Raw genomic sequence first — 55,207 nt, 5'->3', positions numbered from 1 at the left:
CGCCTTGTCGGGGGAGCCGACCACCGCGACGTAGCGGCGTGCCACCACGCCGTTCTCCACCGCCTCGACGATGGCCGAGGGCACGTTGACCACGACGTAGCGCTCGCCGAACGGGAATTTCGAACCCATCAGCCGGGCCGCCGAAGCCGCGAGCTGGCGCTGCCGGGTGGCGGCCGGCACGTTCAGGGCGTTGATCGTGAGCCGGCCCAGGATGCCGCTGTCGGGCAGGCCGTGGCGGCCCTGGAACGCCGCGATCGCGGCCACCAGCGGCGGGTCGAGGCGGTCGCTCGGCGGCGCGTCCACGGGCAGGTCGCCGGTGAGCGTCAGGTGGTGGCGCAGCGACGGGATCGCCGGGCTGCGCTCCCCGGGCTTCAGCCGGATCAGGTCGTCGGGCAGCCGCTCCCAGCCGCCGGCCTCCGCGAAGGCGGCGTAGCGGTCGGCCACCTTCAGCGTGTCCAGGAAGGTGCGGGCGGTGAGCGTCGGGGTCGGGTCGGTGGAGACCTTGGCGTAGACCAGCGGCCCCGGCTCGCGCGGTTTCTTTGGGGATTCCGGCGGCTTGACCTCGGAACTTTTGGCCTCGACCGGCCGGCTCTCGGGCGTCTTCACTTCGGTCTTCGCGTCGGCCTTCACTTCGGCCTTCACTTCGGCCTTCGCGCCTTGGGCCCTGGGCTCCGGACTCTTCACGGGTTCCGGGGCCGGCGGCACGGCGACCGGGACGGCGAGCGGCGGGGGGGCCGCCGCCGCCGCGGGTCCGGCCGGGGCCGGGGCGCCCTGCGCCAGCGCGGCCACGGGGCCGCCGAGCAGCGCCAGCACCGAGAGACCGGTGCCGAGGCGAGCGGGAAGGCGGAAACGGGTCGGGACCATACGCAACACTCCCGACGGCGCCCGGGACGGCGCGGTCGGGCGGGATGATGGAGCGGTACGGTTACCAATCTCCTCCGGTGAATCGCCCCTGGCGGCGGGGCCCGTTCACCATCCCCCGAGGGGGATCGCTTCCGGACCCGGGGGCGGATATCGATTCGCGCGGAAAAGGCGCACCCTGCCGGGCCGTGCCGTGAAGGACGATCAGCCGCCGCCATGCCGGAGTCCGGATCCCAGCGCACCGGGGATGTCCCGAGCACGATGCCCTACCTGCCCCAGCTCGACGGGGTGCGGGCGCTCGCGATCCTGATCGTGTTCGCGGCCCATTGCGGCTACAGCCACGTGGTGCCGGGGGGCTTCGGCGTCACGGTGTTCTTCTTCCTCAGCGGCTACCTGATCACGACGCTGCTGCGGATCGAGCGCGCGCGCGCCGGCGGGGTGTCGCTGTCGGCCTTCTACCTCCGGCGCAGCCTGCGGATCCTGCCGCCGCTCTACCTGACCCTGCTCGCCGCCGGGGCGCTCTACGCGGCGGAGCTCCTCGACTGGATGCCGGTCGCGCCGGCGGCCGTGCTCGGCCAGGTGCTGTTCCTGACCAACTATCCCGGCCTGTTCGGCACCGAGGCGGTGCTGCCGGTGCCGCTCTGGAGCCTCGCCATCGAGGAGCATTTCTATCTGGTCTTCCCCCTGGCCTACGCCCTGTGGCTCGGGCGCCTGCAACCGCGCCGGGCGGCGCTGGCCTGCCTGGGGCTCTGCGCGGCGGTGCTGGCGATCCGCTGCGTCAACGTCTGGCGGCTGCCCGATTACAGCCTGAACTATTCCTGGACCCACACCCGCATCGACGCGATCCTGTTCGGCTGCTGCCTCGGCCTGTGGAACAACCCGGTGATCCCGGGGGACCGCGCCTGGCGGCCTCAGGCCTGGCACGTCGCCGCGAGCCTCGGGATGATCCTGCTGACCCTGGCCGTGCGCGATCCCGCCTTTCGCGAGACCCTGCGCTACACCCTCCAGAGCGCGGCGCTATTCGTGCCGTTCGCCTACCTGCTGCACGGCGAGGGCCGGGCGGTGCGGTGGCTCGCGGCCCGGCCGATGCGCCAGCTCGGCCTGTGGTCCTACAGTTTCTACCTGGCCCACATGGCCGTGGTGGCGGGGGTGCTGCACCAGGCGCCGGCCCTGCACGGGTTCTGGCTGATGCTGGCGGCCTTCCCGCCGACGCTGCTCTGGTGCTGGGCGATGTACGGGCTGGTCGAGCGCCCCTGCGCCCGCCTGCGCCGAAGGCTTCTGGCTGATCGCCCGCCGGAGCCGACCCTGTCGGAGGGCGGGCGTCGCACTCGCGTCACCCCCGCCTGAGTCTGTCGCGCGCGGCGGCATGGTCCGGGGCGGCCTGGAAGCTGTCCAGCATCGCGTGCCAGAGCGGCTTGCGCCGGAACTGCGCGTCGAGCGGCAGCGCCCGCTGGGGCAGGCCGTCCGGCCGCTTGCGGTTGGGGTGGTCGTTCAGCCACGTGTCGGGGTCGTAGATGTCCCAGGTGAGCACGTCGAGCAGGGCGGGCTCGGCCAGGACCACGTCGAGGTAGCGGCGGGCGAAATCCGCCACCCTGCGGTCGCGGGTCGCCACGTCGGACGGGAACGCCCTATCGTCGATGTCGAGCTCGGTGACCGCGATCCCCAATCCCATCTGGCCGATCTCGTGCAGGAAGCGCCGCAGCTGGCCCTGGTCGATCGGGACCGTGCTGGTGAGGTGCGATTGCAGGCCGAACCGCCGGATCGGCACGCCGCGCGACCGCATCGCCTCGAGCTGGCGCAGCACCTTGGTGCGCTTGGCCTCCATCGAGGGCGCGCCCTGCTCGACCGCGTCCTCGTTCCAGGTGCCGGCCGCGGCCGGGTCGGTCTCATGCAGGATCCGGAAGGCGCGGTCCACGTAGCCGGGCCCCATCGCGGCGAGCCAGGGGGACTCGCGCAGGCCCCCGCCCCGGTCGGGGTCGGCCTCGTTGCCCAGGATCTCGTTGACCACGTCCCAGGCGACGATCTGCCCCCGGTAATGGCCGGCCACGGTCTCGATCCAGCGCCGCATGAAATCCTCGGCCTGGACGGGGCTCGCCCGGCCGAGCAACGGCGCGACCCAGGGGGGCAGGGCCGCGTGCCAGACCAGGGTGTGCCCGCGCATCCGCTGGCCGTTGGCCCGCGCGAAGCGCAGGATCGCGTCGCCCCGGGAAAAATCGGTGCGCCCGGGTGCGGGCAGCACCTCCTCCATCTTCATCTCGGTGCCGCAGACCAGGATCCCGCATTCCCGGGCAACCGCCTGCCGGTACGCCGGGGTCGATTCGAACCGGTGGAACGGCACCTCGCAGCCATACGTCAGCCCCTTGGCGGCGGCGGCGGCCTGGAGGCTGTCGGCCGACCAGGACGGCCTGCCGAGGGGCCCGAAACCGGACGGCGCGGCCCGCGCCATTGTGGCGAGGCCGGCGCAGGCGGACCCCGCAAGGAGCGCGCGGCGGCTCGGCGGGCCGGAGGGTGGGGTCATGCCGGGTTCTCGGTTGGGGGGTACGACACCCCGTCAGTCGGGGCGCCGCAGGCGAGCCCGGAATGACACGGTGGGTGAGCCTGCGCCGCGGGCGTTATCAACGCCCGGAGGAATAACATCTCTTCATCCGATCGCCCTGGTCGGCAAGGGCGCCGGCAACGGACCGATCGCACCTTTTCCAACTCGCCTTCGGGCCCGACTCGCCCCATCTTCGGGGCGCCATCCAGCCGAGGACCGACCCATGAGCCAGCATCCCGCCATCAGCCCAGGGCGCAGCGCGGTCGTCACCGGGGCGGCGAGCGGCATCGGGCTCGCGGCGGCCAAAGCCTTCGCTCGGGCCGGCATGAACGTCTGGCTCGCCGACCTGCCCGGCCAAGCCCTCGACGACGCCCGCCGCGCCGTGGCCGAACTCGCCGCCGTCGAGGTCCGGGCCTTGCCCACCGACGTCTCGGACCGGGAGGCCGTGGAGGCCCTGGCGGCCCATGTCGCCAAGGCCGCCCCCCCGGCCGTGGTGATGCTGAACGCCGGGATCGAGGCCGGCGGAACGCTGTTCTCCGACGCCGAAACCTGGACCCGGATCCTCGCCACCAACCTCGGGGGCGTGGTCAACGGCATCCACGCCTTCGCGCCCGGCATGATCGCGGGCGGCCAGCCCGGTGCGGTGATCGTCACCGGCTCCAAGCAGGGCATCACCACGCCGCCCGGCAACGCGCCCTACAACGTCTCCAAGGCGGCCGTGAAGGCGGCCACCGAGGCGCTGGCCCACGAGCTGCGCACCCGCGAGGGGTGCCGAACCACCGCGCACCTGCTGATCCCGGGCTTCGTCTATACCGGCCTAACCAAGGCCCGCGGCGTCGCCGAGAAGCCGCCCGGCGCCTGGACGCCGGAGGAGACCGTCGCCTTCATGCTGGAGCGGCTGGAGGCGGGCGATTTCTACATCCTCTGCCCCGACAACGAGACCACGAGGGCACAGGACGAGAAGCGCATCGCCTGGGCGGCCGGCGACATCATCGAGAACCGGCCGGCGCTCTCGCGCTGGCATCCAGATTTCTCGGAAGCGTTCAAGCGGTCCATGGCGGAGTGATCGCCACCGTCGTTGCGGACGCAGCGAAACGACCCGGGGCTCCGCGACGCAGGGCGCTGTCGCGCGCGAACGGACCCAGAAGCGTCCTGAACATTCGTTCCGGGGCGCGCGGATGCGCCGGTCGTTGCATCCCCCACGCCGGTTCGATCGAGGGGGGACGCTGCGCCGCGCTGAGCCCCGGGTCGCTTGGCGGCTCTTGCGGTGGCGGCTTGGGCCCGGGGATCCGGACACGTGCCGCCAGCCTACGGAAACCGCCCGGACCTGAACAACGCCTGAGGGACGAAGTCACGTCTCCGTCAACTTATAAGCGTCACACCTGAGGCACGGCCGGTCGCGGCATCGCGGCCGGCGAGGCACAGGAGGACATCGATGTTCACCAAGACCGCACGCCTACGCTTGGCGGCCGCCGCACTGGCACTCGGGGGGATCGCCCTCGGAGCCCCCGCGATGGCCGCGCCGCTCGGCCTCGATACCGGCCTGCACCAGGGCGCCGGCGACATCGTGGATGTCCAATACGGCTACGGGTACGGCCATCGCCACGGCTTCGGCCCGCGTCACGGCTTCGGACCGGGCTTCCGCGGCCACCACCACCACGGCTGGGGGCGCGGCCACCATCGCGGCTGGGGCCATCGCGGCGGCTACGGTCATCACCGCCACGGCGGCTGGGGCCACCGTCACGGCCACGGCCGCTAGTGAGGCCGGCGGGGCCGGAGCCTATCCGGCCCCGACCCGCTCGATGATCGCCGGCCGGCCGGGGGGCGCCGCGCCGATCCGGTAGGCCGCCCGCAGGGCCGCCTCGGCGCGGTCGGCGGCGGCCGCGTCGGCCGCGTGCACGATCCCCAGCAGGCCGGTCGCGTCGCCGGGACCTGCGAGGTCGGTGAAGCCGACCCGCGGGTCGATCGCGTCCTCGGGCCGGGTCCGCCCACCGCCGAGCCCGATCACCGCCAGACCGATCGCCCGGGTATCGATGGCGGCGACGGCCCCGTCCTGGCGGACCGCCCGCTGCACCGGCGCGGCCGGCAGGTGTCGCGCCGGGGCCTTCAGCAGATCGCCGGGGCCGCCGAGCGCGGCGACCATGTCACAAAAGATCTCGGCTGCCCGGCCGGAGGCCAGCACCGCCTCCAGGCGCCCGGCCGCCGCGTCCCGGTCCGGCGCGAGACCGCCGATCACCAGCATCTCGGCCCCGAGCGCCAACGTGACCGCGTGGAAGCGCGGCTCGCGGCGCGCGCCCGTCAGGTAGTCGATCGCGTAGGCGACCTCGACGGCGTTGCCGGCGGCGCTGGCGAGCGGCGCGTCCATGTCGGTGATCAGCGCGGCGGTGCGCAATCCGGCGCCCTCGGCCACCGTGACGATGCTCTCGGCCAGGGCCCGGGCTTCGTCCAAGCCCGTCATGAAGGCGCCGGAGCCCTGCTTGACGTCCATCACCAGCCCGTCGAGCCCGGCGGCGAGCTTCTTCGACAGGATCGAGGCGGTGATCAGGTCGAGGGATTCCACCGTGCCGGTGACGTCGCGGATCGCGTAGAGGCGCCGGTCGGCCGGGGCCAGCTCGGCGGTCTGGCCGATGATCGCGCAGCCGACCCGGCCGACCACCCGGCGGAAGGTGTCGAGCCCCGGCGTGGCGTCGTAGTCCGGGATGCTGGCGAGTTTGTCCAGCGTTCCGCCGGTATGGCCGAGGCCGCGGCCCGAGATCATCGGCACGTAGCCGCCGCAGGCCGCCACCATCGGGGCGAGGGCCAGGCTCACCGTGTCGCCGATGCCACCGGTGGAGTGCTTGTCGAGCACCGGACCCGGCAGGTCCCAGGCGAGCACCTGGCCGGATCCGGCCATCGCCCGGGTCAACGCCACCCGCTCCGGCAGCGCCAGGCCGCGGAAGAACACCGCCATGGCGAAGGCCGCCGCCTGCCCCTCGCCGACGGCGCCGTCGGTGAGGCCCCGGACGAAGCCCGCGATCTCCTCCGGATCGAGGGCCAGGCCGTCCCGCTTGGCCCGGATGGTTTCTTGCGGCAGGCGCATCGGTTTCACGAGTCCCGCGCCTGGATCAGCGCCCCGAACAGACTGCTCGCCCCGAGCCTGAAGGTCTTCGGGCTCACCCAGTCCGGCCCCATGATCCGGTCGGCGAGGGCCAGATAGGCGCTGGCATCGGCGACGCTGCGCAGTCCGCCGGAGATCTTGAGGCCCGCCGTATGGCCGCCATCCCGGCCCCTGGCTCGGATCTCGGCCAGCATCGCCTCGGCGGCCTCCGGGGTCGCCGAGACCGGGCTCTTGCCCGTGGAGGTCTTGAGGAAGTCGGCGCCCGCCTCCAGCGCCAGCCGCCCGGCGCGCCGGATCGCCTCGGGCTCGGCAATCTCGCCGGTCTCGAGGATCACCTTCAGCACGGCGGCCCCGCAGGTGTCGCGCACAGCCTCGACCATGTCGCGGGCGGTGGCGGCGTCGCCGCGCAGGACGGCGCGGTAGGGCAGGACGAGGTCGATCTCGTCGGCGCCGTCGCGCAGGGCCACGGCGGTGTCGTCGGTCGCCCGGGCGCAATCCTCGCCGCCGGCCGGGAAGTTGATCACCGTGGCGACCCGGATGCCGCTGCCCTTGAGCGCCCGCGCGCCCTGCGCCACGAAATGCGGCCAGACGCAGATCGCCGCGACGCCGCCGCGGCGCGCATCCCGGCAGAGCGCGTCGATCTTCGGCTCGGTGCAGGTCTCGGTCAGGTCCGTGAGGTCGAGGAGCGGCAGCGCCCGGCGGGCGACCGCACCGGCATCCGGGTCATCCATGGTCGGTCTCCTGAGCCGGCAGGCCTGCGGCGAAGGCCCGGACCAGGCGGCCGAGATCCTCGGCGGCCCGGGCCGCCACCGCCTTGGTCTCGGCGTGATGAGGCGCGCCCCCGGCGATCCCGGCGGCGAGGTTGGTCACCACCGACACGGCCGCCACCGGCAGGCCGAGGAAGCGGGCGAGGATCACCTCGGGCACGGTGGACATGCCCACGAGGTCGGCCCCGAGGATGCCGGCCATCCGGACCTCGGCCGGGGTCTCGAAGCTCGGGCCGGAGAACCACGCGTAGACGCCCTCACCGAGGGGCACGCCGCAGGCCCCCGCCGCGGCCCGGAGGCGCACGCGCAGGTCGAGATCGTAGGCGTCGGTCATCGGCACGAAGCGGGCGTCGCTCGCCTCGCCGATCAGCGGGTTCATGCCCGACAGGTTGATGTGGTCCTGGAGCAGGACCAGGCTGCCGGGGCCGGTCTCCGGCCGCAGGGACCCGGAGGCGTTGGTCAGCAGCAGGCGCCGCGCCCCGAGGCCGGCCGCGCAGGCGAGCGGCACCCGCATCGCCGCCGCGTCGCCCCGCTCGTAGGCATGGGCCCGGCCCTCGAACACCAGCACGGGGCGCCCGGCCAGGCGCCCGCGATGCAGCCGGCCGCCATGGCCGCTGACGCCGGCCCCGGGGAAACCCGGGACCGCCGCGTAATCCAGCGCATGCACGTCTTCCAGGTCAGCCGCGATCCCGCCGAGTCCGGTGCCGGTGACGATCGCGCAGGCATAGCCGCCGCCGAAGCCGGCGGCCCGCAGCGCGGCGAGTGCGGCGGCCTCAGTCACCCAGCGTCTCCGGCCCGAACGATTCGGGCAGCAACTCCGCCAGCGTGAAGGTTCTCGCGACGCGCTCCGGCCCGGCCGCATGGATCTGCGTGTCCGGCCCGGCGAATTCGCGGATGCGCTGGCGGCAGGCGCCGCAGGGCGTCACCAGGCCCGCACCGTCGCCGCAGACCAGGATCGCGGCGATGCGCCGGCCGCCGCCCGCGATCATCGCGGCGATCGCCCCGGCCTCCGCGCAGGTCCCGACCGGATAGGCCGCGTTCTCGACGTTGCAGCCGGCATGGATCGCCCCGCGCTCGTCCCGAAGCGCCGCCCCGACCCGGAACCGGGAATAGGGCGCATGCGCCCGCTCGCGCACCGCCCGGGCGGCCTCGAACAGGGCTGTCAGCCCCTCATCCCGTTGCGCTGAATCGGCGGCCTGCATGGCCGATCTTTGGCACCCGGCGGGGCGGGCTGTCGAGGGGTGGCGCGCGCCCACGTGGATCGGATCGTCGTCTTCGCGACGCGCCCTGTGCCGGTGCGTCGCTCCCGGCCCAGATCACGCCCGGCCGGCTGCCCCGCCCGTTCCCGCATACCGGGAACCTCAGTGGGCAGTAATCGCGGACCCAGCCGAGACAGCGCTGCACGTCGTCCCGCAAAGGACCCGGGTCGCCTTCCGCCGGCGCTGCATGCGCCGGAGAAAGGGGCAGCTGTCCGCCAAACCCCGTTCCGCTCGCCTCAGTGCGCCGCCGCGCCGGCCCCCAGCATCCCGGCGGCCTGCCGCAGGACCGCGTCGTCCTGCGGGCCACTCAGCGCGTAGGCGGTGTCGCCGGCATTCCAGGACAGGAGCGTGCCGTCGTCGGAGCCGGTGAGCGCCGCCGGGCCGCCGCGCAGGCCGCGCGTGGCGAACAGCGAGGCCTCACCCATCGGGCCGGCCTCGAAGGCGATCTCGATCCCGGTGCCGTGGCGGCCGGGGAAGATCTGGATGTCGCGCACCTGCCAGCCGGCCGGGAGCGGCGGCAGGTCGATGCCGGTGACCGATTGGAGGCGGGTGCGATCGTAGACCGGGTGCTCGCCCTGGCTGGAGATGCTCTTGCGGAGCTGCGCCACGGCGCGGGCCTGGCGGGCATCGGCGATCAGGGCCGGATCGGGGGTCGCGGCCAGGGTGTCGGGCACGCCGAACCGGCCGATCTCGTCGTGGGCCAGCCAGCCCGCGCCGACCAGGACCACGATGGCTGCGGCGCGCTTGAGCCGCGCGCCGACCCGGCGCCAGCGCTGGTTGCGGTCGAAACGGCGCGCCAGGACGAGGGTGCGGTCGGGCCCCGGCCCGGGCATGCGCGCGAAGGCGGCCCGGAGGGCGTCGCGGTCGTGCAGGTCGGCCATCACCTGGGCGGCGGCCCCGGGATGGGCAGCCAGATGCCCCTCGACGTCGAGACGGCGCATCGGGTCGATCTGCCCGTCGACGAAAGCGATGAGATCGTCGTCTGTTATCGGATCCATCATCGGTGAAGTCCTCGGTTCCAGCGTGCCGCCGGGGCGGATCCGCCGGTCGTCATCATCTCTGTTCCGGCCCTGCCGCGGTCCGGGTCGAATGCCTCAGGCATCCCCGGCGGCGCGCTTCATGGGCGGCCGGTCCCGGGCCCCGTCGGAGGCGACGAGGCGCAGGCCCGGGAAGGTGCCGCGCCGGACATCCGGCCTGTCGGATTCGGGCTCGGCCTCGGTCGCGCTCCGGCCGCCATCCTCGAAGGCACGCAACGCCGCCCGGCCGCGGCCGAGGCGGGACATCAGCGTGCCGATCGGGATCCCCAGCACCGCGGCGGCATCGGCATAGGCCATGCCCTCCAGGGTCACGAGGTGGAGGGCGGCGCGCTGCTCCTCCGGCAGGGTCAGGAAGGCCTGCCGGATCTGGGCCAGGCGGACGCGGCCCTCCTGGGCGGGGGGCGCCATGTCCTCGCTCATCCGCACGAGTGCGTCGGCGTGCCGCGCCTCGACCTGACGGCGGCGCTGCTCGTCGATGAAGGCGTTGTGCAGCACCGTCATCATCCAGGTGCGCAGGTTGGTGTTGGGGCGCAGGGACCCCTGCATCTCCAGGGCGCGCACCAGGGTATCGTGCACGAGGTCGTCCGCCCGCAGCGCGTCGCGGGTCAGCGAACGGGCGTAGCGCCGCAGGGGCACCAGCAGGTCGACGATGTCCGGATGCTTGAGCTTGTCTGACGCCATAGGGTGTGAACGCGGGGCCCCGGGCGTTTAATCCCGGGTGTCTAATCCCCGGCGCCGATCAGGCCTGATCGAGGGTGGCGGCGATGCCCGAGACGAGGCGCGGGTCGGTGGGCTCAACCTGGGTGGCGAAGGCGGCAGCCAGGGATCCGTCGCGGGCGATCAGGTACTTGTGGAAGTTCCAGCGCGGGGTCTCGCCCGGCCGCTCCGCCGCCGCCCATTGATAGAACGGGTGGGCGCCCGGCATCTTCACCCGGGTCTTGGCGGTCAGCGGGAAGGTGACGCCGTGATTCTTCCGCGCGGCCTCCGCGATGGCCGGGCCGTCGAGCGGCTCCTGGTTCCCGAAATCCGGCGACGGCACGCCGATCACCGTGAGGCCCCGGTCGCCGAAGCGGGTCCACAGGGTCTGGAGCCCGGCGAGCTGGCCGGCATAGCCGCAGGCCGTGGCGGTGTTGACCACCAGGATCGGCCGGCCGGCATAGGCCGAGAGCGGCATGGCGCCGCCCTCCGGATGCTCGAAGGCGAAGTCGCCCGCCCGGCCGGACGGCGCGGCCCGGGCGGCACCGGCAAACCCGGCGCCCAGCAGGATCAGGGCCTCGCGGCGCAACATCGTCATGGCGGCCTCGCACGGTCACGGGCACTCGCACGCCCACACGGAACCTAGCGCGCGTCGGGCAGATCCCAACGACCGGGATCCCGAAGGGCCTGCGGCCCTTTGGCGGGGCTCGGGGCGCGCAGCCCCGCGCTTCGCCTACGCGGCCCGCACCGTGTCGAGGAAGCGGTGGACCTCGGCGTCCAGCCGCTCCGCCTGGACCGACAGTTCGGAGGCCGAGCCGAGCACCTGCACGGCGGCGGCTCCGGCGCCCTCGGCGGCACTGGCGACCCCGGCGATGTTGGCCGTGACCTCGCCGGCCCCGGTCGCGGCCTGGCCGACGTTCCGGACGATCTCCTGTGTGGCCGAGCCCTGCTCCTCGATCGCCGCGGCGATGCCGGTGGACAGCCCGCTCATCTCGGTGATGCGGCCGACGATGATCCCGATCGCGTCCACGGTCTCCCCGGTCCAGGACTGGATCTCGCCGACCTGCCGGGCGATCTCGCCGGTGGCCCTGGCGGTCTGGCCGGCCAGCTCCTTCACCTCCGTGGCGACCACTGCGAAGCCGCGCCCCGCCTCGCCGGCCCGCGCGGCCTCGATCGTGGCGTTGAGCGCCAGCAGGTTGGTCTGGCCGGCGATGCCGCTGATCAGGTCGACCACGGCGCCGATCTTCACGGCCCCGTCGCGCAGGTTGCGCACGAGGTCCGCGGATTTCCCGGCTTCCAGCACGGCGGCGTCGGCGAGGTCGGCCGAGGCCTGCACCTGCCGGCCGATTTCGTTGACGGAGACCCCGAGTTCCTCGGCCGCCGCCGCCACGGTGTTGACGTTGGAGGCCGCCTGCTCGGCCGCCGTCGCCACGGTGGTCGACTGGCTGGCGGTCTCGGCCGCCACGGCGCTCATGTGCTCGGCGGTGGATTTCAGGTTCGCCGCGGCGGTGGCGACCGCGCGGATGATGCCGCCGACGGCGCCCTCGAAGCTGGCGGCCAGATCGCGCATCGCCGTCTTGCGCTGTGCCTCCTGGCCGATCCGGGCCTGGGCGGCCTCCGCCTCCAGCACCTTCGTGCGGGCGAGCCCGTCGCGGAACACCTGCACGGCGCCGGCCATCGCGCCGATCTCGTCGCGGCGGCCGACGCCGGGGATCTCCACGGTGAGGTCGTCGGCGGCGAGCCGGGTCATGGTCTGGGTCATCCGGTTGATCGGCTTGCCGATGCCGTGATTCAGGAGCAGCGACCCGACCAGGGCGGTGATCACCACCGCGCCGAGGCCGATCAGGTTGGCCATCCGCGACGCCGAGACGGCCGCGGCCGAGGCGGCGCTCCGGTCCTTCAGCAGATCCTGCTCGACCTGCGCGATCTCGGCCGCCTTGGCGCGCACGGCGTCCATCGTGGCCTTGCCGACGCCCGAACCTTCGAGCCGGCGCGCGTCCTCGCGGGTCGCCGGGTCCGTCATCAAGCTGAGTTCGCGGTCCGCCACCGCGCCGCTCCAGCGCTCGGTCAGGGCTTTCAGCTCCAGGAGGCGTCCGGGCTGCGTGGGATTGTTGGCGGTGAGCTTGCGCGCCGCGTCCCAGGAGGCCGCGAACGCCTTCCGCCCGGCCTGCTCGGGTTCGAGGAAGCGCGGCTCGGCGGAGATCAGGTAGCCCCGCAGGGCGGTCTCCCGGTCGACCATCGCGACCACCATCCGGTCGACCTCGGCCAGCACCTCATGGGTGTGGACGGTCCAGGCCTCGGTCTCCTCGATCAACCCGATATTGCGGAGCGAGACCACCGAGACGGCGACGGTGATCGCCAGCATCAGGGCCATGACCAGCGCGATCTTCACGCCGGTCCTGAGATCGATCAGGCGAAAACCCATGGGCCGTCCTTCAGGGCAGAATCACCGGGCCCACTCGGCCTGCGGTCGACGCGCCGGGATACTACATCTCCGTGAAATATCTCTTACGCCGCACAAATTTTTTTAAGAATCGACACTTAGCCGGATACTATACTCTACAAATTGAAACGTATTCCATGAAACCACGTTCAATCGTGTCGATATGACTACGCAAACGATTGTGCGCTGTACGGGTCTTGCCTCCCTCTCGCCTCCCTCTTGCCGCGCTCGACCAATCTTGCCCCGTCTATTGATACGCGTCCCGCAGGTTCAGGGTGCAGGCGTGGCCGATGGTTCCGTAGGTCTCGGCGAGCCAGGCCCGGGCGGCGCCGCGGCCCTTGTCGCGCAGGCGCTTGAACACGGTCCAGCGCGCGTCGAGCTTGGAGGCGGCGTTGTAATCCTCGAGCGCATCGGTGCCGTCGATCCGGTGCACCAGGACCCGCTGGTAGCCGCCCTGGCCCAGGGTGCCGTCCTCGATCAGGCCGTCGAGGAAGTCGATCGCCCGCAATTCCCGCATCAGGTTGGCGTTGAAGGTGATCTCGTTGAGCCGGTCGCGGATCTCACGCTCCGTGCGCGGGGTCTCGCGCCGCTCGACAGGGTTGATCTGGACCAGCACGATGTCGCGGGTCCGGGCGCCCCGGTGCAGCGGGTAGAGCGGCGGGTTGCCGAGATAGCCGCCGTCCCAATAGGGCACGCCGTCGATCTGGACCGCCTGGAAGACCGTCGGCAGGCAGGCCGAGGCCATCAGGTGGTCGACGGTCAGGCGCTCGCGCTCGAACACCGCGAGCTTGCCGGTCCAGACATTGGTGGCCGAGACGAACAGGCCGGCGGTCTCGGACTCCCGCAGGCGCTCGAAATCCACCTGCGCGGCCAGCGCCTTGCGCAGCGGGTTGATGTTGAGCGGGTTCGACACGTAGGGGCTCGGCGAGAGCATCTTCGACCAGAACTCGGCCACCGGGTTGCCCTTCCACAGGCTGAACAGCCCGCTGACGACGTTGCGCTGGGCCGGGCCGAGGTCACCGTCGAGGCTGACCTCGCGCCAGAACCGCTCGAGCCCCTCCCGGGCGCCGTCCGGGCCGCCCTTCAGCCAGCCGTCGACCATCACGACGGCGTTCATCGCCCCGGCGCTCGCCCCGGTCAGCGCCTCGAAGGCCAGGCGGCCGTCCTCGATCAGGGCATCGAGCACGCCCCAGGTGAAGGCCCCGTGGGCGCCGCCGCCCTGCAGGGCCAGGGCGACCGGCTTCTCGGCCCGGGGCCCCGCCAGGATCCGGTTCGGCGGGTGGGCGGGTGTGGGCTCGATCCCGTCCGAGACAGGGATTCCGGACGAACGGTCGGGCAACATGTCCGGCACGGTTTCCGGGACGGCAGTCACCGGGTTGTGCGGCTCACCGCCGTGGGGATGCTCGCGCATGTCGGCCTCCAATCAGGGCTTCCTACATGGGATGGTGCAGTGCAACATCAACCATGCCCGGGGCTGGCGGCGCGGCGCCGGACGGCGCGCGGCGCGCGATTCCGGCAACAGGGGCGGACGAAAACCGGTGTCGGCCGCGCGGCAAACTCGACATCCGCATCCGGATACGACATGACAGCCGCGATGCTGTCATGCGTGGCGTCTGCTTGACGCCGCGCGGCGTCGTCCGCAGCTAACCGCGGTCGGCCCGCAGCCCCGAAGCTCCGGCGAGGCGCGCGCCGCGAGATGCCCGGCCAGCCCGTTCAAGGCTCCGGCGCTCCGCACAGTGCGCGCACGCGAAGGTCCACGATGGAAGTCATGGAAGCCATCCGCTCCGAAAATCCCGCCGAGACCGCCCTGGCCAGCGGGGGTCCGGAGATCGCCGGCCCCGCGCCGCGCCACCGCACGGTGGGCGTCACGGTCGGCACGGGCGAAGGCGCGGTCACGGTCGGCGGCGGCGCCCCGATCGTCGTGCAGTCGATGACCAACACCGACACCGCCGACATCGACGGCACGGTGGCGCAGGTCGCCCAGCTCGCCCGGGTCGGCTCGGAGCTGGTCCGCATCACCGTCGACCGGGACGAGGCGGCGGCCGCGGTGCCGAAGATCCGTGAGCGGCTCGACCGGATCGGCGTCCACGTGCCGCTGATCGGCGACTTCCACTACATCGGCCACAAGCTTCTGGCCGACCATCCGGCCTGCGCCGAGGCCCTGGCGAAGTACCGGATCAACCCCGGCAACGTCGGGTTCAAGGATAAGAAGGACACCCAGTTCTCATCGATCATCGAGCAGGCGATCAAGTACGGCAAGACCGTCCGGATCGGCGCCAACTGGGGCTCGCTCGACGGCGAGCTGCTCACCCACCTGATGGACGAGAACGCCAAGCTGCCGCGGCCGATCGATGCCCGCGCGGTGATGCGGGAGGCGATGGTGCGCTCGGCGATTGGCTCGGCCGACCGGGCGGTGGAACTCGGCCTGCCGCAGAACAAGATCATCCTGTCGGCCAAGGTCTCGGCGGTGCAGGACCTGATCGCGGTCTACCGCGAGGTGGCGCGCCGCTCGGATTACGCGATCCACCTGGGCCTCACCGAGGCCGGCATGGGCTCCAAGGGCCTGGTCGCGGCCTCGGCGGCGATCGGCGTGCTGCTCCAGGAGGGGATCGGCGACACGATCCGCTACTCGCTCACCCCGGAGCCCGGCGGCGACCGGAGCGTGGAGGTCAAGGCGAGCCAGGAATTGCTGCAGACCATGGGCTTCCGCACCTTCGTGCCGATGGTTGCGGCCTGCCCGGGCTGCGGCCGCACCACCTCGACCACCTTCCAGGAGCTGGCCCGCGACATCCAGAACTGGATCGTCACCTCCATGCCGGAATGGAAGAAGACCTATCCGGGAGTCGAGGGCCTGAACGTCGCCGTGATGGGCTGCATCGTCAACGGTCCGGGCGAATCGAAGCACGCCGATATCGGCATCTCGCTTCCCGGCACCGGGGAGACCCCGACCGCGCCGGTGTTCATCGACGGCAAGAAGGCGATGACGCTGCGCGGCGCCACGCTGGCCAAGGATTTCGAGACGGTCGTGATCGACTACATCGAGCGCCGGTTCGGCCAGCAGGGCGGCGATACCCGCACCGCGGCCGAATAGGCCGGGTCGCGGAACGGCGCCGGACGAATCACCCTGTCGTCCGGGGGCCGTGCAGCGGAGCCCGGGCTCCGGAACCGCAGCAGGGCCGAATCCGGCCCCGTCGGCGGCTCTGGGTTCCGGGCCCGCCCGCGGCGCCCCGGAATGACGAGGCGGGCGACCGGTCGCGTGAGGGCGCTCCCGAAGCGAACGTTCCCCCTACCGCCGCTCCCCGCTCCCACCCGCAGCCTGATCTTCGCACGGCCCCCCGGTTCCCGGCCGCCTGAGGCCGTGATAGCAAGGCCGCACGATCCCGTGAGTGGTCGGCCTGGTGGCCGGCCCGCGTGGTTCGGCGGAGTTTTCGCGTCCTCCTGCCCGGCCCTCCGGGCCCCCATGAGCCGACCCGCGAAACGCCGGCCACGCCCGAGCCTCCGACAATCCGCATGAGCCAGACCTTCGCACCCGGCGTAGCAGCCCAGCCCGCGCCCGCGGCGTCTGACGCCGCGCCCCCGTCAGCCCCGGTGCCTGCCCCGGTGTCCGCCCCTGTGCCCACTTCGGGGGCCGAGGCCGGCGCTCCGCCCCCCGAGCAGGGGCCGGCCCCGGCCGGCGCCCTGGATTCCCCCGAGAAGGCCGAGACCCAGCACGGCCATGCCGGCTTCTGGACCCTGCTGGTCGGCTCGGTCGGGGTCGTCTACGGCGACATCGGCACCAGCCCGCTCTACGCCTTCCGCGAGGCGCTGGTCCCGGCCCGCACCGACGGCATCCTGCTGCCCGAGGAGGTGATCGGCACCGTCTCGCTGATCCTCTGGGCGCTGTTCCTGATCGTGACGGTCAAGTACGTCGCGATCCTGCTGCGCATGGACAACAACGGCGAGGGCGGCATCCTCTCGCTGATGGCACTGGCCCGGAAGGCGCTCGGCGGATCCCGCATCGTGTTCATGCTCGGCCTGCTCGGCGCCTCCCTGTTCTACGGCGACGCGGTGATCACCCCGGCGATCTCGGTGCTCTCCGCCGTGGAGGGGCTGAAGCTCGTCACCCCGGCCCTGAACGACTACGTGCTGCCGATCACGGTGACGATCATCGTCGCCCTGTTCCTGGTGCAGAACCGCGGCACCGCCAAGGTCGCGGCGTTCTTCGGGCCGATGACCGTTGTGTGGTTCGTCGCCATGGCGCTCGCCGCCCTGCCGCATATCGGCCTGCACACGGAGGTGTTCCGTGCGGTCAACCCCTGGTACGCGGTGCATTACCTGCTCGGCCACGGCACCGGGGCGCTGGTGGCGCTCGGCGCGGTGTTCCTGGCGGTGACCGGCGCCGAGGCCCTGTTCGCCGATCTCGGGCATTTCGGCCGCAAGCCGATCCAGGTGGCGTGGGTCTGCCTGGTCTTCCCGGCGCTCGCCCTCAACTACCTGGGCCAGGCGGCCCTGGTGCTGGAGAAGCCCGACACCGCCGACCCGTTCTTCCAGCTCGTCCCGGCCTGGGGCCTGCTGCCGATGGTGGTGCTGGCGACGCTGGCCACCGTGGTGGCGAGCCAGGCGGTGATCACCGGCGCCTTCTCCCTCTCCCGGCAGGCGATCCAGCTCGGTCTGCTGCCGCGCCTCGAGATCCGCCACACCTCCGAATCGCATGCCGGTCAGATCTACCTGCCGCAGATCAACGGGCTGCTGATGGTCGGCGTCGTGCTGCTGGCGGTGCTGTTCAAGACCTCCTCGTCGCTCGCCTCGGCCTACGGCATCGCGGTGACCGGCACGATGCTGCTCACCGCCTCGATGACCTTCCTGGTGATCTGGCGGATGTGGGGCTGGTCTCCGGTGGCCGCCGCCCTGGTGATGCTGCCCTTCATCGTGGTCGAGTTCCTGTTCCTGCTCTCCAACCTGATCAAGGTGGTCGAGGGCGGCTACGTGCCCCTGATCCTGGCCGGCGGCCTCGTCATCCTGATGTGGACCTGGGTGCGCGGGGTCACGATCCTGTTCAACAAGACCCGCAAGACCGACGTGCCGCTGGTCGAGCTGGTCGGCATGCTGGAGAAGAGCCCGCCCCACCACGTGCGCGGAACCGCGGTGTTCCTGACGAGCGACCCCGAGATCGCCCCGGCCGCCCTGCTGCACAACCTGAAGCACAACAAGGTGCTGCACGAGAAGAACGTGATCCTCACGGTGGAGACGGTGGACACCCCGCGCTCGAAGGAGACCGACAAGGTCCGGATCGAGCCGGTGGGGCCGCACTTCTTCAAGGTGGTGATGAAGTTCGGCTACATGGAGACCCCGAACATCCCCAAGACCCTGGTGCTGCTGCGCCGCCAGGGCTTCAAGTTCGACATCATGGCGACGTCGTTCTTCCTGTCCCGCCGCTCGATCCGCCCGGCCACCCATTCGGGCATGCCGCTCTGGCAGGACCGCATCTTCATTACCCTCGCCAAGAACGCGAACGACGCCACGGACTTCTTCCAGATCCCCACCGGGCGCGTGGTCGAGGTCGGGACGCAGGTGACGGTGTGAGGATCGCGCCGCTGGTGTAGATCCGCGCAAGCGATTATCTACATCGATCTATCGAGGGCGAACGGCCGTGCCGATCAACGTCAACAATCCCGAAGCCGATGCGCTGACACGCCGGTTCGCCGCCCTGGCGGGGGTCGGCATCACCGAGGCGATCGTCATCGCCATGCGGGAGGCGATCGCGCGCAGGCACCCGGGGGAGACGCCGCAGGCCACCGCCGCACGGTTGCGCGAGAAGCATGGAATCACCCTCAGCGAGGCTGCCCGGACGCCCCTCCCGCGGGATGTCTACGACGCGATGTGGGAGGGCCGCTGATGTTCGTGGACGCCTCCGCGCTCGTCGCCCTGCTGGCGGACGAGCCGGAGGCCGGCCGGATCTCCGGCGCCCTCGCCTCAGCCGACCGGTGCATGACCTCGCCCGTCGCGATCCTGGAAACGGCGCTGGCCCTGGCGCGGCCCGACAAGTTCGACATGACAATCGAGGCCGTCGGGCCGATCGTCCTCGAATTCCTCGCAGCCCGAAGCATCGAGATCTGCGATCTCCCGCCCGCCAGCGAGACGACGGCGCTCGCCCTGTCGGCGGCGCATCGATACCGGGCAGGCCGGCACGGTCTCAACCTCGGGGACTGCCTCCACTACGCCGCGGCCCGGTTCTTCAACGTGCCGATCCTTGCCAGGGCGGACGAGTTTCGCAGGACCGATCTGGAGACTGTTCGCTGACGGTCCGGTGATGGATCGATCCACCGTCAAACACTCAACGGACCGATGTTCGCGTTGGGAATGCAGGCGCCGCCCGGCCATGGCGAGCGCGGCGCAGCGGCAAGGCCGTTAGGTCCGAGCCGAACAAGCGTTCGGATGCCGACGCTGATCGTTGTCGACGCAGTGCAGCGTCGCAGTACGGACCTCTTCCCTCTCACACGTTCGAAGGCGTTGTCTTCCACGACGCCGGCATGTGCGCCGCCGCACGCGGCATGTCCCCGGCGCGGGCCTCCGGCGGCGTGCCGCATCCACCTTGCGTTGCACAAGGCTCCCGGGGTGGATTAGAATTCTTCCACTTCCGAACCCAGAAGCCCGTTCACCGGGTTAGCCGGCATGGGCGGACGCGCGGACCGAGCATCGGTCGGCGCCTCCGGCTCTGACCCGACGGGACGCCGCTCAGGCGCTGCCAGACAGGACGCATCGATGATCAAACTCACCGTGAACGGGGCTGCGCGCAGCTTCGACGGCGACCCCGACATGCCGCTGCTGTGGTACCTGCGCGACGAGTTGGGCCTCACCGGCACCAAGTTCGGCTGTGGCGTGTCGCTGTGCGGCGCCTGCACGATCCATCTCGGCGGCGCGGCGACCCGCGCCTGCATCACCCCGGTCTCGGCCGCCGCCGGCCAGGAGGTCGTGACCATCGAGGGGCTGTCGCCCGACGGCAATCATCCGGTGCAGGTGGCCTGGCGCGACCTCAACGTCTCCCAGTGCGGCTACTGCCAGTGCGGCCAGATCATGCAGGCCGCAGCCCTGCTCAAGGACACACCCAAGCCGTCCGAGCAGGACATCGACGACACGATGAGCGGCAACATCTGCCGTTGCGGCACCTATCCGCGCATCCGCGCGGCGATCCATCAGGCCGCCGGCCAGACGGCCCCCGCCGGCAAGGGAGAGCGCCTGTGATTCACGACGCACAGATGATGGCCGAACTGGCCAACGCCAAGCCGACCGCCAAGCCCGTCTTGGCCAATGTCAGCCGCCGCGGCATCCTCGGGGGCGCCGGCGCGCTGGTGCTCGCCCTGTCCCTGCGCGACGCCCGCGCCGACGAGGGCCAGACCGCCGAGCAGAAGGCCCAGAAGTTCGGCGCCGACGGCATGCCGCACGGCTGGCGCGACGACCCAAAAATCTTCGTGGCGATCGCCCCGGACGGCACCGTCACGGTGACCAACCACCGCTCCGACATGGGCCAGGGCGTGCGCACCTCGGTGGCGCTCACGGTCGCCGACGAGCTTGAGGCCGACTGGCCGAAGGTGAAGGTGGTCCAGGCCTGGGGCGACGAGCAGCGCTTCGGCAACCAGGACACCGACGGCTCGCGCTCGCTGCGCCACTTCTTCCAGCATTTCCGCCATGCCGGCGCCGCCGCGCGGCTGATGCTGATCGAGGCCGCGGCCAAGCAGTGGGGCGTGCCGGCCTCCGAGGTGACGGCGTCCAACCACACACTCACGCACGCCAAGTCGAAGCGCAGCCTCGGCTACGGCGCCGTGGCGCAGGCGGCCTCCGAGCTGCCGGTGCCCACGAACGTCACGCTGAAGAACCCGAAGGATTTCCGGTACATCGGCACCGGCAAGATCGGGCTGATCGACAATTTCGACATCACCACGGGCCGGGCCATCTACGGCCTCGACACCAAGCTCGACGGGATGCTGTACGCCGTTGTCGCCCGGCCGGCGGTCTACGGCGGCAAGGTCACGTCCTACGACGACAGCGAGGCCAAGAAAGTCCCGGGCGTCGTCAAGATCTTCAAGATCGACGGCGGCGAGATCCCGAGCGAGTTCATGCCGCTCGGCGGCGTCGCGGTGGTCGCCAAGAACACCTGGGCCGCCATGAAGGCGCGCGACGCGCTGAAGATCACCTGGGATGACGGCCCGAACGCCGGCTACGACACCGACGTGTTCCGCAAGGAGCTCGAGGCCGCCGCGCGCAAGCCCGGCAAGGTGGTGCGCAACCAGGGCGACGTCGACGGCGCGATGGCCAAGGCCAAGACTAAGCTCGAGGCCGAGTATTTCGTGCCCCACCTGGTCCAGGCCCCGATGGAGCCCCCGGCCGCCGTGGCCCGGGTGAAGGACGGCTTCTGCGAGGCCTGGGCGTGCACGCAGGGTCCGCAGGCCGCCAACGACCGCCTGATGAAGGCGCTCAAGCTGCCCGACGACAAGGTCAAGGTGAACGTCACGCTGCTCGGCGGCGGCTTCGGGCGCAAGTCCAAGCCGGATTACGTGGTCGAGGCCGCCCTGTGCTCGCAGGCGGTGGACGGCGCGCCGGTCAAGCTCGCCTGGACCCGCGAGGACGACATCCACCACGGCTACTACCACACCATCTCGGTGGAGCGCCTGGAGGCCGGCCTCGACGACAAGGGCATGCCGGTGGCCTGGCTGCACCGCTCGGTGGCGCCGACGATCGGCTCGATCTTCGCGCCCGATCCAAAGCACGAGCTGCCGTTCGAGCTCGGGATGGGTCTGGTGAACACCCCGTTCAACCTGCCCAACGCCCGAATGGAAAACCCGGAGGCCGCCGCCCACGTCCGGATCGGCTGGTTCCGCTCGGTCTCGAACATCCCGCACGCCTTCGCGATCCAGTCCTTCGTGTCGGAGCTGGCGCATGCCGCCGGCCGCGACCCGAAGGAGTACCTGCTGGACCTGATCGGCCCGGCCCGGACAATCGACCCGACCTCGATCGGCGACGTCTGGAACCACGGCGAGGACCCGAAGCTCTACCCAATCGACACCGGCCGCCTGCGCGGCGTGATCGAGGCTGCCGCCAAGGGCGCCGGCTGGGGGCGGCAGATGCCCAAAGGCCGCGGCCTCGGCATCGCCGGCCACTACAGCTTCGTCACCTACACGTCGGTGGCGGCTGAGGTGGAGGTCGACGACAAGGGCCAGGTGAAGGTGCACGCCATCGACATCGCGGTCGATTGCGGTCCGCAGGTGAACCCGGAGCGCATCCGGTCGCAGATGGAAGGCGCGGTGGTCATGGGGATGGGGCTCGCCCTCACCTCCGAGATCACCTTCAAGCAGGGCCGGGCCGTGCAGAACAACTTCGACGGCTACGAGATCATCCGGATCGACGCCGCCCCGAAGGTGGTCCGCGTGCACCTAGTGCCGACCGGCTCCTATGACGGCCCGCTCGGCGGCGTCGGCGAACCCGGCGTGCCGCCGGTGGCGCCCGCCATCGCCAACGCGGTCTTCGCCGCCACCGGCCGGCGCGTGCGGCAATTGCCGATCCGCGACCAGCTCAGCGCCTGAACCGCATTCCACCGCGACGCGTTGGGGGACCGGGGACCTGATCCCCGGCCCCCCGCCATGAGAGAGTTCGACACGATGATGCGTCCCGCCATCTTCACGGTTTCCGTCACGGTGCCGCTGGCCCTGGTCCTGATGGCGGCCCCGGTCCTCGCCTCGCCCTGCTCGGACAAGATCGACGCCCTGTCGAAGCGTGTCACCGCGGAGGCGACCGCCTCGATCTCGGCCTCCACCAGCGGCCAGGGCAACGCCGCCAAGCGCGGCGGCGAGGGCGTGACCGGCACTGAGGGCCAGCGCGCCAACGAATCCCCGCAGGCCCCCCCGGAGAAGTCGGCCCAGGCCGGCGAGGGCGCGGATGCCGCCCAGCAGGCCAAAGTCGCGTTGGACGAGGCGCGCACCGCCGATTCCAAGGGCGACGCGAAGGGCTGCGAGGCCGGCGTGGCCCGGGCCGAAAGCCAGCTGAAGAAGGCGCCCTGAGGCGTCGGTCGCGGTACCGGGCCGGCGATCACGCGGGCCCGACCCCGCGACCGCGCCAACCCATCGTTCCGAGTTGCAGCTTTCGGCGGACCCGTCGTTCCCGGATCCGTTAGTCCGAGCGATGGTCTGCACCGTCGTTCCGGGGCGCCGGAGGCGGCCCCGGGATGACCGGGCGGGGCGGCTCGGATCATTCCTCCGGTCGGGGGACTGAAACCGAGCTTCCGCGTCCGGCGCGGCGTCGCCGCCCGGGCGGACGCCGCGAAACGCAGATGGGGATCGTGCCCGCTCCGGCGGCGGTTTCGCTCGTCTCGGAGGGGTCGGTCCCCGGCGGCGGGCGGTCGGGGCGGCGCAACGTCCGCCCCGCGATGCGGCCTCAGGCGGCCGCGGCGGCGAGCGCGTGGGGGTTGCCGTTCAGGCCGGCGCAGAGATCGTCGATCTCGGCGAGGTCGAGGGCGTCCCCGGCCCGGCCCGCGATGGTGTCGATCAGGTCGTCCTGGCGGGGGTCGAACGGATGTCCCTGCATCCGGTAGAATTGGTAATAGCGCAAAGCCGCCAGGACGGTGTCACGCTCGCGGTCGGTTACGGTGAAGTGCTGCATGGGTCTTCGTCTTCCCCTTGTGGCTTCAACGAACGCCCGGGCGGGCCGCGACGCCGAACCCGAGCTTGACCGTTGTAACCGGTGGGCAACGACCCGAACAGTTCTTGACAGCTCGCGCGGATGTGATTCGCATCATTTAAGAATTTGGTCCTCGCCCCGGAAACCCGGCCGCGAATAGAAAATCCGTTCGCCGGCAACGCGTTGCGGCCGCCGGGGCGGTCACAGGCCGAGATCGGCCAGGTAGCGTGGCAGGACCGTGCTCGCCGGCCCGTAGCGCGCGTCGTCGAACGCGTCGGCGTTGTCAGAGGGGTCCAGGTTGATTTCGCAGGTCGGAATCGTCAGCGCCCGGGCCTGCCGCACGTACCCGGCCGCCGGGTAGACCGCCCCCGAGGTGCCCACGGCCACGAACAGGTCGGCCGCGGCCAAGGCCGCCTCGATCGCGTCGCGGTGCATCGGCATCTCGCCGAACCAGACGATGTCCGGCCGCATCCGGCCCGCCGTCCCGCAGGCCGGGCAGGACGACGCCCGGTTCAGGTCGTCGCGCCAGGGCGTGACCGCCCCGCACGCGGTGCAGCGGGCCTTGAGCAGCTCGCCGTGCATGTGGATTACCGCGCGCGAACCCGCCCGCTCGTGCAGGTCGTCGACGTTCTGCGTGCACAGGAACAGGCGTCCGCCTCGCTTGGCGAGCCGCGCCTCGGCCCGAGCCAGGGCGACATGCGCGGCGTTGGGCTCCGCCCTCACGACGCCGCGGCGGCGATGGTCGTAGAAGTCGAGCACCGCATCGGGATCGGCGGCGTAGGCCTCCGGGGTGGCGAGCTTCATCGGGTCGAACCGCGCCCAGATCCCGCCGCGGTCGCGGAACGTGCCGAGTCCGCTCTCGGCCGACACGCCCGCCCCGGTCAGCACGAAGATGTTTCTGGGGGCGCTCATGCGGCGTGCTCCAGGGAATGGCCGGATCGGTCCGCAGGTTGGCTGCGCGGTTTCTTTCGCGGGTTTCGCAAGAGGGCGATCCTGCCGCTCGCTTCACCGCGTGGGAGACACGAAATGTCCGATGTTGCGTTGCTGGTCATCGACGTCCAGGAATCCTTCCGTCACCGGCCGTTCTGGAGCGAGGCGGACGTGCCGCTGTTCACCGAACGCCTCCAGGCGTTGATCGACGGCGCGGCGGCGCGCCGCATTCCGGTGCTGCAGGTGTTCCACGTCGCGGAGACGGGTCCGTTTGCGGTCGAGTCCGGCCATGTCCGCACCCTCGAGCCCATCGTGATCGCGCCGGCGGCCATGTTCCACAAGCGCCGGCACAGCGCGCTGGTCGATACGGGTCTCGCGGGCTGGCTGACGCAGCGCGGCATCCGCCGCCTGATCGTGTCCGGGATCCGCACCGAGCAATGCTGCGAGACCACCACCCGCCACGCCTCCGACAGCGGCTGGCAGGTGGACTACGTCACCGAGGCGACGCTGACCTTCGCGATGACCCATCCTGACGGCCGCAGCTTCAGCCCGGACGACATCAAGGCCCGCACCGAGCTGGTCCTGGTCGACCGCTTCGCCCGCATCGCCACGGTGGCGCAGGCGCTCGCCGGCCGGGACCTGCCGGTCGCCGCATGAGCGAGGCGGCGCGGCGCAGCATCCCGGTCTTGGTGGTCCTGCCGCCGCGCACCCTGCTGCTCGATCTCGCCGGCCCGGTCGAGGTGCTGCGGATCGCCGGGGCGGTGCAGGAGCGGGTCGCCTTCGCGGTCCGCTACGTGGCGCCGGATCCGTACACCCGCTGCTCAATCGGGCTGGCCCTGAGCGGCGCCGAGCCGCTGCCGGAGGCGGTCGCGCCCGGCACCGTGGTGCTCCTGCCCGGCGCGTCGTCCCGGGTGCTCGGCTGCGAGGCCGACCCGGACGACGCGGCGGCCGAAGCCCGGATCGTCGACTGGCTGCGCGGCGCGGTCCGGCCGGGCCACACCCTGGTCACGGTGTGCGAGGGCACGCTGATGGCCGCCCGCGCCGGGCTGTTCGACGGCTATGCCTGCACCACCCATCACGCGAGCTGCGCCCGGCTCGCCGCCCTGGCGCCCCGGGCGCGGGTGCTGGAGAACCGGCTGTTCGTGCAGGACCGGGATCGGTTCAGCAGCGCCGGCGTCACGGCGGGCGTCGACCTGATGCTCCGACTCGTCGCCGACTGGGCCGGCCCTGCCGCCGCGCTGGCGGCGGCCCGGACCCTGGTCGTCTACATGCGGCGCGGGCCCGACGACCCACAGCTCTCGCCCTGGCTGGAAGGCCGCAGCCATCTGCATCCGGTGGTGCACCGCGCCCAGGACGCGATCGCGGCCGAGCCGGCGCGCGACTGGTCCCCCGAGATCTTGGGCCGCCTCGCCGGGGCGAGCCCGCGCAACCTCGCCCGGCTGTTCCGGCTCCATGCCGGCATGACGGTGACCGACGCTGTCAACCGCGCCCGGATCGCGCTGGCCCGGGACCTGATCGCCCAGACCGACCTCGCCCTGGAGCAGGTCGCCGACCGCGTGGGCTTCGGCTCCGCCCGGCATATGCGGCGGGTGTGGGGCCGGTTCCACGCGGCCGCCCCCTCGAGCCTCAGAGCCAAAATCCCGGTTTCGAAAGGTCCGTGACCTTTCGCGGGTCCAGGGCGGAGCCCTGGGTGCCTCAGGGGCTCCGCCCCCGAACCCCTGCCGAAGGGCTGCGCCCTTCGGGAACCCATGACTTGGGCACTCTGGACCCCGCCGGACGGCTGTGCCCTCCTCGCGTCGCCCGAATCGGCGCGGACGATGCATCCGCCCGTCCCGACAGGCGCCTGCGGGCGCGGAGGAGAGCGCGTCATGCCCGAATTCGACCTGGCGATCCGCGGCGGCACCGTGGTCACGGCGAGCGACACGGTGCGGGCGGATGTCGGCGTGCGCGGCGGGCGGATCGTGGCTGTGGCCGAGGGCATTGCCGACGCCGCCCGGGTGATCGACGCCTCCGGGCTGCTGGTCCTGCCCGGCGGCATCGACAGCCACGTCCACATCGCCCAGGATCCCGGCCCCGGCATCGTCATGGCGGACGATTTCGCCAGCGCGACCCGGGCGGCGGCGGCCGGGGGCAACACCTGCGTGATGCCGTTCGCGGTCCAGCCCCGGGGCGGATCGCTGCGCGGCGCGGTGGATGCCTACCGGGCCAAGGCCGAGGGCCAGTGCCACGTCGATGTGGCGATCCACATGATCGTCTCGGACCCGAGCGAGGCGGTGCTCGGCCAGGAGCTGCCGGCGCTGGTGGCCGACGGCTACACCTCGTTCAAGGTGTTCATGACCTACGACGACCTAGTCCTGAACGACCGCCAGCTGCTGGACGTGTTCCACGTCGCGCGGCGGCAGGGCGCCCGGGTGATGGTCCACGCCGAGGGCTACGACGCGATCCGCTATCTCAGCGACCGGCTGGAGCGGGCGGGCGAGACGGCGCCCTACGGCCACGCCCTGTCCCGGCCCGAGGTGGTCGAGCGCGAGGCGGCGCACCGGGCGATCAGTCATGCCGAGCTGATCGACCTGCCGATCGTGATCGTCCACGTCTCCGGCCGCGAGGCCACCGAGCAGATCGCCTGGGCGCAGGCGCGCGGGCTGAAGATCCGGGCCGAGACCTGCCCGCAATACCTGACGCTGACGGCCGAGCACATGAAGGGGCTCGGGCTCGACGACCCGATGGCGGGCGCGAAATACGTCTGCTCGCCGCCGCCCCGGGACGACGCCAGCCAGGAGGCGGTCTGGTCCGGCATCCGGCGCGGGATCTTCGACGTGGTCTCCTCGGACCACTCGCCGTTCCGCTACGACGATCCACAGGGCAAGCTGAACCCGCGCGGCAGATCCTCGTTCCGCTGGATCCCGAACGGCATCCCGGGGGTCGAGACCCGGCTGCCGGTGTTCTTCTCCGAAGGCGTCTCGAAGGGGCGGATCAGCCTCAACCAGTTCGTCGCGCTCACCGCCACGAACCACGCCAAGCTGTACGGCCTGTATCCGCGCAAGGGCTCGATCGCCCCGGGCTTCGACGCGGACCTCACCCTGTGGGACCCGAACAAGCGCGAGACGATCCGCCAGGAGATCCTGCACCACGGCTCCGACTACACCCCCTGGGAGGGCTTTGCGGTCACGGGCTGGCCGGTGATGACGATCGCGGGCGGCCAGGTGATCGCCGAGGACGGCAAGGTCCTGTCCGAGCCGGGCCGCGGCCGGGTGCTCGACCGGGCGGTCGATCCGGCCGAGCGGCGGGGTGCGTGACGGCGACGCTGGCCCGCCGCTTGCGTGCCGTCTCCGGGGGAGCTTCGCATGAATGTCGAGCTGATCGGCCTGACCAAGCGCTACGGCGCGGCCACCGCGGTCGACGCCATCGACCTGAAGGTGCCGTCCGGGGCCTATTGCTGCCTGCTCGGGCCCTCCGGCTGCGGCAAGACCACGACGCTGCGGATGATCGGCGGCCACGAGCGCGCGAGCGCCGGCGACGTGGTGATCGGCCCGAAAGCCGTGGGCGACGCGACGCCGGCCGAGCGCGGCACCGCCATGATGTTCCAGAGCTACGCCCTGTTCCCGCATCTCGACGCGCGGGACAACGTCGCCTTCAGCCTGCGCATGCGCGGCGTCAGCAAGGCCGAGCGCCGGGCCAAGGCGATGGCGATGCTCGACCTCGTGCAGATGGGCCACCTCGCCGGGCGCCTGCCGGCCCAGCTCTCGGGGGGGCAGCAGCAGCGCGTGGCGCTCGCCCGCGCGCTCGTCACCGGCCCGAAGGTGCTGCTGCTGGACGAGCCGCTCTCGGCGCTGGACCCGTTCCTGCGGGTGCGGATGCGGGTCGAGCTGAAGCGGATCCAGACGGAGCTCGGGCTCACCTTCATCCACGTCACCCACAGCCAGGAGGAGGCGATGGCGCTCTCCGACCTTGTGGTGGTGATGAATGCCGGCCGGATCGAGCAGGCCGCTGACCCGCGCGCCGTGTTCGAGCGGCCGGCCACCGCCTTCGTGGCCCGGTTCATCGGCGGCCACAACGTGATCCGCCTGCCGGACGGGATGATCGCCGTGCGGGCCGACCGGATGCGGCTGGGCGCCGAGGCCGGCCCGGAGGCCCTGCCGGCCCGGGTGGTCGCGGTCGAGTACCAGGGCACCAGCGTCCATGTCGGGCTCGACGCGGACGGGCTGGAGCGGGCGCCCGACAACTCGGCCGCCCTGACCGCCGTGCTCAGCGATGCCGCCTTCGCGGCCCGCCCGCTCCGGCCGGGCGACACGGTCCCGGTCGGCTGGGACGAAGCCGCAGCCCACCGCCTCGACGCGTAGACCTTTGGAGACGACCATGGATCCGTTCTCGAAGCCGAGCCGGCGCACGCTCCTGAAAGGCGCCGCGGCCCTGGCGGCGACGCCGGTGACCGGCTTCCCGGCCGTGCACGCGGCCGAGCCCGTGACTCTGCGCTACCTCGGCACCGCGGTGAGCCAGTCGGCGGACATCGCCCGGAAGGTGAAGGAGGATCTGGGTATCACCCTCGAGTACATCCCGGTGGTGACCGACGAGGTGACCAAGCGGGTGGTCACCCAGCCGAACTCGTTCGACCTGGTCGACACCGAGTATTTCAGCCTCAAGAAGATCATCCCGTCGGGCAACCTGGGCGGCCTGGACGCCAGGCGGATCGCGCTCGCCGACAAGATCTCTTCGGTGTTCACCAAGGGCGAGGTGGCCGGCAAGCGGATCGGCGACCAGGGCACCGCGCCCAAGAAGGTGTTCTACCTCGAGGGTCAGGCCGCCAAGACCTTCGCGTCCGCGCCGACCGAGTGGCTGACCCTGATCCCGACCACCTACAACGCCGACACGCTGGGCATCCGGCCCGACCTGATCAAGCGGCCGGTGGAGAGCTGGAAGGATCTGCTCAACCCCGAGTTCAAGGGTAAGGCGTCGATCCTGAACATCCCGTCCATCGGCATCATGGACGCCGCCATGGTGGTGGAGGCCACCGGCGACTACACCTACGGCGACAAGGGCAACATGACGAAGCCCGAGATCGACCGCACCATCAAGGTGCTGATCGAGGCCAAGCGCGCCGGCCAGTTCCGGGCCTTCTGGCAGGACTTCAACGAATCCGTGAACCTGATGGCGTCCGGCGAGACGGTGATCCAGTCGATGTGGTCGCCCGCCGTGACCAAGGTGCGGGCGCAAGGGGTGCCCTGCACCTACCAGCCGCTCAAGGAAGGCTACCGCGCCTGGGCCCAGGGCTTCGGCATCCCGAAGACCCTGAGCGGCCGCAAGCTCGACGCCGCCTACGCGTTCATCAACTGGTTCCTCTCCGGCTGGGCCGGGGCCTACCTCAACCGCCAGGGCTATTATTCCGCGGTGCTCGAGACCGCGCAGGCGAACATGCAGCCCTACGAGTGGGCGTTCTGGATGGAGGGCAAGCCCGCCGAGAAGGACATCCTGGGCCCGGACGGCACCCTGATCGAGAAGGCCGGCGCCACCCGCGACGGCGGCTCCTTCGACCAGCGCATGGGCTCGGTCGCCTGCTGGAACGCCGTGATGGACGAGAACACCTACATGGTGCGCAAGTGGAACGAGTTCATCGCCGCGTGAGCGCCGTGCCTGGCCCCTTCTCCGCCCCGGCTCTCGGGCTTGCCCGAGAGCTGGCCCCCTCCCCCCTCTGCGGGGGAGGGTGGCCCGCGAAGCGGGTCGGGAGAGGGGAGCGCCGTATCCGGAAAAGTCGCGACGGGCGTGAAACCCAGAACCGTCGCGCCGCCCCTCTCCCCCCCTGCTGCGCAGGGTACCCTCCCCCGCGGAGGGGGGAGGGAGAGGCGCGCGGGTCGGAGGCCGTCCGGTGAACGACCTCACCCTCCCCCGCCCCGCCGAAACCGTCGCCGCACCGGTCGCGGCCGCCCCCCGGGCCCGGCGCCGCAGCCTCGCCTACCTCCAGGCGGCGCCGCTGGGCCTGGTGTTCCTGGTCTTCCTGGTGGTGCCGCTGCTGCTCACCGCCGTGGTGTCGTTCTGGGAGTACAACGAGTACGCGATCACCCCGGCGCTGACCCTGCAGAACTACGCCGACCTGTTCGACGGCTGCCTGTCGGCCGACCTCTGCACCACGATCCGGACCTATCTCTCGACGCTGAAATTCGTCGCCCTGACGCTGGCGATCACCCTGCCGCTGGGCTTCTCCATCGCCTACTTCCTGGCCTTCCACGTCCGCTCGGACACGGTGCGGATGGGCCTGTTCCTGCTCTGCACGATCCCGTTCTGGACCTCGAACGTGATCCGCATGATCTCGTGGATCCCGCTGCTCGGGCGCAACGGCCTGGTCAACGACACGCTCCGCAGCCTCGGGCTGATCAGGGCGCCGATCGAGGGCCTGCTCTATTCCGATTTCGCGGTGGTGCTGGCCTTCGTGCACCTCGACACGGTGTTCATGATCGTGCCGATCTTCAACAGCCTGGCCCGGATCGACCGGTCGCTGATCGAGGCGGCGCGGGATTGTGGCGCGTCCGGGTTCCAGACCCTCTGGAACGTGGTGCTGCCGCTGACCAAGCCCGGCATCGCCATCGGGTCGATCTTCGTGGTCACGCTCGTGATGGGCGACTTCGTCACGGTCGGCATGATGGGCGGCCAGCAGATCGCCAGCGTCGGCAAGGTGATCCAGGTGCAGATGGCCTACCTGCAATTCCCGGCCGCCGCCGCCAACGCGGTGGTGCTGCTCGCCGCCGTGCTGCTGATGATCCTCGGGCTCACCCGGATGATCGACCTGCGCAGGGAACTCTGAGGATGGAGCTGTAGGATGGACCGGCCGCGCGGCTTCGCCTTCTACGGGCTCGCCGGGATTTTCTGCCTCTACGTTCTGTTCCTGTACGGGCCGACCCTGACGATCCTCACCCTGAGCTTCCAGGGCCCGTCCGGCGGCCTGACCTTCCCGATGAACGGGGTCTCGACCCACTGGTTCGCCAAGCTGTGGGAGGGGGTCGGCGTCGTCGACATCTGGGCGGCGCTGCGGCGCTCGCTGATACTCGGGCTGGTGGTGATGGCGCTCACCGTCACCCTCGCGTTCTACGCCGGCCTCGCCTTCCGCAAGGGGTTCGCCGGCGCCGGCCTGGTCTTCGCCCTGGCGGTGTCGAGCCTGATCGTGCCCTCGATCGTGGTCTCCCTCGGGATCGGTCTGGAGTTCCGGCTGCTGGACGACGCGGTCAAGGCGCTGGCCGAGGCCACGGGCTGGGGATTCCTGCAGGACCACGGCACGTTCATGGGCCTCTTCACGTCGGCACTGGGGGCGCACCTGACCTGGACGCTGCCTTTCGGGCTGCTGATCATGTTCGCGGTGTTCAACCGGTTCAGCCCCGCCTACGAGGAGGCCGCCCGCGACCTCGGCGCCACCGGGGCGCAGACCCTGCGGCACGTGGTGGTGCCGATCCTGGCCCCGGCCCTGGTCGGCGTCGCGCTGTTCGGCTTCACCCTGTCGTTCGACGAGCTCGCCCGCACCAGCCAGGCGATCGGCGGCCGCAACACCCTGCCGCTGGAGCTGCAGGGCCTCACCACCACGGTGACGACCCCGGAGATCTACGCGCTCGGCACCACCACGACGGCGTTCTCCGCCCTGGTGATCGGCACCGCGCTCGGTTTGACCGTGTGGCTGCAGCGGCGCCGGGCCCGGCGGGCGCTCGCAGGGCTGCGGCCGTAAGGGGGTCGGTTGGACGGGCGGTCTGTTGCCGGTTGAAGCGCGGCCCTTTCCCGGACGCCTGGCCCGGACGCCTGGAACGTCAGTGGACGGCGATCCGGGACCTCGCAGGCCGTGCGCCGCGCAAGCGGCACCATCGAGACGCGGCGTTGCCGCGAAGGGACGCCTCGCGTCGTCCTGTGCTGGGTCCCATTCCGCTGACGCCGCATGCGCTCGGGACAAGGGGCGACGCCCGCATGGCAACGCTCTGCGAGTCAGTTTCCGTGGAGCCGGAATCTGCGACCATCACGCGTCAAGCTTGGCAGCGTTCATCCGCTCGGCGTGGTGGGCGCGCAACGCGGCGAAGACTTCAACGGCAGGAATCGCCGGCCGGGCCGCCAATCGGCCTCGGGCATGTCGACCCGCGATGCTGCCAAGGTGCGAGCGACAGCGCACCGAACATTGCCAATCCGCCCCCATCCGTGTATGCGCACCGCGCGCCCTCCGACACCCTTGGAGGCAGGGGCGCACCGGGAAGGTCACAGCCGTCCGCGTCGGGCGGCTTTTTCGTTTTCCGGGTCCAGCCATCATTTGAAGGATCACGCCATGAGCGCAGTCAAGACGCTTGAGGCCGTGGCACGCGACCGGGTCGGCAAGGGGGCCGCCCGGGCCGTTCGTCGCCAGGGTCAAGTTCCCGCCGTCGTGTACGGAGGCGGCCAGCCGCCGCAATCCATCGCCATCGACCTCGTCCGCGCGCGGACCCTGATCTATGCCGGCGGGTTCAAGACCACGCTGTTCGAGATCAAGGCCGGCGGCAAGACCGTCCGGGCGATCCCGCGCGACTTCCAGCTCGACCCGGTCTCCGGCGTCCCGCTGCACGTCGACTTCCTGCGCGTCGTCTCCGGTCAGACCGTGACCGTCGAGGTGCCGGTGCACTTCGTCAACGAGGACGCGGCCCCCGGCATCAAGAAGCTCGGCGGCACCCTCAACATCGTCGCCCACACCCTGACCCTCGAGGTCGCCGCCGACCAGATCCCGGACGCGATCGAGGTCGACCTGACCGGCCGCCAGATCGGCGACGTGATCCACGTCTCCGACGTCAAGATCCCGGCCGGCACGCATACCGGCGAGCCGACCGATCCGGTCGCCAACATCGTGCCGCCGACCGTGCTGGGCGCCGAGGTCGAGGCCGAGGAGGCCGCGATCGCCGAGGCGCAGTCGGCCGAGGCCGCCGAGGAGAAGGCCGAAGAGGCCGCTGCCGAGGACGAAGAGAAGAAGGACGGCGAGGAGGCCTGAGCCTCGTCGCATCCCGCGTCGCGTCGAGAGCCCCGGTCTCCGCCGGGGCTCTCTTCGTTTCCGGGGAAGCTCACCGCCAAATCCAGGGTTCCCGAAGGGGTCGACCCTTTGGGCGGAGTTCGGGGGCGGAGTTCGGGGGCGGAGCCCTCGAGATGCCAGGGCTCTCCCCTGGGCCCGCAAAGGGTCTCGACCTTTTGAAACCAGGACTTTTTCTACGGATACAGCCGCGACCGGCTCCAGCCGTCGCCGGTCCGGGTGAAGCGGACCCGGTCGTGCAGGCGGTAATCGCCGTTCTGCCAGAACTCGAGCGACACCGGGGCGATGCGGAAGCCGGTCCAGTGCTCGGGCCGGGGGATCGGACCGTCCTCGTAGCGGGCGGCGAGATCCTGCACCTCGGCCATCAGCGTGGCGCGGTCGACGAGCGGGCGCGATTGCCGGCTGGCGATGGCGCCGAGACGGCTCTCCCGGCGGCGGCTCTCGAAATAGGCATCGGCCTCCTCCGGCGTCACCGGCGAGACCGGCCCCCGGGCGCGGACCTGCCGGCGCAGGCTCTTCCAGTGCAGGACCAGGGCAGCCTGCGGGTTCTGCGCCAGCTCCTCGCCCTTGGCGGATTGGAGATTGGTGTAGAACACGAAACCGTGCGCATCGAAGCCCTTCAGCAGCACCATGCGCACGTCGGGAAGCCCGTCCGACCCCGCGGTAGCCAGCGCCATGGCGTTCGGATCCTCCGGCTCGGCGGCCTGGGCCTCGCGCATCCAGGCGTCGAACAGCGCGACGGGGTCGTCGCTGAGGGTAAAGTCCGAGGTCGGGGCAACCGCGCCGGCGCTCGGGTCATCGGTCCTTAACTGATCCACGGCAAGACTCCTGCCTGCCGCGTCCAGGGCCTGAGGGGGCCACCGACATCGGCATGTTCGGTCGAGCGGATAGCCCGTCGTGAGTCAGGTGTAATGCGGCGATGCGCGTGTAAAGAGCCAAGCCGACGGTTGCGCGCCCCTGTGGCGATGACGGCCGTGTCGCTGGCGATGCTCCTGTGCAGCTGCAGTCAGCCGCTGCTGGTGTTCCGCGGCGAGCCCGCTGCGGCGAACCCGCCCGTGGCCGAGGAGCCCGTGGTCACCGGCAGCATCGAGAAACGGCCCGCGAGCTTCGGCAGCGATCTCGGCGAGGAGGATTGGCGGCGCGCCCGGGCGGCGCTGTCGGTCGCCCTCGATCCGCAGGGTAACGGCCGGCCGGTGAAGTGGGACAACCCGGAGACCGGGCTGCACGGCGCGGTCAACCCGACCGGCTTGCCTTACGTGGCCGACGACCTGATCTGCCGCAACTTCCTGGCCTCGGTCATCGGCCCGGGCCGCAGCCGCTTCGTGCGCGGCACCGGCTGCAAGCCGTCTGGCGGCCATTGGACGCTCAAGCGGGTCCGGTCCGCCGCATCGGAGCGATCCTGACGCGCGCGCGTCGCTCCTGACGTCGGACGGGAGCGGGGCCGTGCAACCGGCAGCGTCGATCCCGCATGTCCCGCGCGGGCTTTGACGTTCCCGCATCCCCGCATCGCGTTCGGGGCGTCCGTACACGGAAGAGCGACGCTTTCAGCGAGCGGGCGCCAATACGCATCCCCTCGCTCGGTGCGCGGGGAGGTGCGCGGGGAGAAGGGAGCCCGCGCTTCGTCCAAGGTCTGCGAAGCCCCTCTCCTGCACGGGCGCAGGACTACCCCACCGGAGAATGGGCCCGTCGCGGCCTGGGGAGGCGCTACAGACCCGTACGATCGCCGAAAACGGCTCGATCGGCCCGTGGGCCGAACCCGTCCTCAGTACGGGTAGCCGTAATACGGCCGCATGCGCAGGCGCGGCTGGGCGGCCGGCGGGGTGGCGGCGCGGGCCGCGGCCTCCGGATCGTAGGCGCGGATATACGGGTCCAGGGCGGGGTCGCGGTAATTGCCGTTGTTGACCCCGGCGGAGCGGTCGTTGCCGCTCAGCGCCGCATAGGGCGAGAGGCCGCTGCCGCTGTCGCCACCGCCACCACCACCGCCGCCCCAGGCGAAGGCCGCGCTCGGGAGGCCGATGAGCAGAGCCGCCGCCAGCGGCATCGTCAGCGTCTTGCGCGTCATGTCGTGTCTCCGCATCACATCCAACGGGCGAACCGTTCAGCCGATCCGCGAGTTCCCGAACGGCCCCGGGGATCACCGCGCGGCATGGTATCACGGCTGCGTAACGGTGGGTTATCGCGATGCGGTCGAGGCAGGCTCCCGCGTTCATCAACAGACTCCGCGCGGATTAACCGCTTAGCGCGGAGAACCTGCGACGAGACTTGTTTGATCGTGCTACGGAGCGATAGCATTCGTGCGTGCGACAACCGTATCGTCGGCTGTCTTCGCGCTTGTTCGGGAACTGGATTCGCGGTGAGCGTCGCTACGGGATTCGACACGCCGCGCGGGTGCGTCTGATGGAGCGGGCGATCGGAGGCGCCGACGGGCCGGCCCCCGGGGTCGGCCGCGGGCCGGTCTGGCCGGAGCCCCGGGCGGCCGCCCCGCGCCCGGTCCTGCTGCGGATCGCCGTGCGGCTCGACCGCCGGACCCTGCGCGGCTGGCACATCCGCCTCCTCGACCAGCTCGGACAGGGTCTTGGCCGGCGCGTCCGGGTCGCCTGGGTCGCGGGCGCGCAGGGGCTGCCGCCCAATGCCGAGTTGCTGTTCCGCCTGGAGGCGGCGATCCACGGCCTGCCCCGGCCGGGCCTGGCCACGCCGGCCGAGCCGGTGGCGCTGGCCGCCTACGGGGCGGACGCTCCGGCGGAGGACGCCGACCTCGTCCTCGACCTGTCGGGCGGGACGGACGATCCCGCCGTCACCGCCCCCCCGGTCTGGCGGCTCGATTTCGACGGGATGCCGGGCGAGGCCGGGCTGCTCGCCGCCCTGTTCGCCGGCAACGCGCCGGTGGCGGCCCTGCGCGGTTCGGACGGTGCCCCGGTGGCGGTCGGGCGCCTCGGCGCGGAATCCCACACGGTGATGCTGGCCGCGTTCGAGGATTACCTCGCCCGGACCATCACGCTGATCGCCGCCGCCCTGGACGGCGCCGCCTCGACGCACCTGCCGGACGGGTCCGGGGCGGCGCTGCAACCGGCGTCGCGCTTCGACCTCGACGGCCTCGGCGTCAGCCGGCGCGCCGCCGGCGGCCTGGCCCGGCAGGTCGCCCGCCGGCTCTACGCGCTCTGCTTCCACCGCCCGCAATGGCGGGTCGGCTGGCGCCGCGTCGTCGGCCCGGACCTGATCGATCTGCGCCGCCACCCCGAGGGCGGCTGGACCGACCTGCCCGACGACGGGCGGCGCTTCTACGCCGACCCGTTCGCGATCGCGCATGGCGGGTCGGTCACCCTGTTCGTCGAGGAATTCGACTATCGCCGCGGCAAGGGCGTGATCTCGGCCCTGAGCTTCGACGCGTCCGGGCCGCGCGGCCGTCCGGAGCCGGTTCTGGAGCTCGACACCCACCTGTCCTACCCGTTCGTGTTCGAGGCGGACGGGGCGGTCTGGATGATCCCGGAATCCCACGCCTCGGGCACGATCGACCTCTATCGGGCGACCGCCTTCCCGGGGGGCTGGGTGCACGAGGCGGTGCTGGTCGACCACGTGGTGGCGGGCGACGCCACGCTGCTGCACCACGAGGGGCGCTGGTGGATGTTCGCCACGGTCCGGGCGGGCGGGGGTAGCTATTCCGACACCCTCCACCTCTGGCACGCGCCGCATTTCCGCGGCCCCTGGACGCCGCACCCGCGCAACCCCGTGCTGATCGATGTCGGCTCGGCCCGGGCGGCGGGACCGATCGTGGCCCGCGACGGCGCCCTGATCCGGCCGGTGCAGGATTGCCGCCAGGGCTACGGCGCGGCGCTCGGCCTCGCCCGGATCCTGCGCCTCGACGGGGACGGCTACGAGCAGCGCGTGGAGACGCGCCTCGGCCCCGGGGCGGCCTGGCCCGGCTCGCGCCTGCACATGCTGAGCGCGGCCGGCGGCTTCGAGTTCATCGACGGCTCGCGCCGGGCCCGGGCGCGGCTGCTGGGGTGATCAGGGCCACGTCGCCAGCGCCCGGATCGACCGCGCGCTGCCGGACCCGAGCAACGCTTCCAGCAGAGCCACGCGCTGGCCCGCGATGACGCTCTTGAACACAGCGACTGAACGCCGTGCGCGCCCTCGACTGACGAAGGTCGAAACTCTCAGCTGGTCGCGATCAAGCCGCGTCAGGATAGGCCGGACGGCACATCCATGCGCCGATGCAGGATGCGGATGACATCGATCACGGCACCTGTCTGCCGGTAGACTATGACATGCGATCCGACCGCGTATCGAGATAGCCGGCGCGGATCTCGACGGTGCAGCCGACCTTCGCGCCGGTGGCAAGTTCGCCGGCCACGTCCACGATCCTCCGATGGTAGCGATCGGCTTGGTCTGGTGACCACAGCCCGAACGCGTAGCGCCAGATCTCTTCCCGGTCGGCACGTGCCAGGGGGGGTGAACCGGGCGCCGGGGCTAGCGGCCATACTCGGCCGGCATCGCCTGCAGGAACGCGGGACTGTCCAGTTCCTCCGCGGGACCGGACCGTTCCCCGGCGACAAGGGCTGCTCGAAGCGCGGTGACCTTCATCTCATGCTCTTCGAGCAGGCGCAGACCCGCGCGAACGACCTCACTGGCCGATCCGTAGCGCCCGTCGGTGACCTGACGATCGATGAACCCGGCAAAATGGTCCCCGAGCGAGACGGATGTGTTCTTCGCCATGGCAGCCCCCTGATACCAGAGGATACCATATTTTGGTATCGGACGCGCAGGGTACCGGACGGCCCCTCATGAGCCCGCATCCCCGCCGACCGAAAAGCCCGCTTGTGCCGATTGGCACCCCCGCGCATCTCGCATCGCGGCGCCGCGCACGCTAAGCCGGGCCTGCGCCCACGAACCCGAAGCCATCCGCCGAGAAGACCTGCATGGCGAGTCCCGTCGAACATGCGAGCTTCCTGCCGCCGGTCCTGACCTTCCTGGCGGCCGCGGTGATCGGCGTGCCGGTGTTCCGGCTGATCGGCCAGAGCGCGGTGCTCGGATACCTAGTCGCCGGCGTGCTGATCGGCCCGTCCGGCCTGTCGCTGATCGCCGAGCCCGAAACCGCGGCGAGCGTCGCCGAGATCGGCGTGGTGCTGCTGCTGTTCATCGTCGGGCTGGAGCTGCACCTGTCGCAGCTGGTCTCGATGCGGCGGGACATCTTCGGCCTCGGCGCGGCGCAGCTCGTGGCCTGCGCGCTGGTGCTCGGCGGCGTCGGGCTGGCCGCCGGGCTCAGCCTCGGGGCGGCCACGGTGATCGGCATCGCGCTGGCCCTGTCGGCCACCGCGGTGGCGCTGCAGCTCCTGGAGGAGCGGGGCGACCTCGGCAGCGCCTATGGCGGCCGCGCCTTCGCGGTGCTGCTGTTCCAGGACCTCTCGGTGGTCGGCATCCTGGCGCTGATGCCGCTCTTGGCCACGGCCGGCGGCGGGGCCGGCGGTCCCTGGCTCGGGGCGGCGGCGATGTCCACTGGCAAGGCGGTGGCGGCGATCCTGGCGGTGGTGCTGGTCGGCCGCTACGGCCTGAACCCGTTCTTCCGGCTGCTGGCGGCCAGCGGCGCCCGCGAGGTGCTGACCGCGGCGGCGCTGCTCGTGGTGCTCGGCACCGCGCTGCTGATGGAGCAGGTCGGCCTGTCGATGGCGATGGGCGCGTTCCTGGCCGGCATCCTGCTCGCCGAATCGAACTTCCGCCACCAGCTCGAGGCCGAGATCGAGCCGTTCCGCGGCATGCTGCTCGGCCTGTTCTTCATGAGCGTCGGCATGTCGATCGACGGCAGCCTGGTGCGGGAGGTCTGGCCGGCCCTGTTCGGGGCGACGCTGGGGGCGATCCTGGTCAAGGTCGCGCTGGTCGCCGGCCTGTTCCGGCTGTTCGGCTCGGACACGCTCGGGGCGCTGCGCGGTGCGGCTGTGCTGGCGCCGGCGGGCGAGTTCGCGTTCGTGCTGCTGCCGCAGGCGGAGGATCTCGGGCTCACCGGCCCGACGGCGACGCGCTTCGCGGTGGCGCTGGCCGCGCTCACCATGCTGATCGGGCCGATCGCCGCCAAGGGCCTCGACAAGCTGATCGAGCGCCGCACCGCCCGCGGGCAGCCCGACGTGTCGGAGCCCTCCGCGGAGCTGGCCGAGAGCGGCGAGGCCCGGGTGCTGGTGATCGGCTTCGGCCGGTTCGGTCAGGTGCTGACCCAGGTGCTGCTCGCCGAGGGCATCCCGGTCACCGTGATCGACAAGGACGTGGAGCAGCTGCGCGCGGCCTCGCGCTTCGGCTTCCGGATCTATTACGGCGACGGCACACGGCTCGACGTGCTGCGCGCCGCCGGGATCGGCCGGGTCGAGCTGGTCTGCATCTGCGTCGACGACCGCGCCGGGGCGCTCAAGATCGTCGACATCGTGCACGAGGAATTCGCCAGCGTGCGCACCTTCGTGCGGGCCTACGACCGCCTGCACGCCGTCGAGCTGATGAACCGGGACGTCGACTTCCAGATCCGCGAGACCGCGGAATCCGCCCTCGCGTTCGGGCGGGCGGCGCTGGAGGGGCTCGGCCTGTCCCCGGAGGTGGCCGCGGCCCGGGCCGAGGACGTGCGCAAGCGCGACATCGCCCGCCTGGTGCTGCAGCAGGCGGGCGCCCTGCCGGACGGCGCCGGCTGGATGCGCGGCGCCGCCGCGGGGCTGAAGCCCGAGCCGCTGACCGAGCCGGTCCGCCCGGCGCGCGCCTTGAGCACCGAGACCCGCGACCTGATCGGCAACGACCGGCGCGAGGCGGCCGAGCGGGTCCTGGACAAGCCCGCCCTCGCCCCGCAGGAGCCCGACGCGCCCGGAGCCGACGGCGAGGGTGAGGCCGAGGGCGAGCCGGAATCCGAGCTGGAATCGGAAGGCAGCGCCCGGGATGCATGAGCGTCCCGATGCCTGACGGCCTGCCCCCGGCCCCGGCGGGCCGGTTCGTCAGCGGCTCGATCCTCCGGCACGTGGTCGTGATGGCCGCCACCGGCTCCGTGGGGCTGATGGCGATCTTCGTGGTCGACCTGCTGTCGCTGTTCTACGTCTCGAAGCTCGGCGACCCGAACCTCACCGCGGCGATCGGCTTCGCGGCGATCGTGCAGTTCTTTGCCACCGCGGTGAATATCGGCCTGATGATCGCCGCCGGCGCGCTGGTGGGCAAGGCGGTGGGCGCGGGCGACCGGGCGGCGGCACGGCGCCTGTCGAGCTCGGCGCTGGGGTTGGGGAGCCTGGCCGCGGCCGTCATCGCGGCGCTGATCTTCGCCCTGTCGGACCCGCTGCTGAGCCTGATCGGCGCGCGCGGCGAGGCGCTGCGGGTGGCGGGGCTGTTCCTGGCCATCACGCTCCCGTCGAACCTGCTGCTCGCCGCCGGCATGCTGTTCACCGGCCTGCTCCGGGCGGTCGGCGCGGCCCGGCAGGCCATGCTGGTGACGCTGGCGGGCGCCATCGTCACCGCGGCGCTCGATCCGCTGCTGATCTTCGGCGCCGGCCTCGGCGTCGAGGGCGCGGCGATCACGGTCTGCGTGGCGCGGGCGACCTTCGTGGCGGTGGGCCTGCGCGGGGTCATGCGGCACCATCTGCTCGGCCTGCCGCGGGTGGCCGACATGGTCGCCGATGCGCCCGTGCTGGCGGCGGTCGCCGGGCCGGCGGTGCTGACCAACCTCGCGCCCTCGGTGGCGAGCGCCTTCCTGGCCCGGCTCTTTGCCGGCTACGGGGCAGACGCGGTGGCGGCCGCCGCCGTGATCGACCGGCTGACCCCGGTGGCCTTCGGGGGCCTGTTCGCCCTGTCGGGGGCGATCGGCCCGATCCTGGCGCAGAACTGGGGCGCGGGCCGGTTCGACCGGATGCGCGGGGTGCTGCGCGAGGCGGTCCGGGTGACGCTGGTCTACGTGGCCGTGGTCTGGCTGCTGCTGGCGCTCGCCCGCGAGCCCCTGGCGTCCCTGTTCGGGCTGCAGGGCGTGGCGCGCGACCTGTTCGGCTTCTTCTGCCTCGCCGGCGGGGCGATCTGGTTCTTCAACGGGCTGCTGTTCCTCGGCAACGCCGCGTTCAACAACCTCGGCTTCCCGGTCCGCTCGACCCTGCTGAACTGGGGCCGGGCGACGCTGGGCACCGTGCCGCCCGCGATGCTCGGCGCCGCGCTCTACGGCCCGCGCGGGGTGGTCGCCGGGATGGGCCTCGGCTCGCTGGTCTTCGGCATCCTCGGCATCCTGCTCGCCCGCCGCACCGTCGACCGGCTGGAGGCGCGGGGCGGGCGCGTGCCGCAGCCGCAGCCGGCGCAGAACGCCCCGCCGCTGCCGGCCGGCCACCCCCATCCCGGGCCGGTGAGCTGAGCCCGGAGGCGCCCGGTCCGGCGCGGAATACCGCCCGATCGTCCGGGGCGGGCCGATCTGAGCACAAGTTCCTCTCGCGGGAACTGGTATTTCGCCGCGCAACCGGTCACCATGCCCCGTCTCGGCCGGTTCGACCGGGACGGGGACGAGGCGTCATGTTCAACCCGCTCGAGATGTTCCAGGCCCAGGGCGAGGCCGGGATCCAGGCGATGGCCCAGCAATTCGGCCTGAGCCCCGAGCAGACCGCCCGCGCCTTCGAGGCCTTGATGCCGGCCCTGACCCTCGGGCTCCAGCGCGGCGCCGGCCTCGACCCGAGCAGCTTCGCCCGGATGTTCGGGATGCCCGAAGCCGCCCGCGCCGCCGCGCCCCAGGGCCTCGAAGCCCTCACCCAGATGTTCGGCTCGGCCCCGCTGATGCAGGCGGTGCTGCGCCAAGCCTCCGCCACCAGCGGCGTCGGCGCCCAGGTGCTGCGCCAGATGCTGCCGATGATGGCCGGCGCCGTGGTGACGAGCATCGTCCACGTCATGCTCAACCCGCCGCAGGCCGAGCCCGCGCAGGCCCGGCCGGCCGCGCCCCCGCCCCCCGTGCCGTTCCCGTTTGGCCCGGCCTGGGGCGAGATGGCCAAGGCGTTCATGCCCGGCGCCACCGCGGCCCCGGCCCCGCCGCCGAAGCCCGCCCCCAAGTCGGCCGGGGAAAAGGCCGGCGAGGCGGGCTCCGCGATGATCGAGCAGATGATGCGCACCGGCGCCGAGGTGCAGGGCAACAACATCCGGGCGATGCAGGAGCTGTTCGAGACCTTCTGGCCGTCGTCGGGACAACCCGCGGCTCCGGCCCCGCCGAAGCCCGAGCCGAGCCCGCCGAAGCCCCGGCGCGGCCGCGGCCCCGAGGGCGGGACCGGTTGACGCGCGGTCGGCGATACGGCGCCGGTTGACCCGGTGCGGCCGGGACGCATCTCCCGCGGCGAAGGAGATGCCCCGATGACCGACCACCTGACCGCCTGGGACGCCCGCGCAGAGACCGTCGCCGCCAACGGCGTCGCCAAGCGCACGATCCCGGGTGCCGGGGCGAGCCTCGTGCGGGTCGTGGTGCCCGCGGGCGTCTCGGCGGGGCGCCACAGCCACGATCACGAGCAGTTCGTGCAGGTGATCTCCGGCTCCGGATTCCTCGAGACCGAGCAGGGCCGCACGCCGTTCGCCGCCGGCAGCGTGTTCCATTTCCCCGCCGGGACGTGGCATGCCGCCGCGTTCGAGACCGAGACCGTGCTGGTGGAGACGAATCTTTCAGCGCAGGGCTGAGAGGAATACGTTTCGGGAATCCCATCCAAGGCACGGCCGGTCAGGCGACGCGCTCGAGAACAGGTCTCCGTCAGGGCACGGTTCTGTTCTGGATCATCCTGCTCCCCCGTTAAGCCGCTTCTCCAGATCCTCGGCGGCGGGCACCGTGTCGCGCGCGTACTCGACCGCCTGATCGGCGGTCAGCAATCGGCCCTCCTGCGGATAGAAGGCGAGCCCTCCGACCAGCTTCACGCAGGCCGCGATCGCAATCAGTGCACCGATCGATTCTGAGATGGCACCGAAGCTGAAGGCATACACGCAAGGCCAAGAGCCACCGAAATCAATCTCTGCATAGGTTTCGGTCAGATCCGACAACGGGATGACTGAGCATTCGAAGCCCGTCTCCCGACCTTTCCGCATCGCCGGCAGATGTCCCGACGAAGCAGGGGGGATCTTTTCTGAGCCCAGCCGCAGATCAAAGCCAAGCGCGTCAATGGCAGCCTGCCACTCCGATCTGCTGGTGAGCGGTCGCGGGCATAGCGCATACGCTTCCATACTCATGCGTCACCAACTCCGACCCGAACAGCAACCGAGAAATGGCTTTTCACTGAAATACCCCGAAGAAGATGAATCTCGATAACCGGAATGCTTTCGTCGACGCCCGCACCCGTTCTCAATGCGCGAACGCGATTTGGCGATAGTCCTTCTTCACCGGTCTTGATGTCCCAGATTGCCCTGATTGGCGCGGCGCTGGTTCGACCATCCCGGAGAAGCACATCCGTGCGTATGCTTCCTGAAAAACCGTGCCGAACGACGTCACCGGCGACGAAACTCTGCTCGACACCGTCCCGGCCAATACCGGGAAGATCCAATTCACGCAGCCGCGCTGCCAGCTTCGCATGGATCTGAAGACCGTATAAAAACCCCTCTCCAGGCTCCGTGCTCTCGACGACGTCCTTGAGAACATCGAGAAGCTCATCCGTCTTCGCGTCGATCCGAGCATCGCCCGTTCGGTCCCTTCGAACGACGGTCAGCGAGCCGTTCCCTCCGCACCATCGGCCATTGCAGTCGCGCGGCTGATCGGGTCTGAATCCGGCTTTGATGTCTAGAAGGCGAAGGGCAATGAAAGCCAGACTGAGACGAAGTTCTGCGATGGCATACGCTAAGGTCGGATCCTGGTCATGACTTCACATGGCGCTGCTGCCCATCACGTTCGTTCTTGTTTTATTCCATGATTATTTTCCTGATGTCAAGCGATTCTGGGCGCTTCTAGGATCGCGCGCCCACTGCGGGCCGACAGCGCCAAACATCTCACCTGCGCGAAGCATCTCACCTGCGGCAAATTATTCTTTGCGCCGATCCAAAATGCCTGTGCTTGGCGGCACGGGCCGGCCCGTGTAGGAATCCCGCACGAATGCCCGCCCGTGCACGCCGACGAAAGGCCGGGCCCCGCCCCTTCCAGAACAGAGGCAGACCATGAGCGCCGGTACCGCCGCCGACAAGCACTTCTCGAACAGCTTCTTCGCGGCCCCGCTGACCGAGGCCGATCCCGAGATCGCCGAGGCGGTGTCGAAGGAACTCGGACGCCAGCAGCACGAGATCGAGCTGATCGCCTCGGAGAACATCGTCTCCCGCGCCGTGCTGGAAGCGCAGGGCTCGGTGCTGACCAACAAGTACGCGGAAGGCTATCCGGGCCGGCGCTACTACGGCGGCTGCCAGTTCGTGGACATCGCCGAGAACCTCGCCATCGATCGCGCCAAGCGCCTGTTCGATTGCGGCTTCGCCAACGTGCAGCCGAATTCCGGCTCGCAGGCCAACCAGGGCGTGTTCCTGGCCCTGATGCAGCCCGGCGACACCTTCCTGGGCCTCGACCTCGCGGCCGGCGGCCACCTCACTCACGGCGCCCCGCCCAACGTCTCGGGCAAGTGGTTCAAGCCGGTCTCCTACACGGTGCGCCGCGATGACCAGCGCATCGACATGGAGCAGGTCGCCGCCCTCGCCGAGGAGCACAAGCCGAAGGTGATCATCGCCGGCGGCTCGGGCTACCCGCGCCACTGGGACTTCGCCAAGTTCCGCGAGATCGCCGATTCCGTCGGCGCCTACTTCATGGTCGACGCGGCCCACTTCGCCGGCCTGATCGCGGCCGGCGTGCATCCGTCGCCGTTCCCGCACGCCCACGTGGTCACCACCACCACGCACAAGACGCTCCGCGGCCCCCGCGGCGGCATGATCCTCACGAACGACGAGGCGCTCGCCAAGAAGTTCAACTCGGCGATCTTCCCCGGCCTCCAGGGCGGCCCGCTGATGCACGTCATCGCCGGCAAGGCGGTGGCCTTCGGCGAGGCGCTCCGGCCCGAGTTCAAGATCTACGCCCGCCAGGTGGTGGAGAACGCCAAGGCGCTCGCCGACACCCTGATGTCGGGGGGCTACGACATCACCTCGGGCGGCACCGACAACCACCTGATGCTGGTGGACCTGCAGCGGAAGGGCCTCACCGGCAAGGCCGCCGAGGCCGCCCTGTCGCGGGCCGACATCACCTGCAACAAGAACGGCGTGCCGTTCGACACCCAGAAGCCGACGATCACGTCGGGCATCCGGCTCGGCACCCCGGCCGGCACCTCGCGCGGCTTCGGCGTCGCCGAGTTCAAGCAGATCGGCGGCTTCATCGTCGAGGTGCTGGACGGCATGGTGGCCAAGGGCGAGGCCGGCGATCCGGAGGTCGAGGCCTCGGTGAAGAGCCGCGTCCACGCCCTGACCGACCGGTTCCCGATCTACGGCTGAGGCCGGTGCGCGGCGGCCTTCCGGCCCGTCCGCGTGTAGTCTAGGAAACGGCCGCGGACCCGACCGGTCCGCGGCCGTTTCCATGCGTCGAGTGCAGATCCCATGCGGTGTCCCTATTGCGGCGGCTCCGAGACGCAGGTGAAGGATTCGCGGCCCTCCGAGGACGGCGCCGCGATCCGGCGCCGCCGGGTCTGCCCGGATTGCGCCGGCCGCTTCACCACCTTCGAGCGGGTGCAGCTGCGCGAGGTCGTGGTGCTCAAGCGCTCGGGCAAGCGCGTGCCGTTCGACCGGGACAAGCTCCAGCGCTCGATCGACGTGGCCCTGCGCAAGCGCGCGGTCGAGCCCGACCGGATCGAGCGGCTGGTCAGCGGCATCACCCGGCAGCTCGAGAGCGCCGGCGAGCCGGAGGTCACCTCTGAGGCGATCGGCGAACTGGTGATGGCGGGGCTCAAAGGTCTCGACGACGTCGCCTACGTGCGCTTCGCCTCGGTCTACAAGAATTTTCGCGAGGCCAAGGATTTCGAGGACCTGCTCGGGACCCTGGGCGACGGCCTGCTCACCGTGGGCGCCGGGCCGGGTCCCGCCCCGGAGGACCCCGAAGAGCCCGATTCACCGCCCCGCCGCCGGACTGCCCGGCCATGAGCGACGACGCGACCTTCATGCGCCTCGCCCTGGCGCTCGGCCGGCGCGGGCTCGGCACCACCTGGCCGAACCCGTCGGTGGGCGCCGTCGTGGTCGAGCCCGGCACCGGCAGGATCCTCGGCACCGGGGCGACCGCGCCCGGCGGCCGGCCGCACGGCGAGCCCCTGGCGCTCGTCGAGGCCGGCGCCGCCGCCCGGGGCGCGACCCTCTACGTCACCCTGGAGCCGTGCTCCCATCACGGCCGCACGCCGCCCTGCACCGACGCGATCCTGGCCGCCGGGATCGCCCGGGTGGTCAGTGCCGTCGAGGACCCGGATGCCCGGGTGGCCGGGCGCGGCCACGCGCTCCTGCGAGCCGCCGGCGTCGCGGTCGAGACCGGGCTGATGCGGGATCTCGCGGCCCGCGATCATATCGGCCACATCACCCGGGTGACCCGCGGCCGGCCGGCGGTGCACCTGAAGCTCGCCCGCACCCGCGACGGCTTCTGCGCGAGCGCCGGCCCGGAGCGGCTGCGGATCACCGGCCCGGTGGCCGACGGCGCGGTGCATCTCTGGCGGGCGCATGCCGACGCGATCCTGATCGGCATCGGCACCGCCCGGGCGGACGACCCGTCCCTCACGGTGCGGCTGCCGGGCCTGGGCACCCGCTCGCCCCTGCGGATCGTGATCGATTCGCACCTGATGCTCTCGCCCGCCAGCGTGCTGGCCCGGACCGCCCGGGACACCGCCACGCTGGTCCTCACCACCCGCTCGGCCCCCGCCCATGCCCGCCGGGCCCTGGAGGCACTGGGCGTCGAGATCGCCATCCTGCCCGCGGATGTCACGGGCCGCGTCGAGTTGCCGACCGCGCTGGCGCATCTCGGGGAGCGCGGTTTGACGCGCCTGTGCAGCGAGGGCGGCCCACGCCTTGCCGATGCCCTGGCGCGGGCCGATCTGATCGAGGCCTGCACGCTGGTCACGGGACCGGACGAACTCGGCCCGGCGGGCGGCCTGAAGGCGCTCGGCCCGGATCTGAGCGACGCTTTGGCGAGCGAGAGATTCACGCTGGCCGAGCGGCTGCAGCTCGGCCCCGACGAGGCCGCCACCTACGAGAGGATGTCGTAAAACAATGTTCACCGGTCTCGTCAGCGACGTCGGCACCATCGTCTCGATCGCGGGCGAAGGCGACCTGCGCCGGATCGCGATCCGCGCCTCCTACGACCCGTCCACCATCGCGCTCGGCGCCTCGATCGCGTGCTCGGGCCCGTGCCTGACGGCGGTCTCGGTGGAGCCGGATGCGGGCGGCTGCGTCTTCGCGGTGGATGCCGCCGCCGAGACCCTGGCCCGCACCACGGTCGGCCGCTGGACGGCGGGGGCGCGCATCAACCTGGAACGCTCCCTCAAGATCGGCGACGAGCTCGGTGGCCACCTGGTCACCGGCCATGTCGACGGCGTCGCCGAAATCCTGGAGCGGGAGAGCGTCACGGCCGGCGCCTGGGGACCGAGCGACCGCTTCACCCTGCGCGCCCCGGCGGGCCTGTCGCGCTTCATCGCCGAGAAGGGCTCGGTCTGCCTCGACGGCACCTCGCTCACGGTGAACAGCGTGGACGGCGACGTCTTCTCGGTGCTGCTGATCCCCCACACCCTCCAGGTCACCACCTGGGGGGAGCGGCGCGCCGGCGACAAGCTGAACCTGGAGGTCGACCTGATCGCCCGCTACGCCGCCCGGCTCACCGAGGCGCAGCCGGGGGCCTAACCGCGGGCACGGTACATGACAGGGTCCGGCTTGATCTTGATCGACGCTCATCCAGCCCACCGCCCTCATCCTGAGGTGTGAGCGAAGCGAGCCTCGAAGGAGCCCTCCAGGGATCGCGAGCAGACTGGAGGGCTCCTTCGAGGGCGCCGCTGCGCGTCGCCACCTCAGGATGAGGGGTGAGAGTTGGACGGGCGTTGATCAGGACCGGACCGGCGTTTGAGTCCGCTCCGCCGACTGCCCTGCCAAGACAGCGTCATCATGCTCTAGCGCGGCGGGATCGCGTAGGTCCCGGTGGCGTGGCAGACGAGGGCGTCGCTGCCGGGCGCGGTGATCCCGACCTCGCCCACCGCCAGCCGCCGCCCGAGCTTGAGCAGGCGGCATTCGGCCACGAGGTCTCCCGGGGCGGGCTTGCGCAGGAAGTTGAAGGTCAGGCTCGTGGTCACCGCCAGGGCGACCGGGCCGATATTGGCGAGGATCGCCGCGTAGAGCGCGTAATCGGCCAGCGCCATCATGGCCGGCCCCGACACCGTGCCCCCCGGCCGCAGGAAGCGTTCCTGCCCCTCCATCCGCATCCGCGCCGTGAGCGGCCCCACCGCCTCGAGATGGAAGGCGCGCCCGCCCGCCTGCATCTGAGGGAATTCGCGGTCGAGGAAAGTGTTGGTTTCTTCGAGGGTGAGGATCGGGGCGTTCATGCCTGCTTGCAGCATGGGGTGGGGGCCGGGGCAATCCAGTCAGGGCGCTAAATCCACCTGAAGTCGCGGCGAGCCCGATCTACTTCAGCGTGTCTGGTAAAACAGTTCAGAATGAACCGCCTTGTCATTCCGGGGCGCCGCAGGCGAGCCCGGAATCCAGATCCGCTGTCGGGGCAGGACCTTGGAACTGTCGGCGGTTATGGATCCCGGGTTCCGCTACGCGGCCCCGGGATGACAAAGTGGATGTTTAACCGGCCGTGCGAGCTGTAGGCCTTTGGACGATCACTCTTCAAGCAACCGTTGCCGTGCCGCCAAGAGGCATGCCCGCGATGGCAGCGGGTCCACTGGTCAAAAAAAGATCGGCCGCGCGCTGGCGCTGATCTCGCCCAGCACCGTGCCGGTGGCGGGCTCGACCTCCTTGAGGACCACGTCGTAGCCCCACAGGTCGGCAAGGTGCTGGAGCACCCGCTTGGCGTCGTCCTTCTGCAGGGTGATCTTGTTGAGCGCCTTGTGGTGCAGGATCAGCCGGCGGTCGCCCTCCAGGTCCACGTCCACCACCTCGATATCGGGATCGAGCCAGGCGACGTCGTACTGGCGGGCGAAGGAGCGGCGCATCTTGCGGTAGCCGCGCTCGTCGTGGATCGCCTCGACGCGCAGTTCCGGCTCGTCGGGGTCGTCGACCACGTGGAACAGGCGCAGGTCGCGCATCAGCTTGGGCGACAGGAACTGCTGGATGAAGCTCTCGTCGCGGTAATTCGCCCAGCAATCGCGCAGCACCGCCATGGCGTCGCCGGTGCCGGCGATGTCGGGGAACCACGCCCGGTCCTCCTGGGTCGGCTGCTCCACGATGCGGGCGATGTCCTGCATCATCGCGAAGCCGATCGCGTACGGGTTGTGGCCGCCATAGGAGCGGTCGTCGTAGGTCGGCTGCCGGATCACGTTGGTGTGCGATTGCAGGAATTCGAGGTAGGCCGCCTCGGTGATCAGCCCCTTCTCGGACAGGGAATTCATGATCCGGTAGTGGCTGTAGGTCGCGCAGCCCTCGTTCATCACCTTGGTCTGGCGCTGCGGATAGAAGTACTGCGCCACCAGGCGGACGATGCGCAGGATCTCGCGCTGCCAGGGGCGCAGCCGCGGCGCGACCTTCTCCAAAAAGTACAGAATGTTTTCCTGCGGCAGTTCGAGCAGGGCCTTGCGCCGCTCGGCGGCCGCGTCGGAGCGCACGGCCCCGGTCTTCTGCGGCAGGGTACGCCACAGATCGTTGTAGATCTGCTCGCCGTGCTCGACCCGCTCGCGCTCGCGGCGCTGCTCGGAGGCGAGGTCCGGCCGCTTCTTGCGCGGGTAGCGGTGGACGCCCTGGCTCATCAGCGCGTGGGCGGCGTCGAGCACCTGCTCCACCGCCTGGTGGCCGTAGCGCTCCTCGCAGCGGGCGATGAAGCTTTTCGCGAAATCCAGATAATCCAGGATGCCTTCCGCGTCGGTCCACTGCCGGAACAAATAATTGTTCTTGAAGAAGTGGTTATGGCCGAAGGCGGCGTGCGCGATCACCAGCGTCTGCATCGTCGCCGTGTTCTCCTCCATCACGTAGGAGATGCACGGGTCCGAGTTGATGACGATCTCGTAGGCGAGCCCCATCAGGCCGCGCCGGTAGCCGGCCTCGTGCTGGGCGAAGTGCTTGCCGAACGACCAGTGCTTGTAGAACAGCGGCATGCCGATCGACGCGTAGGCGTCGAGCATCTGCTCGGCCGTGATGATCTCGATCTGGTTCGGGTACCAGGACAGCCCGAGTTCCGGCCCGGCGATGCCCTCGCAGGCGTCGTGGATGCGCCGGATCGTGTCGAAGTCCCAGTCGTTGCCGGTGAACAGGGGTTTCTGGCCGCCGGAGATGGTCTGGGGCGTCCGTGGCTTGACGCTTGTCATGCAGCCTCCCGATCGACCGAAGCGTGTCTCGTATGCCCGCGGGGCGCGGGCGCCCTCCCCCCATGGAGCAGGAAGGGAAACGCGGCGGCGCGTCCCGTCACGCCTCCGCCTCGGCCCGTGCGTCCTTGCGGCCGAACAGCTCGCGGAAGACCGGGTAGATCTCCCGCCGGTGGTTGACCTTGCGCATGGCGATCGGGCCGCCCGCCTTGGCGATCGCCTCGTAGGTCCGCCACAGGGTGGTGCGGTGCTCCACGAAGCCGGCCCGGGGGCCGTTCTCGTCGCCGACCTCCAGGTAGGCGAAGTGCTGGCAGGCCGGCAGGATGTGGGCCCGCAGCAGCTCCGTCGAGGTCGGGCCGTCGGAGGAGACGTTGTCGCCGTCCGAGGCCTGTGCGGCGTAGATGTTCCAGTCGTTCGGGTCGTAGCGCTCGGCGATGACCCGCTTCATCTCCACCAGCGCCGACGACACCAGCGTGCCGCCGGTCTCCCGGGAGCCGAAGAAGGTCTCCTCGTCCACCTCGGTGGCCCGGTCGGTGTGGCGGATGAACACGATCTCCACGTGCCGGTAGCGGCGGGTCAGGAAGATGTGGAGCAGGATGTAGAACCGCTTGGCCAGGTCCTTCATGTGCTCGGTCATCGAGCCGGACACGTCCATCAGGCAGAACATCACCGCCTGCGCGATCGGCCGCGGATAGGGTTCGAACCGGCGGAAGCGCAGGTCGATCGGGTCGACATACGGGATGCGCTTGGCGCGCTCGCGCAACTTCAGCAGCGCGCGTTCCACGTCCGGCCGGCCCGGGTCCGAGTCGCGCATCCCCGCGAGCTGGGCCTCCAGCGCCGCGACCTCCTCGGGCTTGGGGCGCTTGAGGGCGATGCGCCGCGACATCGAGTTGCGCAGGGTGCGGGTCAGGGCGAGGTTGGCGGGCGAGCCGGTCACCGTGTAGCCGGCCCGGCGCAGCCCCTCGGTCTCGACCACCGCGAGGCGCCGCTTGGCCAGATCCGGAAGCTCCAGATCCTCGAGGAAGAGCTCCAGAAACTCCTCGCGGGTGAGCACGAAGCGGAACGCGTCCTCGCTGTTCTCGCCGCCGTCCCCGCCCTCGCCGGAGCCGCGACCGCCGCCGCCGCCCGGGGGCCGCTCGATCGTGTCGCCCTCCACGTAGGTCTTGTTGCCCGGCAGGATGTGGTCCTGCAGGCCGGTGCCGGGCTGGCGGGAGAACCGCGGCTCGCGCACGCCGTCGGCGGGCACCGTCACCCGGCCGTCCTTGCCGAGATCCTTGATGTCCTTCTCGCGGGCGGATTCGCGCACGGCGCGCTGGGCCACGTCCTTCACGCGGCGCAGGAAGCGCTGCCGGTTGGGGAGGCTCTTGCCCCCGGGATTCAGGCGTCGGTCGACGATGTGCATACGCTGCGAAAACCCTCGTCCGCGTGTTCCGGCCGGGTCGGGCCCCGTGTCGTACCATGCTGTTCAGGGAGGGATGGATCCCTCTTTCGCAGCAGGCCCGAGAGCCTCGCCGGCCGGTCGTCCGAAACTGTGGCGGCGGAGGGTCGAAACCGGGCCCGGTCGGATTCCCCTCCGCCGGGCCCCCGCCCCTCAGCCGGCCTGCTTCACCCGCATGTACCATTCCACCAGGCGGCGGACCTGCCGCTCGGTGTAGCCGCGCGCCACCATGCGCTCGACGAACTCGCCGTGCTTCTTCTCGGTGTCGCCGTCCTTCTTCGAGCCGAAGGAGATCACCGGCAGCAGCTCCTCCACCTGGGAGAACATCCGCCGCTCGATGACCTCGCGCAGCTTCTCGTAGCTGGTCCAGCTCGGGTTGCGGCCCCCGTGCTGGGCGCGCGAGCGCAAGGCGAACTTCACCACCTCGTTGCGGAAGTCCTTCGGGTTGGCGATCCCGGCGGGCTTTTCGATTTTGGTCAGTTCCTGGTTCAGCAATTCGCGGTTCAGCAGCTGGCCGGTCTCGGCGTCCTTGAAGTCCTGATCCTCGATCCAGGCATCGGCGTAGTCGATGTAGCGGTCGAACAGGTTCTGGCCGTAATCGTGGTACGATTCGAGGTAGGCCTTCTGGATCTCGTGGCCGATGAACTCCGCGTAGCGCGGGGCCAGCTCGGTCTTGATGAATTCCAGGTACTTCTTCTCGGTTTCGGGCGGGAGCTGCTCGCGGCGCAGCGACTGCTCCAGCACGTACATCAGGTGCACCGGGTCGGCCGAGACCTCGGTGGTGTCGTGGTTGAAGGTGGCGGCCAGCACCTTGAAGGCGAAGCGGGTCGAGATCCCGTCCATGCCCTCGTCGACGCCGGCGGTGTCCTTGTATTCCTGCATCGAGCGGGCGCGCGGATCGACCTCGCGGAGCGATTCGCCGTCGTAGACCCGCATCTTCGAGAACACGTTGGAATTGGCGTGCTCGCGCAGGCGCGACAGGACCGAGAACCGGGCCAGCATCTCCAGGGTGCCGGGGGCGCAGGCCGCGTCCGAGAGTTCCGAGCCGGAGATCAGCTTCTCGTAGATGTGCTGCTCCTCCGCGACCCGGAGGCAGTACGGGACCTTGATCACGTAGATGCGATCGATGAAGGCCTCGTTGTTCTTGTTGGCCTTGAAGGTCTGCCACTCGGATTCGTTCGAGTGCGCCAGGATGATGCCGGTGAACGGGATCGCGCCGATATTCTCGGTGCCGACGTAGTTGCCCTCCTGCGTCGCGGTGAGCAGGGGGTGCAGCATCTTGATCGGCGCCTTGAACATCTCGACGAATTCGAGGACGCCCTGGTTCGCCCGGTTCAAACCGCCCGAGTAGGAGTAGGCATCGGGATCCGCCTGGGACAGGGTCTCCAGCCGGCGGATGTCGACCTTGCCGACCAGCGAGGAGATGTCCTGGTTGTTCTCGTCGCCCGGCTCGGTCTTGGCGATGGCGATCTGACGCAACCGCGACGGCCGGACCTTGATCACCGTGAAGCGCGAGATGTCGCCGTTGAACTCGTCGAGACGCTTGAGCGCCCAGGGGCTCATCAGCCCGGTGAGCCGCCGGCGCGGGACGCCGTAGCGCTTCTGGATCTCGTCGCCCATCGTCTCGGGATCGAACAGCCCGAGCGGGCTCTCGAACACCGGGGAGACCTCGTCCCCGGCCTTGAGCACGTAGACCGGGTGGACCTCCATCAGCGCCTTGAGGCGCTCGGCGAGGGACGACTTGCCGCCGCCGACCGGGCCCAGCAGGTAGAGGATCTGCTTGCGCTCCTCCAACCCCTGCGCGGCGTGGCGGAAGAACGAGACGATCCGCTCGATCGTCTCCTCCATCCCGTAGAATTCGCGGAACGCCGGGTAGGTGCGGATCGTCCGGTTCATGAAGATCCGGCCGAGGCGCGAATCCTTGGCGGTGTCCACGAATTCCGGTTCACCGATCGCCGCCAGGATACGCTCGGCGGCCGAGGCATACATCAGCGGCTCGTCGCGGCAGGCTTCGAGATACTCGGAGAGCGTCATCTCCGTATCGCGGCGCGCCTCGTACCCTCGGGCGAAGCTCTGGAAAAGGTCGTTCGTCGCATGCATCGACATTCGATAACCCTCTCAGACCCTGACAGCTTCATCCTGTCTTGGCTCGGATGCAACCGACAGGCCCGCTTTTGTCGCAGCGCGGCGAACGCGCCGCGGGCCTGTCGATTGCTTGCAACACTCGTCTGGCCAAAACCTGGCCTCGACGTGGTCGAACGTTGATTTCGATCTCCTTTGAGCGGGCATTTTAGGATGAAAAACTATGCACGCGCCAGGGTTTCCTGCCTCTGCTTAGAGATCCGTGCCTTCTTTCTTGGCATCGTCGCCGGATTTTGATCCGGAGGCCCCGACCGTGATCTTGATATTGTGAGTCTGGACTTGGCCGTCGGCGCCCTTGACCTCGAACGTCACCTCGTCCGAACCGGTAAAGCCGGTGTTGGGCTGGTAGAACAGCGCCTGCACGGCGGCCTCCTTGTTAGGGCAGCGGTAGCTCGCCGGGGTCTTCAGCTTGCCGACCTTGGTGATCACGGAACCGTTCTTGGGCGCGCCCGAGACCTTGAACTCCGGCATCGGGCCGGGGCTGCAATCCTTCTTGAGGTTCGGGGCGATCTCGAGCCGCACGGTCTTGCCGGGCGCCACCGTCTTGGAGCGGGTCACCGTGGTCTGGGCGAAGGCCGGGACCTGCGCCGTCCCGGCGAGGATCAGGCCGCCTGCGAGCAGCGCGGCGAGCGGACGTAGGGCGGTCATGGCGGCGTCACTCCGGTGCCGATCCGGGGCCGGATGTCCGGTTCCCCTGCCATCGGTCGAGGAGTCATGTGGGGACGCCGAGCACGGCCGTCGAGGGTTTTTCCGAGCGATGCCCCGCTCCGGGTCCGGCTGTCGGACCGAATCTTTTCCGGAACCGGTCCTATTCCTGCAGCACCGCGGCGACGACGCCCGTGACCCGGGCGATCTGCGCGGCATCGAACTCGCCGGCGAGGGCCGCAGCGAGCCGGGCCTCGACCCGGGCGCGCTCGCCGGCATCGGCGATCGGCACCGGCGGGATCTGGTCCTCGGGCA

Annotated in this window: 53 protein-coding genes (2 of these 53 cut by a window edge); 28 read left to right on the top strand and 25 right to left on the bottom strand. The window is 70.9% G+C overall.

The annotated features are described in order from the left end of the window. Positions 1-864: the 5' portion of a L,D-transpeptidase family protein gene (locus tag ACYQPG_RS06405; protein WP_461230564.1), read on the bottom strand. It extends 813 nt beyond the left edge of the window; only the first 864 of its 1,677 coding nucleotides appear in the window; the start codon lies at positions 862-864; its stop codon lies off the left edge, out of view. Between the two features lie 213 nt (positions 865-1,077). Here ACYQPG_RS06405 and ACYQPG_RS06400 point away from each other — a divergent pair, with 213 nt between their 5' ends. Further along, complete coding sequence (locus ACYQPG_RS06400; protein WP_461230563.1) at positions 1,078-2,208, top strand: acyltransferase family protein; 1,131 nt, start codon at positions 1,078-1,080, stop codon at positions 2,206-2,208. Here ACYQPG_RS06400 and ACYQPG_RS06395 read toward each other — a convergent pair. Further along, positions 2,195-3,379, bottom strand: a complete 1,185-nt coding sequence (locus ACYQPG_RS06395; RefSeq protein ID WP_461230562.1) for an endo-1,4-beta-xylanase — start codon at positions 3,377-3,379, stop codon at positions 2,195-2,197. The genes ACYQPG_RS06400 and ACYQPG_RS06395 overlap by 14 nt on opposite strands. 241 nt (positions 3,380-3,620) lie before the next feature. Here ACYQPG_RS06395 and ACYQPG_RS06390 point away from each other — a divergent pair, with 241 nt between their 5' ends. Both ACYQPG_RS06390 and ACYQPG_RS06385 read left to right on the top strand, forming a co-directional pair. Beyond that, entirely contained in the window at positions 3,621-4,463 is an 843-nt protein-coding gene (locus ACYQPG_RS06390; protein WP_147941175.1) for an SDR family NAD(P)-dependent oxidoreductase, read from the top strand. A gap of 369 nt (positions 4,464-4,832) precedes the next feature. Further along, the gene (locus ACYQPG_RS06385) at positions 4,833-5,156 is read left to right on the top strand and encodes a hypothetical protein (protein WP_461230561.1); all 324 of its coding nucleotides are present in this window, start codon (positions 4,833-4,835) and stop codon (positions 5,154-5,156) included. A 21-nt stretch (positions 5,157-5,177) separates the two neighbouring features. Here the strand turns inward: ACYQPG_RS06385 and deoA are convergent, their stop codons facing one another. From deoA to ACYQPG_RS06340, 9 genes are all read right to left on the bottom strand, one after another. Then, positions 5,178-6,476: a thymidine phosphorylase gene (gene deoA, locus ACYQPG_RS06380; RefSeq protein ID WP_461230560.1), complete on the bottom strand. Its 1,299-nt coding sequence runs from the start codon at positions 6,474-6,476 to the stop codon at positions 5,178-5,180. 5 nt (positions 6,477-6,481) lie between these two features. Next, positions 6,482-7,225: a deoxyribose-phosphate aldolase gene (deoC, locus tag ACYQPG_RS06375; protein ID WP_461230559.1), complete on the bottom strand. Its 744-nt coding sequence runs from the start codon at positions 7,223-7,225 to the stop codon at positions 6,482-6,484. Continuing rightward, positions 7,218-8,042: a purine-nucleoside phosphorylase gene (locus ACYQPG_RS06370; protein ID WP_147941172.1), complete on the bottom strand. Its 825-nt coding sequence runs from the start codon at positions 8,040-8,042 to the stop codon at positions 7,218-7,220. Before ACYQPG_RS06370 ends, deoC begins: the two co-directional genes overlap by 8 nt. Further along, positions 8,035-8,463, bottom strand: coding sequence for a cytidine deaminase (locus ACYQPG_RS06365; RefSeq protein ID WP_147910263.1), 429 nt, complete (start codon positions 8,461-8,463; stop codon positions 8,035-8,037). The genes ACYQPG_RS06370 and ACYQPG_RS06365 overlap by 8 nt, the downstream gene beginning before the upstream one ends. A gap of 293 nt (positions 8,464-8,756) precedes the next feature. Further along, positions 8,757-9,521, bottom strand: a complete 765-nt coding sequence (locus ACYQPG_RS06360) for an anti-sigma factor family protein (RefSeq protein WP_147941171.1) — start codon at positions 9,519-9,521, stop codon at positions 8,757-8,759. Between the two features lie 93 nt (positions 9,522-9,614). Continuing rightward, entirely contained in the window at positions 9,615-10,238 is a 624-nt protein-coding gene (locus ACYQPG_RS06355; protein ID WP_461230558.1) for a sigma-70 family RNA polymerase sigma factor, read from the bottom strand. A gap of 58 nt (positions 10,239-10,296) precedes the next feature. Further along, positions 10,297-10,851, bottom strand: coding sequence for a glutathione peroxidase (locus ACYQPG_RS06350; protein WP_147898439.1), 555 nt, complete (start codon positions 10,849-10,851; stop codon positions 10,297-10,299). Between the two features lie 135 nt (positions 10,852-10,986). Further along, positions 10,987-12,678 (bottom strand): methyl-accepting chemotaxis protein, encoded by a 1,692-nt coding sequence (locus ACYQPG_RS06345; RefSeq protein WP_147910266.1) that lies wholly within the window; start codon positions 12,676-12,678, stop codon positions 10,987-10,989. Positions 12,679-12,943: 265 nt separating this feature from the next. Then, positions 12,944-14,107, bottom strand: a complete 1,164-nt coding sequence (locus ACYQPG_RS06340) for a patatin-like phospholipase family protein (protein ID WP_147910267.1) — start codon at positions 14,105-14,107, stop codon at positions 12,944-12,946. Positions 14,108-14,455: 348 nt separating this feature from the next. On the opposite strand from ACYQPG_RS06340, the gene ispG reads away from it, so the two are divergent. The 7 genes from ispG (at position 14,456) to ACYQPG_RS06305 (ending at position 22,727) form a co-directional block, all read left to right on the top strand. Further along, positions 14,456-15,787 carry a flavodoxin-dependent (E)-4-hydroxy-3-methylbut-2-enyl-diphosphate synthase gene (ispG, locus tag ACYQPG_RS06335; protein ID WP_147941167.1) on the top strand — a complete coding sequence of 444 codons (1,332 nt, stop codon included), beginning with the start codon at positions 14,456-14,458 and terminating at the stop codon, positions 15,785-15,787. 419 nt (positions 15,788-16,206) lie between these two features. Then, positions 16,207-18,258, top strand: a complete 2,052-nt coding sequence (locus ACYQPG_RS06330) for a potassium transporter Kup (protein WP_461230557.1) — start codon at positions 16,207-16,209, stop codon at positions 18,256-18,258. 67 nt (positions 18,259-18,325) lie between these two features. After that, positions 18,326-18,571: a type II toxin-antitoxin system VapB family antitoxin gene (locus ACYQPG_RS06325; RefSeq protein ID WP_147910385.1), complete on the top strand. Its 246-nt coding sequence runs from the start codon at positions 18,326-18,328 to the stop codon at positions 18,569-18,571. Then, positions 18,571-18,975 carry a type II toxin-antitoxin system VapC family toxin gene (locus ACYQPG_RS06320; protein WP_461230556.1) on the top strand — a complete coding sequence of 135 codons (405 nt, stop codon included), beginning with the start codon at positions 18,571-18,573 and terminating at the stop codon, positions 18,973-18,975. The genes ACYQPG_RS06325 and ACYQPG_RS06320 overlap by 1 nt, the downstream gene beginning before the upstream one ends. 462 nt (positions 18,976-19,437) lie before the next feature. Continuing rightward, a complete protein-coding gene (locus ACYQPG_RS06315; RefSeq protein ID WP_147910387.1) occupies positions 19,438-19,917 on the top strand; it encodes a (2Fe-2S)-binding protein in 480 nt (159 codons plus the stop codon). Continuing rightward, positions 19,914-22,253 carry a xanthine dehydrogenase family protein molybdopterin-binding subunit gene (locus tag ACYQPG_RS06310; RefSeq protein WP_419828976.1) on the top strand — a complete coding sequence of 780 codons (2,340 nt, stop codon included), beginning with the start codon at positions 19,914-19,916 and terminating at the stop codon, positions 22,251-22,253. The genes ACYQPG_RS06315 and ACYQPG_RS06310 overlap by 4 nt, the downstream gene beginning before the upstream one ends. 75 nt (positions 22,254-22,328) lie before the next feature. Further along, on the top strand, positions 22,329-22,727 hold the full coding sequence (locus ACYQPG_RS06305; protein WP_147910389.1) for a hypothetical protein: 399 nt from the start codon (positions 22,329-22,331) through the stop codon (positions 22,725-22,727). 373 nt (positions 22,728-23,100) lie between these two features. Here ACYQPG_RS06305 and ACYQPG_RS06300 read toward each other — a convergent pair whose 3' ends face one another. Together ACYQPG_RS06300 and ACYQPG_RS06295 are read right to left on the bottom strand one after the other, a co-directional pair. After that, entirely contained in the window at positions 23,101-23,325 is a 225-nt protein-coding gene (locus ACYQPG_RS06300; RefSeq protein WP_147910390.1) for a hypothetical protein, read from the bottom strand. Positions 23,326-23,544: 219 nt separating this feature from the next. Further along, on the bottom strand, positions 23,545-24,255 hold the full coding sequence (locus ACYQPG_RS06295) for a Sir2 family NAD-dependent protein deacetylase (RefSeq protein ID WP_461230555.1): 711 nt from the start codon (positions 24,253-24,255) through the stop codon (positions 23,545-23,547). A 114-nt stretch (positions 24,256-24,369) separates the two neighbouring features. On the opposite strand from ACYQPG_RS06295, the gene ACYQPG_RS06290 reads away from it, so the two are divergent. From ACYQPG_RS06290 to ACYQPG_RS06255, 8 genes are all read left to right on the top strand, one after another. Next, entirely contained in the window at positions 24,370-24,930 is a 561-nt protein-coding gene (locus ACYQPG_RS06290; protein ID WP_461230554.1) for an isochorismatase family protein, read from the top strand. Continuing rightward, the gene (locus tag ACYQPG_RS06285) at positions 24,927-25,934 is read left to right on the top strand and encodes a GlxA family transcriptional regulator (protein ID WP_461230553.1); all 1,008 of its coding nucleotides are present in this window, start codon (positions 24,927-24,929) and stop codon (positions 25,932-25,934) included. Before ACYQPG_RS06290 ends, ACYQPG_RS06285 begins: the two co-directional genes overlap by 4 nt. Before the next feature lie 207 nt (positions 25,935-26,141). Continuing rightward, positions 26,142-27,569: a dihydropyrimidinase gene (gene hydA, locus ACYQPG_RS06280; protein ID WP_461230552.1), complete on the top strand. Its 1,428-nt coding sequence runs from the start codon at positions 26,142-26,144 to the stop codon at positions 27,567-27,569. A 48-nt stretch (positions 27,570-27,617) separates the two neighbouring features. Continuing rightward, positions 27,618-28,613: an ABC transporter ATP-binding protein gene (locus tag ACYQPG_RS06275; RefSeq protein ID WP_461230551.1), complete on the top strand. Its 996-nt coding sequence runs from the start codon at positions 27,618-27,620 to the stop codon at positions 28,611-28,613. Between the two features lie 16 nt (positions 28,614-28,629). Then, a complete protein-coding gene (locus ACYQPG_RS06270) occupies positions 28,630-29,892 on the top strand; it encodes an ABC transporter substrate-binding protein (protein ID WP_147941866.1) in 1,263 nt (420 codons plus the stop codon). A gap of 241 nt (positions 29,893-30,133) precedes the next feature. Continuing rightward, entirely contained in the window at positions 30,134-31,066 is a 933-nt protein-coding gene (locus tag ACYQPG_RS06265) for an ABC transporter permease (protein ID WP_419828972.1), read from the top strand. Positions 31,067-31,081: 15 nt separating this feature from the next. Next, positions 31,082-31,975, top strand: a complete 894-nt coding sequence (locus ACYQPG_RS06260; protein WP_461230550.1) for an ABC transporter permease — start codon at positions 31,082-31,084, stop codon at positions 31,973-31,975. Positions 31,976-32,557: 582 nt separating this feature from the next. Beyond that, positions 32,558-33,247, top strand: a complete 690-nt coding sequence (locus tag ACYQPG_RS06255) for a 50S ribosomal protein L25/general stress protein Ctc (protein ID WP_461230549.1) — start codon at positions 32,558-32,560, stop codon at positions 33,245-33,247. 212 nt (positions 33,248-33,459) lie between these two features. Here ACYQPG_RS06255 and pdxH read toward each other — a convergent pair whose 3' ends face one another. After that, a complete protein-coding gene (gene pdxH, locus ACYQPG_RS06250; protein ID WP_147908444.1) occupies positions 33,460-34,101 on the bottom strand; it encodes a pyridoxamine 5'-phosphate oxidase in 642 nt (213 codons plus the stop codon). 93 nt (positions 34,102-34,194) lie between these two features. On the opposite strand from pdxH, the gene ACYQPG_RS06245 reads away from it, so the two are divergent. Beyond that, the gene (locus ACYQPG_RS06245) at positions 34,195-34,686 is read left to right on the top strand and encodes an RT0821/Lpp0805 family surface protein (RefSeq protein WP_246692151.1); all 492 of its coding nucleotides are present in this window, start codon (positions 34,195-34,197) and stop codon (positions 34,684-34,686) included. 359 nt (positions 34,687-35,045) lie between these two features. Here the strand turns inward: ACYQPG_RS06245 and ACYQPG_RS06240 are convergent, their stop codons facing one another. Continuing rightward, positions 35,046-35,345, bottom strand: a complete 300-nt coding sequence (locus ACYQPG_RS06240; RefSeq protein ID WP_147899151.1) for a hypothetical protein — start codon at positions 35,343-35,345, stop codon at positions 35,046-35,048. Between the two features lie 335 nt (positions 35,346-35,680). Between ACYQPG_RS06240 and ACYQPG_RS06235 the strand changes: the two genes are divergently transcribed. After that, the gene (locus ACYQPG_RS06235; protein ID WP_461230548.1) at positions 35,681-37,288 is read left to right on the top strand and encodes a glucosamine inositolphosphorylceramide transferase family protein; all 1,608 of its coding nucleotides are present in this window, start codon (positions 35,681-35,683) and stop codon (positions 37,286-37,288) included. Between the two features lie 173 nt (positions 37,289-37,461). Here ACYQPG_RS06235 and ACYQPG_RS06230 read toward each other — a convergent pair whose 3' ends face one another. Together ACYQPG_RS06230 and ACYQPG_RS06225 are read right to left on the bottom strand one after the other, a co-directional pair. Continuing rightward, positions 37,462-37,761, bottom strand: a complete 300-nt coding sequence (locus tag ACYQPG_RS06230; protein ID WP_461230547.1) for a type II toxin-antitoxin system RelE/ParE family toxin — start codon at positions 37,759-37,761, stop codon at positions 37,462-37,464. Further along, a complete protein-coding gene (locus tag ACYQPG_RS06225) occupies positions 37,751-37,996 on the bottom strand; it encodes a type II toxin-antitoxin system ParD family antitoxin (protein ID WP_419828967.1) in 246 nt (81 codons plus the stop codon). The genes ACYQPG_RS06230 and ACYQPG_RS06225 overlap by 11 nt, the downstream gene beginning before the upstream one ends. A 203-nt stretch (positions 37,997-38,199) precedes the next feature. Here ACYQPG_RS06225 and ACYQPG_RS06220 point away from each other — a divergent pair, with 203 nt between their 5' ends. The 4 genes from ACYQPG_RS06220 (at position 38,200) to ACYQPG_RS06205 (ending at position 42,922) form a co-directional block, all read left to right on the top strand. Further along, a complete protein-coding gene (locus ACYQPG_RS06220) occupies positions 38,200-40,194 on the top strand; it encodes a monovalent cation:proton antiporter-2 (CPA2) family protein (RefSeq protein ID WP_461230546.1) in 1,995 nt (664 codons plus the stop codon). An 8-nt stretch (positions 40,195-40,202) separates the two neighbouring features. Beyond that, positions 40,203-41,627 carry an MATE family efflux transporter gene (locus ACYQPG_RS06215; RefSeq protein WP_461230545.1) on the top strand — a complete coding sequence of 475 codons (1,425 nt, stop codon included), beginning with the start codon at positions 40,203-40,205 and terminating at the stop codon, positions 41,625-41,627. A 155-nt stretch (positions 41,628-41,782) separates the two neighbouring features. Continuing rightward, on the top strand, positions 41,783-42,529 hold the full coding sequence (locus tag ACYQPG_RS06210; RefSeq protein ID WP_461230544.1) for a DUF937 domain-containing protein: 747 nt from the start codon (positions 41,783-41,785) through the stop codon (positions 42,527-42,529). Between the two features lie 75 nt (positions 42,530-42,604). After that, positions 42,605-42,922 carry a cupin domain-containing protein gene (locus ACYQPG_RS06205; protein ID WP_147856674.1) on the top strand — a complete coding sequence of 106 codons (318 nt, stop codon included), beginning with the start codon at positions 42,605-42,607 and terminating at the stop codon, positions 42,920-42,922. A 93-nt stretch (positions 42,923-43,015) separates the two neighbouring features. Here ACYQPG_RS06205 and ACYQPG_RS06200 read toward each other — a convergent pair whose 3' ends face one another. Together ACYQPG_RS06200 and ACYQPG_RS06195 are read right to left on the bottom strand one after the other, a co-directional pair. Then, on the bottom strand, positions 43,016-43,462 hold the full coding sequence (locus ACYQPG_RS06200; RefSeq protein WP_147908453.1) for a hypothetical protein: 447 nt from the start codon (positions 43,460-43,462) through the stop codon (positions 43,016-43,018). Then, positions 43,459-43,773, bottom strand: a complete 315-nt coding sequence (locus tag ACYQPG_RS06195; RefSeq protein ID WP_461230543.1) for a hypothetical protein — start codon at positions 43,771-43,773, stop codon at positions 43,459-43,461. Before ACYQPG_RS06195 ends, ACYQPG_RS06200 begins: the two co-directional genes overlap by 4 nt. Before the next feature lie 604 nt (positions 43,774-44,377). Here ACYQPG_RS06195 and glyA point away from each other — a divergent pair. The 4 genes from glyA to ACYQPG_RS06175 all read left to right on the top strand — a co-directional run bounded on the left by glyA (position 44,378) and on the right by ACYQPG_RS06175 (position 48,058). After that, positions 44,378-45,682, top strand: coding sequence for a serine hydroxymethyltransferase (glyA, locus tag ACYQPG_RS06190; RefSeq protein ID WP_147940121.1), 1,305 nt, complete (start codon positions 44,378-44,380; stop codon positions 45,680-45,682). Between the two features lie 102 nt (positions 45,683-45,784). Then, on the top strand, positions 45,785-46,324 hold the full coding sequence (gene nrdR, locus ACYQPG_RS06185; protein WP_461230542.1) for a transcriptional regulator NrdR: 540 nt from the start codon (positions 45,785-45,787) through the stop codon (positions 46,322-46,324). Next, entirely contained in the window at positions 46,321-47,427 is a 1,107-nt protein-coding gene (gene ribD, locus ACYQPG_RS06180) for a bifunctional diaminohydroxyphosphoribosylaminopyrimidine deaminase/5-amino-6-(5-phosphoribosylamino)uracil reductase RibD (RefSeq protein WP_461230541.1), read from the top strand. The genes nrdR and ribD overlap by 4 nt, the downstream gene beginning before the upstream one ends. Positions 47,428-47,431: 4 nt before the next feature. Continuing rightward, positions 47,432-48,058, top strand: coding sequence for a riboflavin synthase (locus ACYQPG_RS06175; RefSeq protein WP_147940119.1), 627 nt, complete (start codon positions 47,432-47,434; stop codon positions 48,056-48,058). A 263-nt stretch (positions 48,059-48,321) separates the two neighbouring features. Here the strand turns inward: ACYQPG_RS06175 and ACYQPG_RS06170 are convergent, their stop codons facing one another. From ACYQPG_RS06170 to ACYQPG_RS06145, 6 genes are all read right to left on the bottom strand, one after another. After that, positions 48,322-48,750 (bottom strand): PaaI family thioesterase, encoded by a 429-nt coding sequence (locus ACYQPG_RS06170; RefSeq protein ID WP_147908458.1) that lies wholly within the window; start codon positions 48,748-48,750, stop codon positions 48,322-48,324. A 348-nt stretch (positions 48,751-49,098) separates the two neighbouring features. Next, positions 49,099-50,670: a SpoVR family protein gene (locus ACYQPG_RS06165; RefSeq protein WP_147908459.1), complete on the bottom strand. Its 1,572-nt coding sequence runs from the start codon at positions 50,668-50,670 to the stop codon at positions 49,099-49,101. Between the two features lie 97 nt (positions 50,671-50,767). After that, a complete protein-coding gene (locus ACYQPG_RS06160; protein WP_461230540.1) occupies positions 50,768-52,069 on the bottom strand; it encodes a YeaH/YhbH family protein in 1,302 nt (433 codons plus the stop codon). A gap of 189 nt (positions 52,070-52,258) precedes the next feature. Continuing rightward, positions 52,259-54,211 carry a PrkA family serine protein kinase gene (locus ACYQPG_RS06155; RefSeq protein WP_461230539.1) on the bottom strand — a complete coding sequence of 651 codons (1,953 nt, stop codon included), beginning with the start codon at positions 54,209-54,211 and terminating at the stop codon, positions 52,259-52,261. Between the two features lie 228 nt (positions 54,212-54,439). Then, on the bottom strand, positions 54,440-54,895 hold the full coding sequence (locus ACYQPG_RS06150; RefSeq protein WP_147940118.1) for a 4-aminobutyrate aminotransferase: 456 nt from the start codon (positions 54,893-54,895) through the stop codon (positions 54,440-54,442). Between the two features lie 160 nt (positions 54,896-55,055). Further along, on the bottom strand, positions 55,056-55,207 hold the final stretch of the coding sequence (locus tag ACYQPG_RS06145; RefSeq protein WP_147908462.1) for a hypothetical protein. 268 nt of this gene lie beyond the right edge of the window; 152 of the gene's 420 nt are visible here — the last part of the coding sequence; its start codon lies beyond the right edge, outside the window — the gene reads right to left on this strand; it ends in the stop codon at positions 55,056-55,058.

It is taken from the genome of Methylobacterium sp. CM6246, assembly GCF_054818005.1.
Note: the sequence above shows the minus strand (reverse complement) of the source record. Positions and strands in the feature narration are given on the sequence as shown.

What these genes read in the sequence shown, in the direction of transcription:
- ACYQPG_RS06385 (WP_461230561.1), top strand. Translation starts at nt 4,833, where the DNA reads ATGTTCACCAAGACCGCACGCCTACGCTTGGCGGCCGCCGCACTGGCA.
- ACYQPG_RS06275 (WP_461230551.1), top strand. Translation starts at nt 27,618, where the DNA reads ATGAATGTCGAGCTGATCGGCCTGACCAAGCGCTACGGCGCGGCCACC.
- ACYQPG_RS06315 (WP_147910387.1), top strand. Translation starts at nt 19,438, where the DNA reads ATGATCAAACTCACCGTGAACGGGGCTGCGCGCAGCTTCGACGGCGAC.
- ACYQPG_RS06330 (WP_461230557.1), top strand. Translation starts at nt 16,207, where the DNA reads ATGAGCCAGACCTTCGCACCCGGCGTAGCAGCCCAGCCCGCGCCCGCG.
- ACYQPG_RS06235 (WP_461230548.1), top strand. Translation starts at nt 35,681, where the DNA reads ATGGAGCGGGCGATCGGAGGCGCCGACGGGCCGGCCCCCGGGGTCGGC.
- glyA (WP_147940121.1), top strand. Translation starts at nt 44,378, where the DNA reads ATGAGCGCCGGTACCGCCGCCGACAAGCACTTCTCGAACAGCTTCTTC.
- ACYQPG_RS06175 (WP_147940119.1), top strand. Translation starts at nt 47,432, where the DNA reads ATGTTCACCGGTCTCGTCAGCGACGTCGGCACCATCGTCTCGATCGCG.
- nrdR (WP_461230542.1), top strand. Translation starts at nt 45,785, where the DNA reads ATGCGGTGTCCCTATTGCGGCGGCTCCGAGACGCAGGTGAAGGATTCG.
- ispG (WP_147941167.1), top strand. Translation starts at nt 14,456, where the DNA reads ATGGAAGTCATGGAAGCCATCCGCTCCGAAAATCCCGCCGAGACCGCC.
- ACYQPG_RS06225 (WP_419828967.1), bottom strand. Translation starts at nt 37,996, where the DNA reads ATGGCGAAGAACACATCCGTCTCGCTCGGGGACCATTTTGCCGGGTTC.
- ACYQPG_RS06260 (WP_461230550.1), top strand. Translation starts at nt 31,082, where the DNA reads ATGGACCGGCCGCGCGGCTTCGCCTTCTACGGGCTCGCCGGGATTTTC.
- deoA (WP_461230560.1), bottom strand. Translation starts at nt 6,476, where the DNA reads ATGCGCCTGCCGCAAGAAACCATCCGGGCCAAGCGGGACGGCCTGGCC.
- ACYQPG_RS06255 (WP_461230549.1), top strand. Translation starts at nt 32,558, where the DNA reads ATGAGCGCAGTCAAGACGCTTGAGGCCGTGGCACGCGACCGGGTCGGC.
- ACYQPG_RS06350 (WP_147898439.1), bottom strand. Translation starts at nt 10,851, where the DNA reads ATGACGATGTTGCGCCGCGAGGCCCTGATCCTGCTGGGCGCCGGGTTT.
- ACYQPG_RS06395 (WP_461230562.1), bottom strand. Translation starts at nt 3,379, where the DNA reads ATGACCCCACCCTCCGGCCCGCCGAGCCGCCGCGCGCTCCTTGCGGGG.
- ACYQPG_RS06245 (WP_246692151.1), top strand. Translation starts at nt 34,195, where the DNA reads ATGCGGCGATGCGCGTGTAAAGAGCCAAGCCGACGGTTGCGCGCCCCT.
- ACYQPG_RS06360 (WP_147941171.1), bottom strand. Translation starts at nt 9,521, where the DNA reads ATGATGGATCCGATAACAGACGACGATCTCATCGCTTTCGTCGACGGG.
- ACYQPG_RS06220 (WP_461230546.1), top strand. Translation starts at nt 38,200, where the DNA reads ATGGCGAGTCCCGTCGAACATGCGAGCTTCCTGCCGCCGGTCCTGACC.
- ACYQPG_RS06170 (WP_147908458.1), bottom strand. Translation starts at nt 48,750, where the DNA reads ATGAACGCCCCGATCCTCACCCTCGAAGAAACCAACACTTTCCTCGAC.
- ACYQPG_RS06200 (WP_147908453.1), bottom strand. Translation starts at nt 43,462, where the DNA reads ATGAGTATGGAAGCGTATGCGCTATGCCCGCGACCGCTCACCAGCAGA.
- ACYQPG_RS06230 (WP_461230547.1), bottom strand. Translation starts at nt 37,761, where the DNA reads ATGGCCGCTAGCCCCGGCGCCCGGTTCACCCCCCCTGGCACGTGCCGA.
- ACYQPG_RS06355 (WP_461230558.1), bottom strand. Translation starts at nt 10,238, where the DNA reads ATGGCGTCAGACAAGCTCAAGCATCCGGACATCGTCGACCTGCTGGTG.
- ACYQPG_RS06290 (WP_461230554.1), top strand. Translation starts at nt 24,370, where the DNA reads ATGTCCGATGTTGCGTTGCTGGTCATCGACGTCCAGGAATCCTTCCGT.
- ACYQPG_RS06345 (WP_147910266.1), bottom strand. Translation starts at nt 12,678, where the DNA reads ATGGGTTTTCGCCTGATCGATCTCAGGACCGGCGTGAAGATCGCGCTG.
- ACYQPG_RS06390 (WP_147941175.1), top strand. Translation starts at nt 3,621, where the DNA reads ATGAGCCAGCATCCCGCCATCAGCCCAGGGCGCAGCGCGGTCGTCACC.
- ACYQPG_RS06215 (WP_461230545.1), top strand. Translation starts at nt 40,203, where the DNA reads ATGCCTGACGGCCTGCCCCCGGCCCCGGCGGGCCGGTTCGTCAGCGGC.
- ACYQPG_RS06295 (WP_461230555.1), bottom strand. Translation starts at nt 24,255, where the DNA reads ATGAGCGCCCCCAGAAACATCTTCGTGCTGACCGGGGCGGGCGTGTCG.
- ACYQPG_RS06340 (WP_147910267.1), bottom strand. Translation starts at nt 14,107, where the DNA reads ATGCGCGAGCATCCCCACGGCGGTGAGCCGCACAACCCGGTGACTGCC.
- deoC (WP_461230559.1), bottom strand. Translation starts at nt 7,225, where the DNA reads ATGGATGACCCGGATGCCGGTGCGGTCGCCCGCCGGGCGCTGCCGCTC.
- ribD (WP_461230541.1), top strand. Translation starts at nt 46,321, where the DNA reads ATGAGCGACGACGCGACCTTCATGCGCCTCGCCCTGGCGCTCGGCCGG.
- hydA (WP_461230552.1), top strand. Translation starts at nt 26,142, where the DNA reads ATGCCCGAATTCGACCTGGCGATCCGCGGCGGCACCGTGGTCACGGCG.
- ACYQPG_RS06165 (WP_147908459.1), bottom strand. Translation starts at nt 50,670, where the DNA reads ATGACAAGCGTCAAGCCACGGACGCCCCAGACCATCTCCGGCGGCCAG.
- ACYQPG_RS06270 (WP_147941866.1), top strand. Translation starts at nt 28,630, where the DNA reads ATGGATCCGTTCTCGAAGCCGAGCCGGCGCACGCTCCTGAAAGGCGCC.
- ACYQPG_RS06210 (WP_461230544.1), top strand. Translation starts at nt 41,783, where the DNA reads ATGTTCAACCCGCTCGAGATGTTCCAGGCCCAGGGCGAGGCCGGGATC.
- ACYQPG_RS06205 (WP_147856674.1), top strand. Translation starts at nt 42,605, where the DNA reads ATGACCGACCACCTGACCGCCTGGGACGCCCGCGCAGAGACCGTCGCC.
- ACYQPG_RS06240 (WP_147899151.1), bottom strand. Translation starts at nt 35,345, where the DNA reads ATGACGCGCAAGACGCTGACGATGCCGCTGGCGGCGGCTCTGCTCATC.
- ACYQPG_RS06150 (WP_147940118.1), bottom strand. Translation starts at nt 54,895, where the DNA reads ATGACCGCCCTACGTCCGCTCGCCGCGCTGCTCGCAGGCGGCCTGATC.
- ACYQPG_RS06305 (WP_147910389.1), top strand. Translation starts at nt 22,329, where the DNA reads ATGATGCGTCCCGCCATCTTCACGGTTTCCGTCACGGTGCCGCTGGCC.
- ACYQPG_RS06400 (WP_461230563.1), top strand. Translation starts at nt 1,078, where the DNA reads ATGCCGGAGTCCGGATCCCAGCGCACCGGGGATGTCCCGAGCACGATG.
- ACYQPG_RS06160 (WP_461230540.1), bottom strand. Translation starts at nt 52,069, where the DNA reads ATGCACATCGTCGACCGACGCCTGAATCCCGGGGGCAAGAGCCTCCCC.
- ACYQPG_RS06155 (WP_461230539.1), bottom strand. Translation starts at nt 54,211, where the DNA reads ATGTCGATGCATGCGACGAACGACCTTTTCCAGAGCTTCGCCCGAGGG.
- ACYQPG_RS06285 (WP_461230553.1), top strand. Translation starts at nt 24,927, where the DNA reads ATGAGCGAGGCGGCGCGGCGCAGCATCCCGGTCTTGGTGGTCCTGCCG.
- ACYQPG_RS06300 (WP_147910390.1), bottom strand. Translation starts at nt 23,325, where the DNA reads ATGCAGCACTTCACCGTAACCGACCGCGAGCGTGACACCGTCCTGGCG.
- ACYQPG_RS06320 (WP_461230556.1), top strand. Translation starts at nt 18,571, where the DNA reads ATGTTCGTGGACGCCTCCGCGCTCGTCGCCCTGCTGGCGGACGAGCCG.
- ACYQPG_RS06365 (WP_147910263.1), bottom strand. Translation starts at nt 8,463, where the DNA reads ATGCAGGCCGCCGATTCAGCGCAACGGGATGAGGGGCTGACAGCCCTG.